Origin of the sequence: Saccharospirillum salsuginis (assembly GCF_014651855.1) — a bacterium.
Classification (GTDB): domain Bacteria; phylum Pseudomonadota; class Gammaproteobacteria; order Pseudomonadales; family Natronospirillaceae; genus Saccharospirillum; species Saccharospirillum salsuginis.
The window spans coordinates 115344-156403 of record NZ_BMXR01000011.1 but is presented as its reverse complement, the minus strand read 5'-3'; the positions used below and the strand labels follow the sequence as shown (position 1 = coordinate 156403).

Here is a 41060-nt window from a genome sequence, read left to right as displayed (position 1 = left end):
GCCGGTTTTGTAGCGGCGGGCAGGCACTGGAAAGCTCCTTTTGAATAGCAAGCCGTGATTTTAACCTTAAAGAAGGGATACTTTCACAGCCTCACCGCCCACCATCCGGTGAAATGTTACCTCCAGTACATCCATTAGCGCTGACTCTTGGATTCAATGGATACTTCAGTGGTTGGTTATTCTTCCAAGGTGGGCAGTGCCCACCCTACGGAGCCATTCAATCCTGGGAAAACGGATAGTAATGCGGCACCGGATTCAAGTGCCGGGTGGAGGGGTAGGCCTCATCGGGGTAGTCGGCAGCAGGGATGCTGCCGCCTAGCCTACAGGGAGGTATTTACGGCGACCCCGAGGAGGCCTACCCCTCCACCCGGTACGAACCATCGGCAAAAAACCTAACCGAGCCCCCAACAACCGAGGCACCAATTAACCCACAGGCACAACAGACCACCGCTCAAAAAGGGATAACCCCCTGAATTTACGGGTGAAACTCGACGGCGGCGGTTGTTAGCCAGTATCCTAACCCGCTGATTGTGTTTACCCGTGGCCGCGTGACACCGGCCCGTTCAACGAGGCAACTCCGAGCATGAGTACCTATTCCGCCGATGCCATTGAAGTCTTGATGGGCTTGGACCCGGTGCGCAAGCGCCCGGGCATGTACACCGACACCACCCGCCCCAACCACCTGGCGCAGGAAGTCATCGACAACTCCGTCGACGAAGCCATCGGCGGCTACGCCGACAGCATCGAAATCGTACTCTACGCCGACGGCTCTCTGTCGGTCGCCGATAACGGCCGCGGTATGCCGGTGGATATCCACCCCGAGCACGGGGTGCCCGGCATCGAGCTGATCCTGACCCGGCTGCACGCCGGCGGTAAGTTCTCCGGCAAGAACTACCAGTTCTCCGGCGGTTTGCACGGCGTGGGCGTCTCGGTGGTCAACGCCCTGTCGACCTTGCTGGAAGTCACCGTCAAACGCGACGGCAAGATCTATCGCATGGGCTTCGCCGGTGGCGAAAAAGCCTCCGACCTGGAGGAGATCGGCACCTGTGCCAAGCGGGATTCGGGCACGACGGTCCGCTTCATGCCGGATGCCCAATATTTCGACAGCGGCAAGTTCCTGGTCAGCCGCCTGCGTCACGTACTGCGCGCCAAAGCCGTACTCTGCCCCGGCCTGAAAGTCACCTTCTTCAACGAAGAGAAAGACGAGACCGATACCTGGTACTACGAAGACGGCCTGCGCGATTACCTCTGTTCCGCCACGGCGGTGTACGACCCGCTGCCGGCCGAGCCGTTCACCGGCAGCTTTACCAGTGAAGACGAAGCCGTCGATTGGGCTGTTCAATGGCTGCCCGATGGCGGCGAGGGCGTGCAGGAAAGCTACGTCAACCTGATTCCGACGGCGCTCGGCGGTACCCACGTCAACGGCCTGCGCCAGGGTCTGCTGGAAGCGTTGCGCGAGTTCTGCGAATACCGCAACCTGCTGCCACGTGGTGTTAAATTGAGCCCGGAGGACGTCTGGGAGAAGTGCCATTACGTGCTGTCGTTCAAGATGCGCGACCCGCAATTCTCCGGCCAGACCAAGGAACGCCTGTCGTCCCGTCAGGCGTCGGCTTTTATCTCCGGTGTCGTCAAGGATGCCTTCGCGCTCTGGCTGAACCAGCACACCGACCTGGCCGACCAGATTGCCGAACTGGCCGTGTCCAACGCCCAGCGCCGTCTGAAGCAGGCCAAGAAGGTGGCGCGCAAGCGCGTCACCCAGGGGCCGGCCCTGCCCGGCAAGCTTGCCGACTGCTCCGGCGTCGAGGCCATGCGCGGCGAGCTGTTCCTGGTGGAGGGGGACTCGGCCGGTGGCTCCGCCAAACAGGCCCGGGACCGGACTTTCCAGGCGATCATGCCGTTGCGCGGCAAAATTCTGAACACCTGGGAAGTCGACAGCGCAGAACTGCTCGCCAGCCAGGAAGTGCACGACATCGCCGTGGCACTCGGTGTCGACCCGGACACCGACAACCTCGAGGGGCTGCGTTACGGCAAGATCTGCATCCTGGCCGATGCCGACTCGGACGGCCTGCACATCTGCACCCTGCTGTGCGCCCTCTTCGTCAAGCATTTCCGCGCCCTGGTCGACAACGGCCACGTCCACGTCGCCATGCCGCCGCTGTACCGCATCGATGTCGGCAAGGAAATCTACTACGCGCTGGACAACGACGAGAAGGACGGCGTGCTCGACCGCATCAAGGCCGAGAAAAAGAAAGGCAAGGTGCAGGTCACCCGCTTCAAGGGTCTGGGTGAAATGAACCCGATGCAACTGCGCGAGACCACCATGGACCCGAACACCCGCCGGCTGGTGCAACTGCGCATCGACGACGCCGAGCTGACTAACGAAATGATGGACATGCTGTTGGCCAAGAAGCGGTCTTCGGACCGGAAGGCGTGGCTGGAGTCGAAGGGGAATCTGGCGGACGTGCCGGTTTAAAAAAATCGCGTAGGGCCGAAGAGTGGAGCGATATCGGCCGTTGTTCGATGGCGGCAATGGATGTACCCATGCCTCCTTTGGAACGGCGGATATCGCCTGGGGCTCTTCCGCCCTACAGGTTAGAGTTATTGATCGCTATCGATCGAATTTCAGCCCGATCACGGTCTTGCGCCCGCCTTCACGGAAAAACCGGGTGCTTTGGGTTTCACCGGTCTCGTCGCGGGTGGCTTTGATGCTGTAGGTGCCGGCCGGCAGGTCGACCAGCAGCCAGGGGCCGTCGGCCGTGCCTTCGTGCATGCGCATGCCCTGCTCGTCGTACAGGACATAGTGAAGGTCGGCGAGATAGGAGCCGCCATCGACGAAGAACTGAATGCGTGTGTTCCGGTCGGGTGCGAATTCACGCTCTTCCATACCAACACCCCCGGTCCAGATGTCCTGGGCCAGGGCGCTCACGGACAGTCCGGCGACAAACAGGGCGACCATCAGGCGTTGCAGTAGCTGTGTCATCTTCCTTTCTCCTCTTCCGGTCAAAAGGTCTTCCGCCCAAGGCGGATTCGATTCGACGACTGCGCCTACGATGTTGCCAGCCGCAGCCGGGTGTTGATCGTTCAATAGCAGTGTTCGGGTCAACTTTAGGACAGGCCCGGTTAATTTCAATGATCCGGGTCACCCATCCGGTGTCAGTCGACATTCGCGGTCCAATCCGATAACGTCCCGGGTGGCGAATTCGAAGGAACCCTGTATGGCCGTGCACCTGGTGTTGGGCGGAGCCCGATCCGGCAAATCCCGCTTCGCGGAGCAACTCGCTCTGGCGCAAGCCGACCCACTCCACTACATTGCCACGGCCGAGGCCGCGGACGCGGAAATGACCGAGCGCATTCGCCATCACCGGTCGCAACGCTCCGAGCGGTTCACCACCCATGAATGCCCACACGATCTGGCCGGGGAAATGACACGCCTCGACCAGGTCGGCCGAACGATTCTGGTCGACTGCCTGACACTCTGGCTCGGCAACTGGATCGAAGCCGAACCGAACCGCTGGCAGGCCCAGCGCCAGGCACTGCTCGACCGACTGACCGACAGCCGCGCCGACCTGATTCTGGTCAGCAACGAGGTGGGCCAGGGTATTGTGCCGATGGGCGTGCTCAGTCGTCGCTTCGTTGACGAAGCCGGCTGGCTGCACCAGGACATCGCGCAACGGGTGGACCGGGTCACCTTCGTGGTCGCCGGGCTGCCGCAACGGTTGAAATAACCCAGGAACGTTCAGACAGGAAACCGGGATGCCTTATCATTACGACATCAAATCCGTATCGCCACCGCTGGATGCGAGCATTCAGCAGAAGCTGGACCAGAAAACCAAGCCACCGGGCTCACTCGGTCAATTGGAGCATCTGGCCGCCCAGATCGCCCGGGTCCAGCGCAGTCTTTCCCCTTCGCTGGAAAAACTCAGCCATCTGGTGTTCGCGGCCGACCACGGTGTCTGCGCCCAGGGCGTGAGCCCCTATCCGTCCGAAGTCACCCGTCAAATGGTGTTGAACTTCATGAGCGGCGGTGCGGCGATCAATGTTTTCTGCCGTCAGCACAATGTTGACCTGACCGTGATCGATGCCGGCATACGCGGCGAACCGCTGCCGCCCCATCCGTCGTTCATCGATGCCCGCGTACGCGACGGCAGCGGGGACATCAGCCAGGAGCCGGCGATGTCCAGCGAGGAACTGGATCAGGCCCTGAACCAGGGCGGTGAACTCGCTCGCCTGCAATTGGCCGAGGGAACACCCATCCTGAGTTTCGGGGAGATGGGCATCGGCAACACCACCGCCGGAGCCGCCCTGATGGCGGCCTGCCTGGATCTGCCCGCCGAACTCTGTGTCGGAGACGGCACCGGGGCGGACGCCAACCTGCTGGTCCACAAGTCCCGGGTTGTCGAGCAGGCCCTCCTCCTGCACCGCCCGAATCTGGTCGACGGCGCGGCCATCATGCGCCACCTGGGCGGTCTGGAACTGGCGATGATGGCCGGGGCCATGGCCGCGACCGCCGAGGTCGGGCAATTATTCATCGTCGACGGTTTCCTGGCGACGGCGGCCCTGCTGACCCTGTGGCGGGACCAACCCGAGGTGCTGGACTATGCCGTGTTCAGCCATCTGTCGAACGAACATGGCCACCAGTTGATGCTGGAGCGCCTCGGCGTTTCGCCCCTGTTGCACCTGGACCTGCGCCTGGGCGAAGGCACCGGCGCGGTGCTGGCCTGGCCGTTGGTGCAATCGGCCGTGGCCTTTTTCAACGAGATGGCGAGCTTCGACAGCGCCGGCGTGTCCAACCGGACCTGAGGAGCGGTGTTCTTGGTTCGCGATCAATGGCACGCCTTCTTCAACAGCTGGGTCTTCTTCACCCGCCTGCCCGCCCCCAGGGGCGTGCGGTTCAACGATCGCTACCTGAATCTGGGCAGCCGTTATTTCAGTTGGGTGGGGGTGCTGCTCGGGTTGATGCTCGCGGCTGTTTACAGCCTGGGCGCACTCTGGTGGCCACCGGCTGTCGCCACTGCGGTGGCTCTGGGTGTGTCCCTGCTGCTGACCGGCGCCTTTCACGAGGACGGGCTGGCCGATCTGTTCGACGGCTTCGGCGGCGGTTTCACCCGCGACCGGGTGCTGGCCATCATGAAGGACAGCCGCCTGGGCACCTATGGTGCGGCGGCCCTGTTCATCACCGTAGTGCTGCGCTGGCAGGTGCTGACCGAGCTGTTGACCCGGGACGTCAGTGCCTGGCTTTTGTTACCCTTTATCCACGGCTGGAGCCGTTTCTGGGCCATCTCCACCCTGTGGACGCTGCCCTATGCCGATTCCCAACAGGCCTCCAAGAGCAAACCCTTGGCGCAGGCGTTCGGACCGGCCGCCAGCCTGGTGGCCTTTGTGCCGCTGCTGGGCCTTTTGCCCTTCCTGCCGCTTGAGATGCTGGCGGCCGCCACACTGATGGCCCTGTGTGTGCGAACGGTACTGGTGCGCTGGTTCAAACGCCGCATCCAGGGTTACACCGGTGACTGCCTCGGCGGGGCCCAACAATTGCAGGAAGTGACCGTACTGCTGGTCTGGCTGGCCGTCGCATGATTCTACTGCGTCACGACCGGGTCCGGGCGGACGGACTGTGTTATGGCCAGAGCGATCCGCCCTTGCTGATTCCACCAAGGGATACGGCCGCGCGGCTTTCGCTGCCCGGCTGGCGTCGCCTGGTCAGCAGCCCGTCGCCGCGCTGTCTGAGCCTGGCCCGGGTGCTGGCCGGATCCCGCCCGATCCGGGTCAGCCCCGGTCTGCGAGAGCTGCATTTCGGGGCCTGGGAAGGGCAACGCTGGGACGACATCGACCGCACCGAGATTGATCGCTGGGCCCGTGCTCCGCTGGATTTCCGGGCACCGGGCGGTGAATCGGCCCGTGATCTCTACAACCGGGTGGCGGGTTGGGCCCGACACTTCCAGCCTGAAGACGGCGACCTGATCATCGCCCACGCCGGCAGCCTGAGAGCCTTGGCCGCCCATATTCTGGGCACCGATTTCGACACCACCTGGCAGTGGCCGGTGCCCTACGCCACACCGGTGACCGTCACGAATACGACCGACGGGTTCGTACCTTACGAGGCCTGATGAACACCCGACAGGCCGGGAACCCGGGGCACGCTTCACTTGAAACTTGGGGCTACAACCATGAGCAACACCACGACCGAACGCATCGTGATCATCGGCGGCGGCGCCGGCGGGCTGGAACTGGCCACCCGGCTGGGCCGCAAATGGGGACGCAAGAAGAAAGCCCGCGTCACCCTGATCGATCGCAACAACACCCATCTGTGGAAACCGCTGTTGCACGAGGTGGCGGCGGGCTCCCTGGATGCCGGTGCTGATGAGGTGAACTACCGCGGTCACGCCCGGCGCAGCGGGTTCGAATTCACGCTCGGCACGGTCTGCGATCTCGATCGGGTCGATCGCAAAGTCATCCTCGCGCCCTTGCTGGACGAAGACGGCAACACCGTGCTGGACGAACGCCAGGTGCCTTACGATCAACTGATCTTCGCACTCGGCAGCGTCACCAACGATTTCGGCATTCCCGGCATCGCCGACCACGCCCTGATGCTGGACCGGCCCGAGCAGGCCCAGCGTTTTCACAAGCGGATGCTGAACGCCTTCCTGCGCCAGGACCGGGAGCGCGCGGACGGCGACGACGCCAAGCTGGATCTGGTCATCGTCGGTGGCGGCGCCACCGGTGTGGAACTCTCGGCCGAACTCTACAATTCGGCGGAAGTGATGCGGGAATACGGCCTCGACAACATCGGTCCGGAACACCTGAGAGTGACTCTGCTGGAGGCCGGCCCGCGTATCCTGCCGGCGTTGCCGGAACGCATCAGCGGTACGGTGACCCAGGAGCTGGGCAACCTGGGGGTTAAGGTGCGCACCAACACCAAGGTGGTGCGCGGTCATGAGGAGGGCCTGGAAACCAGCGAAGGCGAGATGATTCGCGGCGACATCCTGGTCTGGGCCGCGGGGGTCCGGGCGCCGCATTTCCTGAAAGACCTGGCCGGGCTGGAAACGGCGCGCAACAATCAGCTGATGGTCAAACCGACTCTGCAGACTACGAACGACGACCGCATCTGGGCCCTGGGTGACTGCTGCGCCTGCCCGCAGCCAGGCGACACCTGGGTGCCGCCGCGCGCCCAGTCGGCGCACCAGATGGCCAGTCACATCTACAAGAACCTGCTGCGGCAGAAAGCCGGCAAGCCCATGCTGGATTACCTGTACAAGGACCATGGGTCGCTGGTCAGCCTGAGCCGGTTCAGTACCGTCGGCTCGCTGATGGGCAACCTGACGCGGGGCAGCATGATGATCGAAGGGCGGATCGCACGGCTGGTGTACATCAGCCTGTATCGGCAGCACCAGATGGCGCTGCATGGTGTGGCACGGGTGTTATTGCTGGCGTTGATCGACCGGTTGAATCATGCGATCCGGCCGCGGTTGAAGTTGCATTAAGGGAGTTCGTCGGGTCGGGTATTTCAAATTTGGTGGGCGGTGCCCACCCTACAAAAGCCAAACGTAGGGTGGGCATGGCCCACCATTGCCCGGCCACACAAATGATTCACGCCATAAACTCGGCCCGGCGGATGGGGTCGGTCTTGAACACACCCCCGAGGGCCAAGGTCTCGGTCTGCGACTGCTCGTCCATCACCCCGCGCGCCTTGACGCAATAGTGCGTCGCATCGATGTGAACGGCCACGTCGTCGGTCTCCAGCAGCGTCTGCAACGCCACCATGATCTGCTGGGTCAGCCGTTCCTGAACCTGGGGGCGCTGGGCGAAGAAGCGGACGATGCGGTTGATCTTGGACAGGCCGATGATGGTGTCCTTCGGCAGATAGGCGATCTTGGCGATGCCGTCGATGGTCACGAAGTGATGTTCACAGGTGCTGAGCACGCCGATGTCCCGCACCTTGACCATCTCTTCCAGTTTCATCTTGTTCTCGATCTGGGCGATCTTCGGGAACTCGTTGTAGTCCAGGCCACAGAAGATCTCGTCGACGTACATCTTGGCGATGCGCGCCGGGGTGTCGATCAAGCTGTCATCGGACAGGTCCAGACCCAGAGTGCCGGCCACTTCGGCCATCAGCCCCTGAATGCGCTCGCGCTTCTCGGCCCGGGACAGGCCGTTATCGACCATGGGCGTTTCCAATCCATGCTCAATCAAAGACTCACGAACGGCGGCGGCTTCTTTACTCAGCATTTGGGGGATCTTCCAGTCAGGTGGGCTCGGGGTCTAATACGGGGGTACGATCAGGTCTGGATGACACCGTGATGACATTTTTGACCGAGGGCGTAGGATCCCTGAATTTTCAATCGAGGTAAACCTTTTGGGCGTAGGAGCGCACGCCGTGCGCGACATTTTCTTAGCTGGTTGCGTCAGGTGTCGCGCACAGCATCGGGTGTGGACTCGATGCGCCTGCTCAAATTTACGGCAACAAGGTCTCCAGCATCCGCTGCGTCAAGCGCACGCCGAAACCGGTCACCTCGGTCGGCACATGCGCCAGGCCGCCCTTGTGGTGATCGGCGGACAAATCGACGTGCACCCAACGCACGCCGGATTCCACGAAGCGGCTCAGGAAGCGGGCGGCGTCGATGTGGTCCGAGGACTTGCCCGGGTTGCATTGCTGAATGTCGGCGACCTCGCTCTTGATCTGATCGTCGTAATCCGGGTCCAGCGGGAAGGGCCAGACGCGTTCACCGCTGTCGCGGCCGGCCTGGATCAGCGGCATCAGCCAGGCGTCCTGATTGGTGAACACGCCCGAGTAGCGGGTCGACAGGGCGCCGACACAGCTGCCGGTCAGGGTGGCGTAGTCGAACACGGCCAGAGGGTGCTCGCGCGACGCCAGCGTCAGGGTATCGGCCAGCACCATGCGGCCTTCGGCGTCGGTATCGACCACTTCGATGGTGGTGCCGTTCAATGCCTTGACCAGTTGATTGGCGTGGTAGGCCTTCGGCCCGATGTGGTTCTCCACCAGCGCCAGCCAGCCGGTCAGGTTCACCGGCAGTTTCAGGCGGCTGGCCGTCAGCAGATTGCCCAGCACAACGGCACTGCCGCCCATGTCGCCGTTCATGCCGAACATGTAGCCGCCGGTCTTCAGGTTATAACCGCCGGTGTCGAAACAGACGCCCTTGCCGACCAGGGCGGTGCTGTCGGTGCTGTCCGGATTGCCGCGGTACTGGATGCGCACGATCGACGCTTCGTCGTCGTCGGAGCCCCGGGCCACGGCCAGGAAGGCACCGGCGCCCATCTGCTCCAGTTCCTTGTAGCTGTAGACGCGGCACTCCCAGCCTTCGTTCTCGGCCAGTTCCTCGACCCGGTCGCGGTAGGACCAGGCGTTCAATTCATTCGCCGGCAGCGTCGACAGGAAACGCACCAGGGCGTTGCCCTCGGCTTCCGCCAGCCGCCGATTCAACCGGGCTTCGTCGAACGGGCCGACCAGGGTGAGCTTTTCCAGCCGGTTCGACGGTTTGGCGTCCTGCTTGTAAGTGGGCAGGTCATAGAGCGCCGCCAGTGTGGCCGACACCAGGGCGTCCAGGTCGTCGCCGGTATCGGCGATCAACACCAGGTGCCGGTCCTCGGCCTGCCAGGCACCGGCCACGGCCTTGCGCGCTGCGGTCAGTCGCTCGAACGGCCCGCTGGCGTCCTCATCCTGCTTGACGAAGGTCCACTGTGCCCCTTCGGCCAACAAGGTCTGCTGCCGCTCGCGACTGGATCGGCCTGACAAGGCCGGCTGTTGCGACTGGTGCCGCCATTCCAGAGCGGCATCGAAGCGGTCGGGAACCTTGCGGAGAATTTTGGTCGCGATACGGGGGTAGTCAAAGGCTTTCATGGCGTTCCTATGTCACTCAACGATAGACCGAAGGCTCGCCCTCGGGGCGGGTCTTGAAGCGTTTGTGCAGCCAGAGGTATTGCTCCGGTTGCTCCTTAACGCAGCCTTCGAGCCAGGCATTAAAACAGGCGGCATCGGCGACGTCATCCCCGCTGGGAATCGGCAGGGGTTCTCCGAAACGGGCAACGTAATCTTTATTGGACGCCTCGCGGTAGAAAAAAACCGGGATCACCCGGGCGCCCGCGACCTTGGCGAGCTTGCTGGTCATGGTGACCGTCGCGGTCTGAATGCCGAAAAAAGGCACGAAGGTACTGGCCTGACGACCGTAGTCCTGATCGGGCGCGTACCAGACAATGCGCCCGGCCTTCAGCGATCGGATCAGCCCCCGCATGTCCTTGCGGGCGATGGTGCCCCCGCACCATTTCTCGCGCGAGTGGGTCATGAAATAATTCAGCAGGGCATTGTCGTGCTTGCGGTAGATCAGGTCGTAATCGCGAATCAGCCCGAACAACGCACCGGCCAGATCGAGAATGGCGAAGTGACCACCGACCAGCAGTACACCCTGGCCGGCATCACGGGCCGCGTCCAGATGTTCCAGCCCTTCCCAGCGAACGTGGTTACGCAGGGGTTCCGTGGGCCGGACCCAGACCCGGGCGGTTTCGAGAAAGCCGAGGATGTTGGCGAAAAAGGTGTCTTTCAGCAGTCGTTGCCGTTCGGTCTCGGTCTGCTCCGGAAAGCACAATTCCAGGTTACGCTCGGCCACCTTGCGTCGGCCGCCGGCCACCCTCATGACTACCGGTGTCAGCCCCCGGGCCAGACCGATGCGCAGCCGGGTCGGCAAACGGCCGATCAGGTGCATGAAGCCGATGAATATCCACGCGCCCCAGTACCTGGGGGCCAGGAAGTCGCTATACTGGTATCGCTCGGTAACTTGGGAATCGCGCTGGCGGCGGCCACGGCGGCCGGGAGTCTTGGCTTGACGCATCAGGCTGCTGAATCGTTAAATGGCTGCCCAGTTTACCAGAAAAAGCGTTCAGAAAAGAAAGTACCAAAAAGCCTGTTTCTTATACTCATACATTAGGGAGAACCGCGTTTATGGCCAAAGCACCCCCGAAATACCTGACTCGGCGGCGCGGCGCTCACAAATTCCTCAGTTGGCTGGCCGCCTTGCAGATACGCTGGCAGGGCTACCGGGATGCCCGGAAAGCCCTGAAAGCCAGACGCCGCAAGCACCGCTCCTGACCCATACCGCCCCCTTCCGCGCAATCCGCGCCTGAACCCGCGTCGGTCGCCATCCGGTGACCGACGGCCGACCCCTTCAACGCATCACGGCCACGGAATACGCCATTCGAGGACGCCGCCTCTGGATTAATTAGAAACCGCTCATATAATGAACACCAAAGCGGCCCGGTACCACATATGGAGTATTCAAAACAGATCGCGGAGCCCGTCTCTCCGAGATCGACACGGCGCCTGAACCGGACGCGACGCCGGTCTATGGTATTTCTGGTTCTGGCCGGTTTGATCACGCTGTCACCGCTGTTCATCGACTGGCCCCTGCCGCCCCTCGGGCTCGAACGATACCTGCCGTTGCACATCATTATGGAAGTCATGGCGGTGGGCGTGGCCGTGATGATTGTCGGTGTGAACCTCAGCAGCGACGTAAGCGAGCGGTCTTCACGCTCGGTCGCACTGACCGGCGTCTTCAGCGCTACAGCCCTGATGGACCTGTTCCACCTGCTCTCCTACCAGGGCATGCCCGACTTCGTCACGCCGAACCATCCTGAAAAAGCCATAGTGTTCTGGCTGGTGGCGCGCTGGCTGGTCGCACTGGTCCTGCTGTATCTGGTATGGCCCAAGCGCGCGACCAAAGGCTCATCCATGCCCCTGAGACATGGGCATGCGATGGCGATCGGAATCGTCTTCGCACTTCTGACCACTCTGGTCATCCTGCTGGAACCCCTGTGGTTGCCCAGAACCTTTCTGCCGGACACCGGGCTGACCCCGTTCAAGATCTGGGCGGAGCGCGGCATTGTCCTGGTCAATATCATCGCGCTGATCGCCTTGTCCGCCAGCCACCCGAATCTGTCGGATTATCGGGTGGGATCGCTGGCCATGGCGATCGCCACCATGGGCTTCAGCGAGCTCTATTTCACGCTCTACACCAACGTCAGCGACGTCTACAACCTGGTGGGGCATCTGTTCAAAATCGTCTCCTATGCGTTCCTGTACCACGCCCTGGTGTTTCAGGCGTTCATTCGCCCGAAGGAGAAGATGCGACGCTCCGAATCCGAACTGAAGGCCACGCTCGGCGCCATTCCTGATCTGGTGGTGGATATGGACTGGAACGGGGTCTTTCACGCCGCGCATTTTTCCGACCGGGACATGCTCTTCGATCCGCGATTGACCTTTATCGGCAAACGCCTGGAGGATGTGCTCCCCCCGGAGGCCGTCAAGGCCGGGCACGATGCCATGCGCGAAGCCCTGAGCAATGAAGGCGTGTCCGGTGCGCACGAATACCCCCTGTTCCAGAACGGACAGAATCGCTGGTATGAAGCCCGGGCCTCGGTGAAGCACCCGATCGACCCCGTCCTGCCCCGGTTCATCTTCCTGATCCGGGACATCACCGAAGCGAAATGGACGCTGGCCGACCAGCAGTTGTCCGCCGTGGCCTTTCATACCCGCGAGGCGATCATGATCACCGACGTGAACCGTCGAATTGTCCGGGTGAACCAGGCGTTTACCGACATTACCGGCTATCGCGAAGAGGAAGTACTGGGCCACAAGCCTTCGGTCCTCAGTTCCGGCAAGCACGGTGCGGACTTTTATCAACGCATGTACGATCAACTGGACGCCAGCGGAGTTTGGACAGGGGAGATATGGAACCGCCGGAAAAACGGCGAGCTGTTCGTCGAGCAGGCGGTCATCAACACCGTCTGCGACGCTTCGGGCGCGGTGAACTACTGCATCGCCTCGTTCAGTGACATCACCGCCTACAAGGAAGCCCAGGAGCAGATCTTCCAACTGGCGTTTCACGACCCGCTGACCCACCTGGCCAATCGCCGTCTGATGACCGACCGCATCCAGGAGGCCCAGGCCGAATCGGAACGCAGTGGACACTATTGCGCCCTGTTGTTCATCGACCTGGACAACTTCAAGAAGATCAACGACTCCCTGGGGCATTCGCAGGGCGATAACCTGCTGGTCAAGCTGGCCGAACGCATGCGCCAGGTATGCCGCGCCTCCGACAGCCTGTCCCGACCGGGCGGGGACGAATTCATCGTACTGGTCAGGCAACTGTCCGAAGACCGGGGCGTGGCCGCCGAATCCGTCGAACACTTCGCACAGAAACTGCTCCGCTCGATCCGCGAACCCATCGACCTGAACAACCGAGCCTACAGCGTCAGCGCCAGCATCGGCATAGCCCTGTTCCGGGGCCAGAACGACAGCATCGACACCCTGCTGGCGTCCGCCGATCTGGCCATGTACAAATCCAAGGAATTCGGGCGGGACCAGCTCTGTTTCTTCGACGCCCGGATGCAACAGAGCTTTCTCGAGAAGAGTCGCCGAGAGCGGGAACTGAAGCAGGCGCTGGTCGACGACCAATTCGAACTGCACCTCCAATCGAAACACACCGCCGATGGTGGTCTGTTCGGCTTTGAGGCCCTGTTGCGCTGGCAACACCCGACCGAAGGCCGCTTATCCCCCGACCGTTTCATGGAACTGGCGGAATCGTCCGGTCTGATCGTGGAGATCGGTGACTGGGTGTTGCGCCAGGCTTGTCGATACAGCCTGACGCTCGGTGAAGCAGAGCAGGGTGACCGCTCGGCGCTGTCGATCAACATCAGCGAACGTCAGATGGCGCAGGAGAACTTCGTCGAACGGGTACTGACGATCATCGAAGAGACCGGGGCCGACCCCGGTCGGCTGATTTTCGAGATTACCGAGACGCTGCTGCATCACGACCTCGAACGCACCCGCCAGCAGATGCTCGCCTTGAATCAGGCCGGCATCCGCTTCGCCCTAGACGATTTCGGGACCGGCTATTCCTCACTGGCTTACCTGCAAAGTCTGCCGCTGCGGATTCTCAAGATCGACCGGTCCTTCGTCTCGGCCATGATGACCCATCCGGCCAGTCTGTCCATCGTCAAGGCAATCGTCTCCATGGCCAAAGCCATGAACCTCACCCTGATCGCCGAGGGCGTGGAGACACAGGCCCAGATCGACATCCTGCGCGATCTGGGTTGCCACTACTTTCAGGGCTTTTATTTCAGCCGACCCAAGCCCTGGCCGGACATCATCGCCAGCCTGGCTCCGGTGACCGAATAAACCCGAGACGGCACAATCAGGCCAGACCGACGATGCCGTCCATCTCCACCTGGGCGCCTTTCGGCAGCTCGGCCACGCCAATGGCGGCCCGCGCCGGATAGGGCTGCTTGAAATACTCGGTCATGATGTCGTTGACGGTGCCGAAGTGGGACAGGTCGGTCAGGAAGATGTTCAACTTGACGATGTCCTGCAAGGTGCCACCGGCGGCTTCGCACACGGCGGTCAGGTTCTTGAACACCTGGTGAACCTGGGCACTGATGTCGCCTTCCACGAGCGTCATGCTCTCGGGGTCGAGCGGGATCTGCCCGGACAGGTAGACGGTATCGCCCATTTTGATGGCTTGGGAATAGGGGCCGATGGCGGCGGGCGCCTGGTCGGTGCTGATCACACTTTTATTCATATTGTTTCGATCTCTTTTGGTCACTGAGCGGGGTTTCACGTCGCCACTGTAGCAAAGACGCTCCACCCTCGCGGGATAGCCGTCCATTATCAATCAATTGCGGTCTGGTAACAAAGATCTACAATCACCCCAAACTTGTCCATTCCAGACAAGGGACATTGCCAAAAACCCGTATCCGATGCCGGGCGCGCTCTTCCGGGGACCGCCGTGAATACATCCATGTAGGCTTAACTTAGGCCCGGGCTGGCGCACCAGTCCATGGCTCAGATGTCCCCTCCAGAGCCCCCCGACACCGGATACTAGCCTTGGTTGCCACAACGCCCGACGAGCATTTTGCCTCAAGCGCTAAACCTGCCTTGAGTAGAGACAATGCTAGATCTGGCTAGCCAAGGCCTTGCGAGTTCTGATTAAGGGACTTGGAAAGTAAAGTGACCACAGATCTGAGTGACCGATGCCGGGGGTGCTCTGGAAGGGGCATCTGAGACATGGATGTCGAAGCTAAGCGCCCATGGACGGGTTCACAGCGGCCCCTGGAAGAGCGCGCCCGGTGTCGGTCACGGACCCTGGGCACCTGCGGGTTCCAGGCACCGAATACTGCTCAGCCACAGTCATAAACCGACAACCGCTCTGGTGAGGAGCCAAATACTGATGAATTGGTCCGTTCAGGATGCTATGGAATTGTATAACGTCGGACGTTGGTCCGAAGGGTACTTCGAGATCAGCGACGACGGTCGGGTGACCGTCCGTCATCCGGCGCAGTCGATTCCGTTGACCCGCATCGTCGACGCCGCCCGGGCTCAGGGCTTACAACTGCCCCTGCTCGTGCGTTTCCCGCATATCCTGCACGACCGGGTCGCACACATCGTGCATGCCTTTCAGGCCGCCATCGACAACGAACGGTACCAGGGCGCCTACCAGCCGCTGTACCCGATCAAGGTCAACCAGCAACGCCGCGTGGTCGAAGAGATCATCGAGGGGCAGCAGCGGGTGTGCGACGGACGCATCGGACTGGAAGCCGGCAGCAAGCCGGAATTGCTGGCCGTGATGGCCGAGGCGCACAAGGGCGAAACCACCATCGTCTGCAACGGCTACAAGGACAAGGAATTCATCCGTCTGGCGCTGCAGGCCGAGCGACTCGGGCACCGGGTGTTTCTGGTGGTCGAGAAAGCCAGCGAGGTGGACTGGATCGTGCAATTGTCGCAGGAGATGGGCGTGGCACCGCGCATCGGGGTGCGGGCGCGTTTGTCGTCGATCGGTAAGGGCAACTGGCAGAACACCGGCGGCGAGAAATCGAAGTTCGGGTTGACCGCGGCCGAGGTGTTGCGCGTCGCCGAGAAACTGCGCGAGGCCGATATGCTGGAGGCGTTTCAGTTGCTGCATTTCCATCTGGGCTCGCAGATCGCCAACATCCGCGACATCCAGGTCGGGTTGCGTGAGTGCGCGCGCTTCTACGTCGAACTGCGTGAACTGGGCGCACCTGTGACGTCGGTGGACGTCGGCGGTGGTCTGGGGGTCGACTACGAAGGCACCCGCTCACGGTCGGCCTGTTCGATGAACTACAGCACCCAGGAATACGCCAACAACGTTGTCTATGCCTTTCGCCAAGCGGCCGAGACGTCGGGGCAGCCGCATCCGGCGATCTTCAGCGAATCCGGACGGGCGGTGACGGCGCACCACGCCGTTTTGATCACCGATGTGATCGAAGAAGAGCGGGCCGAGCCCGGCGAGGTTCACAAGCCGGACGATGACGATGTACCGGCGTTGCACGAGCTGTGGTCCTGTTATCAGGATCTGGACAACAAACGTCGCTCACTGGCCGAGCTGTATCACGACGCGGGTTACTTTTTGAGCGAGTGCCACCAGGCCTACAACCTCGGGCAACTGACGCTTACCGGCCGCGCCCAGGCCGAGGAACTGGCGCGGGCGCTGAACGTGGGCATTCGCCAGCGGTTGAATCCGTCCAAGAGCAGCCACCGTGCGATGATCGACGATCTGAATGAGAAACTGGCGACCAAGCTGTTCGTCAACTTCAGTCTGTTCCAGTCGGTGCCCGATATCTGGGGCATCGATCAGATCTTCCCGATCCTGCCGATCACCGGCCTCGACCGGGAACCCACCGAGCGCGGCGTGATTCAGGACATCACCTGTGATTCGGACGGCCGTATCGACGGCTATGTCGATGGCGAGGGCATCGAGACGACGCTGCCGTTGCCGCATTGGCAGCCGAACGAGAAACCCTGGCTCGGCTTTTTCATGGTCGGCGCCTACCAGGAAATCCTCGGTGACCTGCACAACCTGTTCGGCGACACCGACAGCGCGGACGTCTATTTCGACGACAACGGTGAGTTGAGTCTGAGTAACGTAAAACGCGGCGACGCCATCCACAACGTGCTCAAATACGTCGACTTCGACGCCACCTTGTTAAAAGCGGCCTTCCGCAAGCAACTGGAGGCATCCACCATCGACGCGGACACCCAGGCCGAAATGATGCGGCAATTCGAAACGGGGCTGGATCAGATCACCTACCTCGAAGCCCGCCAGGCCACCGCCCCCTTGGATTGACCGTGGGTATTCGTTGTCCGTTTTGCAGCGCCCCGTTTGCGGGCGCCTACCCGGACAAGGAGGTTGGGGTCCACACGGTGCAGTGTGAGTCCTGCCGGCGAGCGTTTATTATCTGGGTGAAGAAGCGTTGGTGGGGGTATTCGAAGGAAGTCCGGGTACGCTAGCGCAGGTCATATCCGCACAATGTGCTCCCAGGATTCGTCCCAATGCTCGAAACGGTGACTGCCGCCCGGGTATTCGTGTACATCGCACCAGGGGTTACAGAATTCGGCCGTTGCCTGGGCGACCAACACTTCATCGTCCAGGTCGACGTGGACTTCGATCTCCTTGCCCCATCGAGCTACGATCTCCGGCACACGACCGAGCCATTCATCAAGCCGTTTGCGGGCCGACACTTCGACCAAATGAGTTGTACCCGTGACGTAGTTGGTGACCTCCTGCCCCAAACTGTCTTCCAGCAAAGTTTCATCCGGCACCAGGACGGGGTTGATCAAGACCGCCCTGGCTTCGGGTCGATTCAGTTCTTCCAGGGCCAGCAAAGACAATAAGCCACCCATGGAACACCCCATCAGGACAGGGCGGTCTCCGACGGAACGGGCTTTTTCAACCAGCTCCGCCAGCGCCTTATCCATTTGATCGGCGTTGTAATAATCGGCGTTGTGAGGGACAAACTGCCATCCGGCGCGCTTGGCGCTGTCCCGATAAAAGCGTGCCTTGTCGCTGGGCAGGTCGCCGTCCACCTCGACAGCCGAATTGAAACCGTTGCTGTACAGCAAAGCCGTCGGTACCGACACATCGCCTCCTGTTTTCCAGGTTTCAAATGAAGCGCAGCCGCTATGATCAGCCCCGATCAAGGATCTCGACTATGGCCGGCCACGCGGTCGCTCGATCTTCGAAATGGATGGACTGAAAATTCAGATCCCGGGCCGCCGCCACGTTCGTTCGCGAATCGTCCACGAACAGCGAACGGTCCGCCCGGACACCAACCCGAGCCAACGCATGTTCGAAGAAGCCGGCGTCGGGCTTGGCCACGCCGATCTCGGATGAATTAACGACACTGTCAAAGTAGCCACCCAATCCGCATCGTTCCAGATCCGCGCCGAGCGACGAGGTGGCGTTGGTCACCAGAACAATGGGCCGGTCCGGGCGTTTTGCCCGAATGTCCGACAGCAGCGCGTGATCGAGATCCCAGGTCGCGGCCTGCCAGGCCGATACCAGTCGGCTCGCGGCGTCTTCGCCCCAGTCGGCGGCTAGGGCTTGGCGTACCTTGCTCTGCCAGCATTCATGGGTGACCCGTCCGGTAATCGCCGGAATCAGCCGTTGCCGATCGAAGGCGCATTGGAACAGACAGCCGGCAGGGCAGCCCAGTTCGGCTTCGGCCTCGCGGACCGCCTCGGTGCGCCAATGGCGGATCACACCGTCGAAATCCAGAAAAATGGCATCCATGGTTGGGGGGGCGACTCCTTATTGCGTTCATCTTGATGGGGCAAGACTCCGCATTGTCCACACCGGGCGGGGCATGGGAAGAGCCCGGCGGTCAATCAGGACCGAGCCACGGGATCAAACCCGGCCAGGAAGCGCTCCACGGCATCGGCGCCGTCCCGCGCGCCGCTGGAGGCTCGAAACGCCGTTTTCATCGCGCTCTGCGCCTGTCGGGCGGTGGCGTCGGTCAACAGGTTATCGGACAGACGCCGGAACTGCTCGGGTTTGTGCCGCACCCGGGAGACGCGCGCGCCGACGCCCAGTTGTTCGAGCCGATACGCCATGCGCGCCTGATCGAACAGAAAGGGCGAGGCGATGAGTGGGATGCCATGATGCAGGCATTCGGCCAGGGTGTTGTACCCGCCGTGACTGAATACCAGCGAAAAATGCGGCATCAAATAACACTGATTGATGAACGAGCGGGACAGCACCCGGGCCCGGACCGTGAGGCCCGCCATAGCTTGCCGGACCAGCTCATCCGGGGCGACGAACAGCAGCAAGGCATCGGGGTCGTTGTGGGCGATCAGGATGTTGCGGAACAGCTTAATCGCCGTCTCATGGGTGCCGGACGCGCCGGTCAGGCAGGACCCGAGCGATACCAGCAACCGCCGGCCATCGAAGGCGGCCAATTGGTCGGCCAGCGCCTCATCCTCCACATCGGGCGTACGGGGCAAAAAAGCCGGACCGACCAGAGACAGCGGCACCCCATACCGATCGGCGGCGTCCGGGTCGCAAAACCCGGCCGGGGCGAAACACAGGTTCAAGTCGGGGGAGAATCCGGTCTCGTTCATCGCGCAGCCGAGTGTCCGGCCGACGCGTTCGCACATCGCCCGGTAAGCCTCCGCGAACGCCTGTTCAACGCTGGAGTTCAACGCCGATTGGGCACCGTCGGCCCCGGCAAACAGGAACGGCGAGGTGATGGACGTGACCAGGGGACACCCCAGTTCCCGGGCGATGGCGTGCGCGACCGGAATCTGCTGGTCGAACACGATCAAGTCCGGTCGCCCGTCCCGGCTCGCTTGCAGCAGCGGCTCGAAGGCAGAGACGGCATAGTCCTCCAGGTGTACGAGCGATTCGGTCAGGGCGTTGTCACCGGCCGATGACTGCCAGGCACCTTCAAGCTCGGGGGCGGGCACCTTGACCCGTGACACCCCGCCGGGCAACGCGAAGGCGTGGCTGAAACTGTCCAGGAACACGACGGTATGCCCCCGGCGCGCCAGTTCCCCGGACAGCGCGGCCAGAGGCGTGGCGTGGCCGAACAACGGCGGGGCGGCGCAGACGATACGGGCCATGACTTACCTCCGGTCGGTGACGATGGGGGGATGGGCGGCGAGACGCGCCATAAACACCTCCAGCAACCGCCGCACCTCGGCGGGATGGGTCATCACCAGGTCGTGACCGGCCTCCACCATCGCCAGGCCGCAGTCCGGTATCAACCGCTGCTGGTGTTCGGCATAGGCCCGGTTGCCGTCGCCGGTGGAGTAAATCAGCTGGGTCGGGCATTGAATGGCGCGAAAGTCGTCGTCGCCGAACGGTTCATCGGCCAGCACCTCGGCGCGGAACCGGGTGTCGTGCAAGGCATCGAGCCGGGACTTGAAGCGCCGCACCTGGCGTCGCTGCGACTCGATGTCACCGCGCAAGCTGTCCTTGATCGAGTCCAGAAACCCGCCTTCGGGTTCGAAGTCGCCGCCCAGTACCTGACTGAGTCCGTCGAGCATGTCGTCGATGGCGCGCTCATCCACCGGCAGCGGCGGCGAATCCAGCACCACCAGCCCCCGGGCGTGTTCGGGATAGGTCCGCGCCCATTGGGTGGCAATGTGGCCGCCGTAGCTGTAACCCACCACCGTCGCCGGGCCGCCGACCCAGTGACGCCGCACCCGCTCCAGGTCCTCGGCCTGGTCGGCCAGAGCGTAGCCTTGTGACGTGGCCTCCGACAGGCCGTGCCCGCGCAGGTCGTAGGCGACGATCCGATAGCGCCGCATCAGCCAGAAGGCGTAATACAGACCCCAGAGTCCGGCGCTGCCAGCCATGCCGTGCACGAAAATCAGCGCCGGTTTGTCCGTCCCTTCACCGAAGGTGAGGACATTCAAATCGGACGTGTCGGTGGCCTCGGTCATGCGGAGGACACCCCTTGCGATTCGCGAACCACGAAATCGGCGATGTCGCCCAGGGTCAGCGCCATGATGCGCTGGATGTCCATGCTGGCGAACCATTCCTCGAAACGGACATGGGGGTAACGCTGGAACATGGCCTCGATGACCTTGGAGATCTCGATGCTGTCCAGCTCGATGCCGGTGGTCATGTTGGTGTCCGGGGTGATGTCCATTTCGTCGGCCCATTCGGGCCCCACCACGTCCAGGATGGCGCCTTGAATGTCATTGAGTACGCTGTCGTTGGTGATGTTCATAATCGATCCTGTGAATTCGGTGATAGATGCGCTTCAGCGCACCCAGGTGAGGACGGTGTCTTCGTCCAGTTGACGGCTGTGGAAGATGCGCCCGGCCACCTGACCGGTCCAGCCATCGCCCTCGGCGTAGACGGCGCGCACCGAGATGCGTTTCGGTGCCCCGGCCAGCCCGGTGCCCCGGTATTTGCCGAAGGCCTCCTTGGCGGTCCAGAACAGGGTTTGCCAGAAGGGGCGCTCCGACGCCGGTTTGGTGTCGAAAAAGGCCGTTTCGATGGCATCAAAGGTCATCCGCTCGAACTCGTCGCCGCGGGTCTCGATGGTTTCGAGATCGATACCCACCTTGGTGTCGCCCCCGACGATGGCGGCGGCCAGGCTGGGCTTGCGGCTGATGGAGACTTCGATGGGATGTTTCTCCAATGGGCTGACCACCCGAGGCGCCCCCTTGTCGTCGTGCTCGATGTGCAGTTCGCGCGGGAACAGGGTTTCCAGTGCCGGATAGCGCTGGAACAGCCAGTCCTTGACCGCATCCTTGGCGACGATGCTGCCCATCAGCAACGCATTGCGGCGATGAATGGTTTTGGCCGATTCCACCCGCTGCTGTTCCTCCAGGCCGAGGAAGTTGTTGGTCAGCCAGACGCGCGACCAGTTGGTCTGATAGTCGAAGCGGAAGACAAAGACGTCCGGTGCCGGTTGCTGGCAGAGGGTGCCGCGCCGTTCCGGCGAGCGGAAAACGTCCTGCAGGCTGTGCTTCATTTCAAAGCGGCGGCCGTTGAACTGGTGCGCACGCAACATCACCCGGCCCTGCCTCGCCAATTCGACGCTGTAGACGAACTCGTTGTCGCCGATGCGATCGACCGACATGCGGCAGTCGTAGGGTTCGCGGCTGGCCTGCAGTTCGGCGAAGGACGCGAACAGTTCCACCCGTTCGATCTTCAGCGGCAAGACGACATTGTTGTCCTTGTGGAAGGAGTAGAACCACAGGCCCGACATCTGGAAAGCGCCGTCAAGCAAGGCCCCCTTGCCACCGGCGGCGATGGTGCGCCCCAGCGCTCCCCGTTCGCCCAGCCGGGGCGCTTCGATCAGGCCCTGGTATTTCGGCCCGTGGAACAGCCAACGGTCGTGATACACCCGCTCGAACGGGATCGGGTTGGTGGCCGGCACCTCCCGGTCGATGGTCCAGTCCTCGGCCTGTACGCGGGGAGCGTCGGGCCAGGTGTCGGCGGTGTCGACCACACAGGAGAAATGATCGCCGACCACCACCGAATAGCGGTGCTCCCCCTTCCGGTAGACCCGGGCTTCGAGTCGCAGGGGCTCGGTGACGGTGACGAACCGGAACGACAGCACCTTGTCCACCGCGATGACCACCCGCTCCGGCACGGCGCGCTGGATCACGTCGCAGGCCAGCTCGATCATCATGGTCATCGGCACGACGGCCGACCGCTCGGCGATGCCCGCTCCGGGCGGCGCCTTGTAGATTTCGTGGTCGAACAGTTCCGGGTAGCGGTCGTGATCGATCGCCAGTGTTTCCCGATACAACACCTCCGGCTCGGGCGCCGGCGCGGCCACGGGTTCGGGCTTCGGCTCGGGCGCGCGGGCGTCGGGTGTTGGTGCGCTGCCAGCTTGGGCCGGGGTCGCGCTATAGGCGGACAACACGGCCTGCTGGGAGTGCTGGAACCGGGCCAGACTTCTGTGCAGAGCCTCGGCGTAGGCGCCGCTTTCCGCCGCCGGCGGTCGGGTGGTGGCCGCCACGCCGGGGGCCGGCAGCGGCGGCTCCGGCAACCGGGTTTTCTCCACCAGGGCGGGATCGAGCGATACGGTGACCCCGCGAGGCGGTGTGACCGTATCCGTACCCGGCGCCTCGGTGACGAACCCCACCGCCTCGAGTTCGACAGCGCGGCCTTCAACGAACAGGCCGGCGGCGATGCGCCGCAGCATCTGCTCGGGGCTTTTATCGCGGCCGGCCGCGTCGAGCGTCAGACCGGGCCGGCCCGCGAGCGTGTCGTTGACGAAGCCGGTCAGGCCGGCGTTGCCCATCTGTACGAAGGCACGAACGCCGTCCTGGTACATTGCCTCGATGACGTCGCGAAACCGGACCGGGCGCGCCATGGTCTCGTACAGGGTGTCCCGCACCGCCTCGGTCGTCTTCGGGAAAGGCGCCGCCAGACTGGAAGACCAGAGTTGCACCCGGGGGCTGTGCACGGTCACCTTGTCGACCACGGGGCGGATCAACGACAGGGACTCGCGGATAAAGGGCGAGTGGGAGGCGGCTTCAATGCCAAGATCGAACGCCAGCACGCCGTCGGCCTGCAGACGGGCTTCAGCCTGGTCCAGCGCGGACCGGCTGCCGCACAGCACGGTGTGGCGCGGGCAGTTGTCCACCGCGATGTGCAAGTCGTCGATGTCCGCGAGGCGATCATGTAGATCGTCGGCCCCACACCACACGGCGAGCAAGTGGTAGCCACGCCCCATGAAACGATCACTCAGGCCGGCGAATTCCCGCGTCAATGCGACCGGGGTGTCTTCATCGATCAGGCCACTGGCGACACAGGAAATCCATTCGCCCAGTGAATGCCCGACCATGGCATCGGCGCGTACTCCGAACGTCTCCAGCGCCCGGCACAGGGTGTAGCTGGAGAGCACCGAATCCACGCTTTGCCGAATCAGGTCGGTGTCGGCGTCGCGTTCCAGATGGCTCAGGTCCAGCCCGATCCGGTCCGCCAGGGCGCGGAATTCCGGATTGACCTGATCGCCGAGCCCCGGGAACAGGAAGGCCACCTGTCCGCCTTCCTGCAAGACACCGTGGGGCGAGAAAAAGATGTCCTGTCGGCCCTGACAGGCTTTACCCCGGACGACCAGCCGTCGCGCCTTGGCCACCCGCTCGGGCGTCGGGTCGATGACGACCAGGCGGCACGGACCGGAACCGGGATCACGGTCGCCCCGGTCGAGCGCGTCGAGCAAGGCGTCGACATCGGGCCGGGCCAGTGCGAGCAGCGTTTCCCGGCTGGCGGGGCTCGGCCGCCAGCCGCCGACCGCAGTACCACCAACCGTAGCACCACGAGTCCGGGCCTGCGGCGCTTCGCTGAGCACCGCGTGGCCGTTGATGCCGCCAAAACCGAAGGCGCTGACACCGGCGAGACGCGGCCCGTTCCCGGACCAGGGGCGGGCCTGGCCGGGCACATGAAACCGGGCCTCGGCCAGGTCCTCACGCACCCGCTCGCAGTGCAGTGACGGCGGCACAACGCCGTCGCGCAGGGCGCAGGCGGTTTTGATCACACCGGCGATGCCGGCAGCGCCCAGGGTATGGCCGATCATGGACTTGACCGACCCCATCGGCGTGTCACGCCCTTTGAGATGCTCGCCGTAAAAGGAACGGATCGACTGACTCTCGACCTCGTCGCCGCGCGGCATCCCGGTGCCATGGCACTCCAGGTAATCGAGCCGGGCCGGGTCGAGATCGGTCTTGCGCCAGGCGTTTTCGATGGCCTTGACCTGACCGTAGGAATACGGCGCCAACAGGCTCTCGGCGCGGCCGTCGCTGCAGCTGCCAACTCCTTCGATGACGGCGTGAATGCGGTTGCCGTCGGCCAGGGCGGTCTCCAGCGGCTTGAGCAGCACCAGACCGGCCCCCTCACCCAGCAACAGACCGTCCGCGCCCTGGTCGAAGGGCGTGATCGTCTCGCGCTGCGACAGCGCCCCCATGCTGGAAAACAGCGACCAGAAGGTGTGCGAGATCGGCAGGTGGATGCCACCGGCCAGCATCATGTCGCAACTGCCCTGCTCCAACTGCTGGATGGCGCTTTCCAGGGCGATCAACGAGGACGCGCAGGCCGCGTCCAGAATGTAGTTGGGGCCGCGCAGGTTCAGCCGGTTGGCGATGCGCGCGGCGGTGAAGCCGGGCACCAGATTGCGCGCCTGGGAATGCTCAAACCCGGCGCCGCGTTCGGCCAGGAACTGTTCGGAGAAACGGTTCAGTTCCGACTCCTTCAGCGATGGGCAATGCGTGCGCAGCATGGTCTCGATCTGCGGCAGCATCTTGAGCCGGTCGATGAAACGCAGCACGACCGGGCCGAACGACAGGGTCCGGCCGATGATCACGCCGGTGTCCAACGGCGCCCGGCCCCGGCTGTGATGATCGACACCGGCCTCGGCCAGCGCCTCCCGGGCCAGATCGAGCATGACAAATTGCTCGGCGTCGGCCTCCTCCACCTCGCGCGGCACAATGCCGTACTCCATGGGGTTGAAGGTCAGACCGGACACCACACCGCCCCGGCGGCAGTAGGTCCGGTCCATGGCCGGACCGTGCGCCGGGTCGTAGAAGGCGTCGGGCTGCCCCCAGCGCTCCCGCATCGGGTAGTCCGACACCGCGTCGACGCCCGAACGGATGTTGCGCCAGAAGGTCTCGGTGTCGGAGGCACCGGGAAAACGGCAAGCCATACCGATGATGGCGACTTTGAAGGTCATGGCGGTCTCCTTACTCGGTCCAGTGCAGGGCGTCATCAGCGGCGCACATCGCGATCAGGCGACCCGCGCCCTTGCCCCGGCTCAATTCGTCGATCAGGAAGTCCACGCCTTCCTCCCGCCGGATGGCGCCTACGCCCATGCCCTCCAGATGTTTCTGCAAGGTGGCGTCGATCATGCCGGCGCCTTCCCAGGGCCCCCAGTTCACGGACAGGTAATGGCCGTCGCGTTCGGCGTTGAGCTGCAGGGCGCGCATGTCGAGGTAGTTGTTGGCCGCCGAATAGTCGGTCTGGCCCCGGTTCCCCAGTGTCGCCGACAGGCTGGAGAAGAAGACGCAGAATCGCGGTTCGCCCCAGCGCTCCAGCGACGCGAGGACGTTGTCGACCCCGGCCACCTTGGTGTTGTAGACCCGCTCGATGGAGTCCGCCTGCTTGTCCTTGAGGAAGCGGTCGTCGAGGATGCCCGCCCCCAGCAGCACCCCGTCGATGCCGCCACAGCGCTCGACCGTCTCCTGCAAGGCGGCGTCGACCTGGGCCGCGTCGGTGATGTCGGCCGACAGATACAGCACCTCACTGCCACCGGCTTCCAGCGCCTGCAGGTTCGCACGCATCTGTTTGTCCGCCAGCAGCGCCTGAACGCGCCGCTCGATGTCCCGGGGTTTGGCCCCCGGTTCATCAGCCAGCAGCGCCTTGCGCAGTTCGGCCGCTGTGGTCAGTTCGGGCCAGGGGTCGTTTTGCTCCGGCCGCGGCGAACGGCCGATGATGACCAGACGACAGCCAAAGCGTTCGGCGAAGGCGGCGGCGAACCAGCTGGTGATGCCTTTCGCACCGCCGACGAAAACCACGGTGGAGTCCCGGTCCAGCTCGAGCACATTGGGCACCGGCTGAATCTCGCCGCGTGGCAGGGCCTTGCGGACATAGCGCCGGCCCTGGTGGTAAGCGACCGGTTGCGCGAGGGTTTCAGCCTGGCTGAACACCTCTTCGCGGATGCGCTCGGCCAGTTCGTCCTCGCTTAGAGTTTTCGCATCGTGATTGATCAACGAGCGGATCATGCGGGCGCGCGGCCATTCCCAGTGCAGGCTGACCAGAAAACCGCTCAAGCCACTGCCGCTGCACGGTCCCTGATAGTGACCGCTCTCGGTCAGCAAGGCCTCGTTGTCTTTCTGGATCACCATGACGGTGTCCATCTTGTGGGGGTCACAGGCCCGCAACAGGCGGAACAGCGTGGCGAGGTTGTCGTAGTGCCCATCGTCGTGACTGAAGTAGAGCAAACCCCGGGTATCGAGTGTATCCGCCTCGTCGAGGCTGTCCGGGTCGAGGGTGCTGATCGACACGCCTTTTGGCCGAAACACCCGATCCAACGCCTTCAACTCGACCCGGTTGGCGCCGACGACATGGAAGGTCTTGCCGTCCAGGTCCGCCTCGGCGTCCGGGGCAAGATCCCGGGCGTGATAGAGAACGTTCAGCACCTTGAACGGTGCCGCGCGGTGGTCGGTATCGTCCGCAACGGCGCTATCACCCGTCTCTTGGGCCTCCGGCGCCTGCTCCTGCTCCGGCGTCGCCTCCGCGTTCGCGGCTTTCGCCAGCCATTCGCTGATGCCGCGCAGCGTTTTGATGCGTGACACCTCTTCGAGAAAGGCCGAGGCTTCCTCGCCGAGTTCCTGGGTCGAGCGGCCGGTATTCAGACCGATCTGGTCGCCGATGTCGGACAGCAGTTCCACTCGCTTGATCGAGTCGATGCCGAGGTCGGCTTCGAGGTCGAGTTCCGGGTCCAGCATCTCGGCCGGGTAACCGGTGCGCTCGCAGATCAGGGTAACCAGACGGGTTTCGATGTCCGCCCGCGTCAACGCCTTTTGGGCGGGCTCGGAGCTGGCGGCCGGGCTCGGCTCGGCGGCCAGGTCGACGGTGGCGGCCGCCTTGCGACTGAACTCGGCCAGCCAGTCGCTGACGCCGCGCAAGGTCTTGATGCGCGACACTTCCTCCAGGAAGCGGGTCGCCTCCTCGCCCAGTTCACCGGTCGAATGGGCGGTGTTCAGCCCCAGGCTCTCGCCGATCTCGGACAACAGCTCCACCCGCTTGATCGAATCGATCCCGAGATCGGCCTCCAGATCGAGTTCCGGGTCCAGCATCTCGTCCGGGTAACCGGTGCGGTCACAGATCAAGGCTCGAAGCCGGGCTTCGATGGTGTCCCGGTCCACAGCCTGGACCGGGGCGGTGGCGGGGGTTACGGTGTCGGCCGGCTCGGCGGCACCGGATTCGATCGCCGGTGCGGGCGCCGCCATCGAGGGTTCGGCCAGCGCCGGGGCGGTGGGCGCGGTGCCCAGGTAGCCGAGCATCACGTCGCGTTGCGAGTCGATGAAGCGGTCCAGGCTGTCGAAATAGGCCTTGATGGCCGTGTCCCGATCGCCACCCGGTACGGGCGCGGGCACCGTCCGGTTGCGCAGGTCGATGGCGGTCTGACGATCCGGATCAAAGGCGTGGGCGGGCAGACGACCGTTCAGCGGCCAGGCCCGCTGGCCGTTGACCAACCAGGTGGTCTGCGCCAGCGGTTGGGGATCGGCGATGTCCAGCCGCCGCAGGCGTCGATGGGCATACAGGGCGGCCGTATCGAGCTCGACACCGCTGACTGCCAGGCGCGCCAGCGTGGACATCAGGGCTTTCAGTGGCGGGGCGTCCTTGAGCAGGGTCGGCAGGCATTGCACGTCCGGCCGGTCGGCCAGGATCGATTGCGTCAAACCGCCCAGCACCGATCCGGCGCCCACCTCGACAAATGTGCGCACGCCAGCCTGTTCGTAGAGACCGCGCACGGTGTCGACAAAGCGCACCGACGAACGAATCTGCTGGCCCAGGCGCTCGGCCAGCGCCCGGCCGTCGATGTCCGCGGGATAGGGTTCGGCGGTTTCATTGGACCAGACCGCCAACCCCGGCGCGCCGAGGTCGGTACTCAGTTGCAGGGCCTGGGTAAAGGCATCGGCCGCACCACCGAGGGCGCGACTGTGGAAGGCGCAGGCCACCGGCAATCGGCGCGCGCCGACGCTGTGATGCTCACAGAGCGTCTTGAAGGCGTCGATGTCCGCTGTGGGGCCGGACACCACCGTCTGAGTGGGCGCATTGAGGTTGGCGAGATCCAGGGTGTCGGGCAGGTGCGCACGCACCCAGTCCTCGTCCGCTTCGACCGCCAGCATGGCGCCGTTATCACCGTCCCCCAGGCTGTGCCGAATGCAATCCGCCCGCTGGCGACTGATGCGCGTCAGGTCGGCCGGGTCGATGCTGCCGGCGTGGCTCAGCGCACTCAGTTCGCCATAGCTGTGCCCGGCCAACTGGGAGGCCTTCACCCCCAGATCGGCCAGCACGCGGGCCACCGCCAGGCTGACCAGTCCCAGGGCGGGCTGGGCCGTACGGGTGTCGGTCAGGGCATCGTTCTGGGCGGCTTTCTCCGCTTCGTCGAACGCCGCTTTCGGGAACAGGGCGGCGCGCAGCCCGGGCTCGTCGGCCAGCAGCGCGCGAAGGTGCGGGAAATAGGTGAACAGGTCCGCGCCCATGTTCAGGAACTGACTGCCCTGCCCCGGGAACAGGAAGGCCACCTCGCCGGCCGGGGCATCGGACTTGGCCCGCCAGACACCGCGTGGGTCTTCCCGGCCGTTGGCCGCGGTGTCGAGTTTGGCGGCCAGGTCGGCCAGGGTGTGCGCGACCAGTGCGATCCGGACCGGACCGGCGCCCTCGCCCGTCCGATGGTGGCTGTAAGCGACGTCCGCCAACCGGCATTGCCGTCCGACGGCCAGAAAGGCTTGCAACGCGGTCACACCCGCCAGTGCGTCGGCCTCGGTGTCGCCGCGGAACACAAAGAGTTCATAAGGCCAGACGGTGGGTGCCGTGGGCGTCTCGCCGTCCGCATCGCCCCGGTCGATGACGGTGTGGTAGTTAGTCCCGCCGAAACCGAAGGCGCTCACGCCGGCTTTGCGGTCGGCATCGAACCAGGGTTGGGTGTGTTTCAAAAAGTAGAAAGAGCTGCGGTCCTTATCGTAATAGGCGTTGGGCTTTTCGATGTTCAGCGTCGGCGGCAATAGCCCCTGGTCGACCGCGTACGCCGCCTTGATCAGGCTGGCCACGCCCGAGGTGCACTTGGTGTGGCCGATCTGAGTCTTCACCGAGCCCAGCGCACAGGCTGCGCGATCACTGCCGGCACTGGAAAACACGGTTTCCAGCGAGGCCATTTCGGTGCGATCGCCGACCACGGTGCCGGTGCCGTGGGCTTCCAGCAAACCGATCTGGGCCGGGGAGACACTGGCACGGCGATAGGCGCGGTTCAGGGCGCGTTGCTGACCCTGCTTGCGGGGGGCGGTCAGCCCTAAAGATTTACCGTCGCTGGCGCCGCCGATGCCGCGAATCACGGCGTACACCCGGTCGCCGTCGCAGAGGGCGTCTTCGTAGCGCTTCAACACCACGGCCGCCGCCCCCTCGCCCAGCGTGATGCCGTCCGCGGTTTCCGAGAAGGTGAAGCAGCGCCCACGCGATGACAAAGCGTGAGTGCTGGAGAACATCAGATAATCGTGAATGCCGTTGTGGAAATCGACCCCGCCGGCGATGGCCATGTCGCTCTCGCCGTAGCGCAGTTCCTTGATGGCCGCATCGATGGCCGCCAGGGAAGAAGCGCAGGCCGCGTCGATGGTGAAGTTCTGGCCGCCGAAGTCGAGACGGTTGCTGATGCGGCCGGTCACCACATTGCCGAGCACACCGGGGAAGCTGTCTTCGGTCAGGCTCGGAAAGGCGGCCTGGGCTTGTGCCAGGGTGTCGCCCTCCAGCAGCTGCGGCAGGACAATGCGCATGCCGTAGGCGCCGAACAGGTCGCCGCCGGGCTCGACTCCGAAAATGCAGGCGGTGCGTTCGCGGTTGAAATTCCGGTCCAGGTAGTCGGCGTCCTGCAGGGCGCGGTAGGCCACTTCCAGGCTCGCGATCTGGGCCGGGTCGATGGAGCCGAGCGTTTGCGGCGGAATACCGAACCGGCCGGGGTCGAACTGGAAGTCCGGGATAAAGCCGCCCCACTTGGAATTGGTCTTGTCCCCCTTGGCGCCCATGGCCGAGGGGTCGTAATAGGTGGCCTTGTCCCAGCGGCTGTCCGGCACCTCGGTGACGGCGTCCACGCCCTCGATGATGTTGGCCCAGTACTCCTCGGCGGTCAGGGCGCCCGGGAAAATCCCGGCCATGCCGACAATGGCGATGTCACAGCTGGACGTCGACCGGTCGCGGCCGAGGGCCAGGGCTTCCGGTCGCGCCCGCAGCCAGGTATCGGCCGCCATGATGTCCCGATGCAGGGCCTCGATGGTGGTGACCCGATCACGCAGGGTCGCCACATCGCCGATCATGTACATGCCTTCCTGGCGCTGGGTCTCGGCGTCCACGGTCTCCAACCGGTCGTCGATCCGCTTGCGCCCCTTGGAAGCGATGCGCAGGTGGCCCACATTGAGCCCTTCCAGCGTCATGAAGATCTCGTCGCGGTCCATTCCCAGGGCCAACAGGCGGGCCCGTTCAGTATTGAGGAAGTCCACATAGGGTGTGCGCAGACAGCGGGTGACATGACCGGGGCCGGTCTGAATCAGGGCGGTGTCGTCGCCGTCGAGCGCCTGGCGCTGGTATTCCTCCAGAATCGCCCCTTCGCGAACGGCCTCCTCGGTGAACAGATAGGCAGTGCCCATCAACAGGCCGATCTTCGCGCCCAGTGCCGCCAGCGGTGCGCACATGGCCGACAACAGGGCCGCGGAGCGCTGGTCGTGCAAGCCGCCGGAGAACACCAGCGACAGGTCGGCCAGTTGCTCGGATTCCAGTGCGAGGGATATCTGCCCTTCCCAGAGTGTCATCGACGACAACGGCCCGACGTGCCCGCCGCATTCACGCCCTTCGAAGATGAACCGGCGGGCACCGTCCTTGAGAAAACGGTCGAACAGGCGCATCGAGGGACAGTGCAGGAAGGCACCGATGCCGGCGTCTTCGAACGCCCGGGCCTGGTCCGGCCGGCCGCCGGCGATGATGACGTGTGACGGCCCCATGTCGCGTACCAGTGCTACTTGTTCCCGGTACCGTTCGGCCGGCAAAAAGCCGAGCAAGCCGACCGACCAGGGACGATCCGCCAGTCGATCCCGGGTCTGCTCGAGCATTGGCCGTGCCTGGTCCGGTTTCAGCACCGCGAGCGCGATCGACGGCAGTGCACCGCCGTCCGCCACGGCGCCGGCGAACCCGGGCACGTCGGAGACCCTGGTCATGGGGCCTTGCAAGATGGGAAAGTTCAAGCCGTATTCACGGGCAAACGGTGAGTCTTCGTGGAACACCGGTTCGCGGCGCGCTGTTCGCAGGTGTCCCTGGACCGATTGCTCGGTGGCGTACACCAGCGATTCCGGATCCTTGTACAGCGCCTGAAACAGAGGCGCCAACGCCATATCTTCCCCGGCCGGCACCGGCGGGTTGGGCCCTTTCATTTCGGTCAGCACTTGGAGGCGATCAGCATCGTCGTCCAGATCCGGCAGCAACTTGTGACGCAGGAAACGATAGCCGCCGGCCAGTGCCGTTTCCGACCCGTTGACACCGGCCAGTATGGCGCGCAGATCGTCGGCCGTGTCGGCCGCATCCAGCAACGCCAACTGACTGTCGTACACCACACCGCGTGCGCCGGCCAATACGGCCGCCGCCGCCCCGTGCGGCCCCATGCCGCCCTGAACCCAGAACGGAACCCGAATGCGGTCCATCAGGTGTTGCAACAGGATAAAGGTATTGTGCTCGCCGACCCGTCCGCCGCTTTCCGCGCCCTTGACGATCAGCGCATCGGCGCCGGCGGACTGGGCCCGGGCCACCTCTTCCACCGACACCACCTGAACCAGGTTGTAGACATCCGGAATCGGATCAAAGGCGTCCGGTGAGGCGTGCATGACCGCGACGATCCGCCCGTCCGGATCGGTCGGCATCGCCTTGGCGGCGGACACCCCGTCCGGCAGGCGCACACCGAACGGCTCGGACGTGGTTCGACGCACCTTGTGAATCGCGTCGCGCGCGCGATCCGGATCGTGACCGACATCCACAAAGGCCAGGGCACCGGCCCGCGCAAAGGCGCTGACCAGGCGATGATCGGGCCGTTCAAAAGGAGATACGGCCAGTGTGAGGTAGTCACTGGGATGGCGGAAAGCGTGTGTCACGCCGTGGGGAGCTGAATTATCCATAACATTCACCGTTTGTTTTTGACGCGCCCGAGATTCCGACCGGGTCGCTGAGACTCTCGACATTGCATTCATACTCCTGACTCGCAGCCACAAAGGTGCCGCTCCGGCCACGGAAAATGGCCAAGCTGAAACCCTGACATCAAAGGTGTCAGTCGAGTTCTGGAGCTCGTGATCGATTTCCGGATAACGGTTTAATCAGTTTAAAAAAACCTGTACTACCCATTACCGCTTCCGGAATTATTTTTTATTTATTGAATCGGAGCGCGGTTCTACCGTATCTATTCCCGATCAAGTCAGATCGGGAAACAGGCTCAGCGGGCCGCCAAGCAGCGGATGGACAGGTAAATCCACCATCGTCGAACGCATCGATCGCGTTTGCGTCTATGTGAGGGAATTGAATGAGGGGTGCTGCATTACGCAACAAAAGGGAAAACTTTGCTCCTTAATACCACCCACAATTCCTTTTGAGGTATCCATCTATCCGACGCCGTTATCAACCGAATACTGATTCGGTTTCCTTTCACCTCCGATTGAATCAATCAGGGTGCGCCGGTACTTCAGATATTATTGCCGATGCCCAAAACCGTATTCCGGTTATCCGCATCTTCATAAAAACGGCTGGGTCCGAATAGTCGACATCCCAACTCGTCCGACACCGCAAATCCTAAAACGTCCAAAAGCGATCAACATCCGTTTCAGTATCAATGGTCGGATTTACCGCCATCCACCTTCGGGATCAAACCGCACCGTTGGGATCGCCATCGGTTGTCGACGCTGTGTTCAATGTCGGCATCGATCCGCATGCCGACAGTCACTCGCAACGCCCCGCCAATCCATGTTGTTGATTGACGGTTCAATGAAAACCAATATAGCGAATTCAGGCTTGCATTTCTGGAAAGCTCGTCTACGGGGGTCGTTTTTCGACAAAAAAAGCCCGGAAAATGTCGTTTTTAGAACATTTTTTGTCTGATTGCGACAGATTGGACTCTAGTAGTAAGCCCTTTCATCAAGGTTCTACTTTTTCTCGAACAGCACTAATAGAAGTGAGTGAACGCTGTTAATTTATAAAAAAAGCCGTAATAGGCGTGCACTCACGTAATGTAACAAAGTATTACAAATCATTTCAAGCTTGTGACAATGACTTTGAAGCCACTTATCCATAAGGGTATCGATCCTTCGATCGGTCATTACGGCGTGTGAATTGACCAAGCCGTGAACGCGACCTGGTCGAAGGAGAGAGGCTGGAGAAAGAAGAAAGGTATGAGCGACTGAACGCCGCTCATTCAACAAAAGACGGGGTATAAAACCTTGTTACAGGGCCGGTGCTTCAACGCCCGCGGCTTGTTTGGCCGTCTCGCTGGCGGTCTGGAAGCGGCCGACAGCGGTCAACAGCGCCTGCAGCGTAGCCGTGGAGGTGTCCTCGGCCAGGGCGGCGGCGGTGACCGGGGCGTCGTTGACCATGACTTTGATGCACGCCAGGGCGTTGGCGTTGGTGCCCTCGCTCAAGGCGAATTCGTCGTAGGCGTCGACTTTCAGGGTCAGGCTAAAGCGCTGTTCCAGCGCCTGGGCCACAGCTTCGACCGCGCCCTGACCGTAGCCCTGCAACAGGGACTGTTGGTCCGACTCGCCGAAATTGACCTGGGCCTCGACACCGTCATCGGTGCGGTGCAGGTCGTAGGTATGCAGCCGCCAGCCGTTGGGGATGGCCAAATATTCGGAGTTGAACAGGCGGTGGATGCCCTGGGAGTTGATCTCGTCGCCGCTGGCTTCGGCGGCGCGCTGCACCACCTTGGCGAAGTCGATCTGCAACCAACGCGGCAGGGTGATGTCGTAGTCGCGCTCCAGAACGTGGGCGACGCCGCCCTTGCCGGACTGGCTGTTGATGCGCACGACCTCCTCATAACGACGACCCAGGTCGGACGGATCGATCGGCAGGTAAGCGACGTTCCAGACGTCGTCCTCGGCGCGCTTGTTCAGGCACTTGCGGATGGCGTCCTGGTGGCTGCCGGAGAAGGCCGTGAACACCAGCTCACCGGCGTAGGGATGACGCGGGTGCACTTCAATCTCGGTGCAGTACTCGACGGTGCGAATGATGCGCGCCATGTCGGACAAATCCAGTTCCGGGTCGATGCCCTGGGAATAGAGGTTCATCGCCATGGTCACCAGGTCCATGTTGCCGGTGCGCTCGCCGTTGCCGAGCAGGGTGCCTTCGATGCGATCGGCGCCGGCCATGACGCCCAATTCGGCCGCGGCCACGCCGCAGCCCCGGTCGTTGTGCGTGTGCAGGCTGATCAGGAAGTGCTCGCGGTGCTGTACACGGTCGCAGACCCACTCGATCTGGTCGGCAAAGATATTGGGCGTCGCCATCTCGACCGTGGCCGGCAGGTTGATGATGACCTTTTGGCCGTTCTGCGGTTCCCAGACGGCGTTGACGGCGTCGATCACTTCGACGGCGTAGTCGAGTTCGGTGCCGGTGAAGCTTTCCGGGGAATACTGGAAGGTCCAGTCCGTATCCGGGAAGCGTGCGGCATGACGTTTGACTTCCTCGGCGCCGCGCACGGCAATGGCCTTGATGCCCTCACGGTCTTTCTCGAACACCTGCTCCCGCTGCACCGTGGAGGTGGAGTTGTACACGTGAACGATCGCGCGCGGTGCGCCATCCAACGCTTCGTAGGTACGCTCGATCAGTTCCGGACGCGCCTGGGTCAGCACCTGGATGGTGACGTCGTCGGGGATCCGGTCTTCCTCGATCAGCTTGCGGCAGAAGTCGAAATCCGGCTGGCTCGCGGCCGGGAATCCGATCTCGATCTGCTTGAAGCCGCAGTCGACCAGCAGGTCGAACAGCTGCTGTTTCTGGGTGACGTTCATCGGCTTGACCAGCGCCTGATTGCCGTCCCGTAGATCGACCGCGCACCACAAGGGCGCCTGCTCGATCAGGCGATCGGGCCAACGGCGGTCGGTTTTGCGGATCGGGGCGAAGGGGCGGTATTTGCGGTGGTCAAAGCTCATGTTCGGGTCCTTTGGGCCTGTTTAGCCGATGTCGATGCACATGAATCGATCGATTTGAATGCGATCAGGAATAAAAGAGAGTGGCGGGCGAGCGAGGCTCAATCCCGCCAGGATCAGTTCTCGGAGGGTATCCGGGAGCTGACCGGCTCGGCCGCGGAGGGGTAACCGCGTGCGATGCCCGGCCTTGTGGGCCGGGCCATGACGGACAGTGGGACGGGATAGCGCCCGACTGCCTGAGCAACGATTAACAGTTTATTTCGAAATGCCCGCAAGGTGTTTGCGAATTTGGCTTTTATTGCATCGATTGCGCTATTATCTATCTGTAAATTTAACTATATAGGCTATTTATTTCATCATGTCGGAAAAACTGGTCAGAATCGATAAGATCGACCGCCGGATCCTGGAATGTTTGCAACAGGACGGCGGACTCACCAACCAGGAACTGGCGGAGCGGGTCGGGTTGTCGCCGTCGCCCTGTCTGCGCCGGGTACGCGCGCTCGAGGAGGCGGGCGTCATCCTGAAACGGGTCACCCTGCTGGAACGTAAAAAACTGGGTCTGTCGCTGACAGCCATCATTCTGATCAGCATGGACCGTCACATTCCCGAGCGGTTCGAAGAGTTTCAAAAGCGGATCGAAGAATGTCCGGAAATCCAGGAGTGTTACCTGATCACCGGGCACGACGCGGACTATATGCTGAAGGCGGTGGTGCCGGACATGGACGTGTTTCAGGAGCTGTTGCTGAATCGAATCACCCGCATTCCCGGGGTGTCCGGTGTGCATTCGAGCTTCGTGTTGCGGCGGGTGGTGGACAAAACGGATTTGCCGTTGGGGTATGTTTGAGGGGTCGCGCACGGAGTGCGCTCCTACGGGTGGATAGGTAGGAGCGCATGGTCCGCATCCGGCGCCGTGCGCGACACGCCTGGCTCAGCGCAAATATTTCACACTCTTCTGAAACCACATCAACACCATCGGGTCGCCCTCGACGGTCAGTTCCTTGTCCTGGATGGCACGCATTACGGCGTTTTTGTCCTTACCGGTCGCCATGGCCCAGAGGGTGCGAAAACCGATGCCGGCGCTGGCGAAACGCAGCGTGACGTCGGCGCTGTCCAGCTCCCGCGCCCGGCTGCGCAGTGTCTGATCGCGAAACGCGAGGTAGCGCGCGACGCGTTGCCGTTCGGTGGTGAACTGAATGGTGCGATTGTTGTCTTGCAGATAGTCCCGAAAGGAGGCATTGCGGCGAATGGCGCGGCGAAAGCGCAAGGCCATCAACCAGAGCAGGAGTCGAAGCTTCATTAGGATGTTCCCGGAGTCAGGATCAAGAAGTGCGCATCTTGGCGACCGGACACGTGCCTGCCAAGGACTATCGGGCATTCATGCGCCAGACAACAAAAAACGGGGCACTGGGCCCCGTTTCTTGACGTTAAATCGGTAAATCCTCCCGGGCGAATACCGGGAACCGGATCAGTTGACCGCGTCTTTCAGTGCTTTGCCCGGTTTGAAGGCAACGGTGTTGCTGGCCGGGATCTGGATGCTCTCGCCGGTCTGGGGGTTCTTGCCGGTGCGGGCGGCACGGGCGCGAGCTTCAAAGGTGCCGAAACCGACCAGAGTGACGGATTCTTTCTTGGCCACGGTATCGGTGATCTGATCCAGAACGGCATTCAGAACGTCGTTGGCCTTCTCTTTGGAGATGTCCGCTTTCTCGGCAATCGCAGCAGCCAGTTCAGGTTTACGCATAGGTCTATCCTTCTTGAGTTATCGTGTTCCGCGAGACTTTTTCAGCATACGCGAGGGTTTTCAGGTTGCCAATAGCGGCGGGACCGCTTTCAACCAGGTATTTCGTTCTTTAATTCGATCGCCACTTAAGGCGAAACCGATGACGGCATCGCCCTGACGACACACCGCCGCTAGATTAGCGCCCTCGCCGTCAATTTGCCATGCCCCATCGCCCCGAGGTGGGTACGCGATCACAGGACAGGCGGGCGTTTTGACGGTAATCGGCATCGCCGGCCAGTGTACCGGGGTGCGTTCACCGGCCAGTGTTTTGGCCAGCGACCGGGCCGCGTTCATCAACGGCATGACAAACTGCAGCACGAGACCTTCCACCTCGGCGCAGTCGCCAAGCGCATAAATATTGGGGTTCGAGGTTTGTAAGTACTTATCAACCTTGATCGCCCTGTTCACTTCCAGGCCCGCCGCCCGGGCCAGATCCACCTTGGCGCGCAGGCCGACGGCGGACAGCACGACATCGGCTTTCAATTGTTGGCCGTTGGTCAGGCTGACGGTCAGGGAATCCGCCTCGCCCCGGTCCACCCGGCTGACCAGGGGGCCGAGATGGAAGCGAACGCCCAGGGCTTCAAGTTCCGCCTTCAGCGCCTGACCGACCTGCTCCGGGACCAGCCCGGTGAGCAAGGACTCACTGGGCGCCACCAACTCGACCTGGTAGCCGGCGCTGGCCAGGTCGTTGGCGTATTCGCAGCCGATCAGCCCCGCGCCCATGATGACCACCTTTTTGCGGTCCGACAGGCGTTCGTAAAAGGCCTGAAAATCGAGGCGGTTGTTGATGCTCATCACCCGATCGACGGCGTCGCCTTCCAGAGGCGCCTGAATCGGCTCGGCGCCGACGGCCAGGACCAACCGGCCCCAACTGAGCGCTTCGCCCTTGTCCAGTTGCAGGGTCTGGGTGGTCGGGTCGATGTGTGTCACCCGGGTATGGGTCAGGATACGGGCCCGATACTGTTCGGCGACCTTGTCGACCGGCATCTGGATCAGGTCGTCCGGCGACTGCCCCTTGCCCAGAGCGTTCGACAGCATCGGCTTGGAGTAACCGGCACCGTCATCGGCGGTAATCAGGGTCAGCGGGGTGTCCGGATCCTGCTTGCGCCATTCCCGCACCAGGGTGTAGGCCGCCAGGCCGGAACCGACGATGATCAGCGGGGCTGGCTGGGTTGAATTGGGCATCAGATTTCAATCATCTCGAAGTCGTCTTTGCTGGCACCGCAGTCCGGGCAGAACCAGTCCTCGGGAATGTCTTCCCAGGCCGTACCGGGCTCGATGCCCTCTTCGGGCAGCCCTTCGGCTTCGTCATAGATAAAACCGCAGACAATGCATTGCCATTTTCTCATGTCGATCCTCGAGTCAGTGGGTGAATGCGCAGAGGCCATGGATTCGTTCTGGCCTCGCTGCCGGCCACACGGCCGGAAAAACTACTGGCAGGCGCCGGCAAAAGCAAGCTATAAGGGCGATATCGAGGTCGATTATTGACCTGACGGACAAGACGGGCGATCGGGCGCCTGCACACAATTCCCCCGGGGCTCCCTAGCATTCGCCCCGAGCCCCCAGTACACTGGCCGCTTCAACCCCAGCGTTCCGTGACCGCCTTGGATTTCGATCCCGATACTCGCCATTACCAATGGAAACCAGTGCCCTCGGCCCAGCCCAAGATACCCCAGGCCTACCGCTACTGGATTCATCTGCCTGGCAGTTTGACCCAGGCTTTGCGCCAACGTTCCCCGGAATTCCGCGTCGATGTGCTCGACGAACGCCACCTGCTGGTCAATCCGCCGGTGGCCGGTCTTGATTCCGGCACAGGCGCCCGGCGCTACTGGTCGCGCAAGGTGCGCCTCTGCGACGGCGACCGTCCCTGGGTCATGGCCCACACCCTGGTCCCCGAACACAGCCTGCGCAGTGGCCTCGGCCAGCTCACCCGGCTGGGCGGCCGTCCGCTCGGCGAATTGCTCTTTACCACCCCCGGGGTCACCAAGGACAATCTGCAGGTCGCCGAAACACCCGTCGGCTGGGGTCGACGAGCCCGCTACTGGTTCCAGGGCCAGCCGCTGATGGTTACCGAATTTTTTCTGGAAGACTTGATTCGCTATGAACACCAACGCCTTTCCACACTATCTGAAACTGACCCGTCTTGACCGTCCCATCGGCATCTACCTGCTGCTCTGGCCCACGCTCACGGCACTCTGGCTCGCCGCCGAAGGCATACCGCCGCTCCACCTGATCGTCATCTTCGTGCTCGGCACCGCGGCGATGCGCAGCGCCGGCTGCGTCATCAACGACTACGCCGACCGCAACCTCGACGGCCACGTCAAACGCACCAAACAACGCCCGCTCGCCGTCGGCCTGGTCAGCGAACGCGAAGCCCTCATCCTGTTCGCCGCACTCGCCCTCGGCGCCTTCGTACTCGTGCTGTTCACCAACCGCACCACCGTCTACATGTCCTTCGGCGGCCTCTTTCTCGCCTCACTCTACCCGTTCATGAAGCGTTACACCTACCTGCCCCAGGTCTTCCTCGGCGCCGCCTTCTCCTGGGCCATCCCCATGGCCTACACCGCCGTCGAAGCGCCGATGACCGAAGTCACCTGGCTGCTGTACACCGCCAACATCCTCTGGACCGTCCACTACGACACCCTCTACGCCATGGTCGACCGCGACGACGACCTCAAGATCGGCATCAAATCCACCGCCATCCTGTTCGGCGACGCCGACCGGATCATGGTCGGTGTACTGCAGAGTTTGACCTGGGTGAGTTGGTTGATGCTGGGCATTCAAGCCGGCTTGAGTGTGTTTTGGGGGTTGGGCCTGGCCGTGGCCGGGTGTTGCTTCCTGTACCAGCAGTGGTTGATTCGCAGCCGTGAGCGGGACCCGTGTTTCAAGGCGTTTTTGAACAACCATTGGGCCGGAATGGCGTTGTTTGTCGGGGCGGTTTTGGATTTGGCGGTGTTTGGGTGACGGGTACACGCCAGTTTGTAGGGTGGGCACAGCCCACCATTGGAAGGAGAAGGGACCGCCGGAATACCGACCTTTGCCAATCGCCGGTTGTTGAGGCCACAACATTGGTGGGCGGTGCCCACCCTACGGTACGTGATTTGCCACCGTTGTGAGCGACGGATGCGGGTTAGGCTCGTGCGGGGATATCTGAGGCATGGATGCCGAAGTTAAGCCCCCATGGACGGGTTCACGGCGACCCCGCAGGAGTCTACCCCGCAGCCGGCGCGGACCAATACCACCAATTTTGACAATACAGTGAAAACTGTAACACTCCTGTCATCGTTGCAACGTTAAATGGTCGCAACACTGACATCGGGAGTTAACGATGAACTCACGCAGCATCCTGATCGTTGACGACGAATCCGCCATCCGGGAAGTCATCGCCGCCGCCCTCGAAATGGCCGGCTACCGGACTCTGGAAGCCGCCGACGCCACCGAAGCCCACAGCCTGGTCGTCGACCAGAAACCGGACCTCATCCTGCTCGACTGGATGATGCCCAACGTCAGCGGCATCGAACTGGCCCGTCGCCTCAAACGCGACCCCATGACCGCCGAAATCCCCATCATCCTGCTCACTGC

Annotated in this window: 30 protein-coding genes (1 of these 30 only partly in view); 13 read left to right on the top strand and 17 right to left on the bottom strand. The window is 62.8% G+C overall.

Annotation, left to right across the window (positions count from 1 at the left end):
• Positions 1-583 precede the first annotated feature (583 nt).
• Positions 584-2473, top strand: coding sequence for a DNA topoisomerase IV subunit B (gene parE, locus IE111_RS19675; protein ID WP_189612008.1), 1890 nt, complete (start codon positions 584-586; stop codon positions 2471-2473).
• A gap of 135 nt (positions 2474-2608) precedes the next feature.
• On the opposite strand, the gene IE111_RS19670 is transcribed toward parE, so the two are convergent.
• Complete coding sequence (locus tag IE111_RS19670; protein WP_189612007.1) at positions 2609-2980, bottom strand: hypothetical protein; 372 nt, start codon at positions 2978-2980, stop codon at positions 2609-2611.
• A 235-nt stretch (positions 2981-3215) separates the two neighbouring features.
• Between IE111_RS19670 and cobU the strand changes: the two genes are divergently transcribed.
• From cobU to IE111_RS19645, 5 genes are read left to right on the top strand one after another with little or no spacing between them, the layout of a single operon-like run.
• Positions 3216-3725, top strand: a complete 510-nt coding sequence (gene cobU, locus IE111_RS19665) for a bifunctional adenosylcobinamide kinase/adenosylcobinamide-phosphate guanylyltransferase (protein WP_189612005.1) — start codon at positions 3216-3218, stop codon at positions 3723-3725.
• Positions 3726-3753: 28 nt separating this feature from the next.
• The gene (gene cobT / locus IE111_RS19660) at positions 3754-4800 is read left to right on the top strand and encodes a nicotinate-nucleotide--dimethylbenzimidazole phosphoribosyltransferase (protein ID WP_189612003.1); all 1047 of its coding nucleotides are present in this window, start codon (positions 3754-3756) and stop codon (positions 4798-4800) included.
• Positions 4801-4812: 12 nt separating this feature from the next.
• Positions 4813-5574, top strand: a complete 762-nt coding sequence (locus tag IE111_RS19655; RefSeq protein WP_189612001.1) for an adenosylcobinamide-GDP ribazoletransferase — start codon at positions 4813-4815, stop codon at positions 5572-5574.
• A complete protein-coding gene (locus IE111_RS19650; protein WP_189612000.1) occupies positions 5571-6104 on the top strand; it encodes a histidine phosphatase family protein in 534 nt (177 codons plus the stop codon). The genes IE111_RS19655 and IE111_RS19650 overlap by 4 nt, the downstream gene beginning before the upstream one ends.
• 60 nt (positions 6105-6164) lie before the next feature.
• Positions 6165-7478: an NAD(P)/FAD-dependent oxidoreductase gene (locus IE111_RS19645; RefSeq protein WP_189611998.1), complete on the top strand. Its 1314-nt coding sequence runs from the start codon at positions 6165-6167 to the stop codon at positions 7476-7478.
• 106 nt (positions 7479-7584) lie between these two features.
• On the opposite strand, the gene folE is transcribed toward IE111_RS19645, so the two are convergent.
• From folE to lpxL, 3 genes are all read right to left on the bottom strand, one after another.
• Positions 7585-8223, bottom strand: a complete 639-nt coding sequence (gene folE / locus IE111_RS19640) for a GTP cyclohydrolase I FolE (protein WP_189611996.1) — start codon at positions 8221-8223, stop codon at positions 7585-7587.
• A gap of 226 nt (positions 8224-8449) precedes the next feature.
• Positions 8450-9853, bottom strand: coding sequence for a M17 family metallopeptidase (locus IE111_RS19635; protein WP_189611994.1), 1404 nt, complete (start codon positions 9851-9853; stop codon positions 8450-8452).
• 16 nt (positions 9854-9869) lie between these two features.
• Positions 9870-10838 carry an LpxL/LpxP family Kdo(2)-lipid IV(A) lauroyl/palmitoleoyl acyltransferase gene (gene lpxL / locus IE111_RS19630; RefSeq protein WP_189611993.1) on the bottom strand — a complete coding sequence of 323 codons (969 nt, stop codon included), beginning with the start codon at positions 10836-10838 and terminating at the stop codon, positions 9870-9872.
• A gap of 110 nt (positions 10839-10948) precedes the next feature.
• Between lpxL and IE111_RS19625 the strand changes: the two genes are divergently transcribed.
• Positions 10949-11095 carry a hypothetical protein gene (locus IE111_RS19625; RefSeq protein WP_189611990.1) on the top strand — a complete coding sequence of 49 codons (147 nt, stop codon included), beginning with the start codon at positions 10949-10951 and terminating at the stop codon, positions 11093-11095.
• A gap of 255 nt (positions 11096-11350) precedes the next feature.
• A complete protein-coding gene (locus IE111_RS19620; RefSeq protein WP_189611988.1) occupies positions 11351-14182 on the top strand; it encodes a bifunctional diguanylate cyclase/phosphodiesterase in 2832 nt (943 codons plus the stop codon).
• 16 nt (positions 14183-14198) lie between these two features.
• On the opposite strand, the gene ridA is transcribed toward IE111_RS19620, so the two are convergent.
• The gene (gene ridA / locus IE111_RS19615) at positions 14199-14582 is read right to left on the bottom strand and encodes a deaminase RidA (RefSeq protein ID WP_189611986.1); all 384 of its coding nucleotides are present in this window, start codon (positions 14580-14582) and stop codon (positions 14199-14201) included.
• 648 nt (positions 14583-15230) lie between these two features.
• On the opposite strand from ridA, the gene speA reads away from it, so the two are divergent.
• Positions 15231-17144: a biosynthetic arginine decarboxylase gene (speA, locus tag IE111_RS19610; RefSeq protein ID WP_189611985.1), complete on the top strand. Its 1914-nt coding sequence runs from the start codon at positions 15231-15233 to the stop codon at positions 17142-17144.
• A 170-nt stretch (positions 17145-17314) separates the two neighbouring features.
• On the opposite strand, the gene IE111_RS19605 is transcribed toward speA, so the two are convergent.
• From IE111_RS19605 to leuA, 8 genes are all read right to left on the bottom strand, one after another.
• Positions 17315-17938, bottom strand: coding sequence for a YqiA/YcfP family alpha/beta fold hydrolase (locus tag IE111_RS19605; protein ID WP_189611984.1), 624 nt, complete (start codon positions 17936-17938; stop codon positions 17315-17317).
• A gap of 46 nt (positions 17939-17984) precedes the next feature.
• Positions 17985-18590, bottom strand: a complete 606-nt coding sequence (locus IE111_RS19600; RefSeq protein ID WP_189611983.1) for an HAD family hydrolase — start codon at positions 18588-18590, stop codon at positions 17985-17987.
• 95 nt (positions 18591-18685) lie between these two features.
• On the bottom strand, positions 18686-19918 hold the full coding sequence (locus tag IE111_RS19595) for a glycosyltransferase (RefSeq protein ID WP_189611982.1): 1233 nt from the start codon (positions 19916-19918) through the stop codon (positions 18686-18688).
• A gap of 3 nt (positions 19919-19921) precedes the next feature.
• Positions 19922-20743, bottom strand: coding sequence for an alpha/beta fold hydrolase (locus IE111_RS19590; protein ID WP_189611981.1), 822 nt, complete (start codon positions 20741-20743; stop codon positions 19922-19924).
• Positions 20740-21033 (bottom strand): hypothetical protein, encoded by a 294-nt coding sequence (locus IE111_RS19585; RefSeq protein WP_189611979.1) that lies wholly within the window; start codon positions 21031-21033, stop codon positions 20740-20742. The genes IE111_RS19590 and IE111_RS19585 overlap by 4 nt, the downstream gene beginning before the upstream one ends.
• 33 nt (positions 21034-21066) lie before the next feature.
• Complete coding sequence (locus IE111_RS19580) at positions 21067-25494, bottom strand: type I polyketide synthase (protein WP_189611977.1); 4428 nt, start codon at positions 25492-25494, stop codon at positions 21067-21069.
• Positions 25495-25504: 10 nt separating this feature from the next.
• Entirely contained in the window at positions 25505-32695 is a 7191-nt protein-coding gene (locus IE111_RS19575) for a type I polyketide synthase (protein WP_189611975.1), read from the bottom strand.
• Positions 32696-34006: 1311 nt separating this feature from the next.
• Entirely contained in the window at positions 34007-35704 is a 1698-nt protein-coding gene (leuA, locus tag IE111_RS19570) for a 2-isopropylmalate synthase (RefSeq protein ID WP_189611973.1), read from the bottom strand.
• A gap of 355 nt (positions 35705-36059) precedes the next feature.
• On the opposite strand from leuA, the gene IE111_RS19565 reads away from it, so the two are divergent.
• Positions 36060-36545, top strand: coding sequence for an Lrp/AsnC family transcriptional regulator (locus IE111_RS19565; protein ID WP_189611970.1), 486 nt, complete (start codon positions 36060-36062; stop codon positions 36543-36545).
• 84 nt (positions 36546-36629) lie between these two features.
• On the opposite strand, the gene IE111_RS19560 is transcribed toward IE111_RS19565, so the two are convergent.
• From IE111_RS19560 to rd, 4 genes are all read right to left on the bottom strand, one after another.
• Positions 36630-36998: an SCP2 sterol-binding domain-containing protein gene (locus IE111_RS19560; RefSeq protein WP_189611968.1), complete on the bottom strand. Its 369-nt coding sequence runs from the start codon at positions 36996-36998 to the stop codon at positions 36630-36632.
• 168 nt (positions 36999-37166) lie between these two features.
• Positions 37167-37439 carry an HU family DNA-binding protein gene (locus tag IE111_RS19555; RefSeq protein WP_189611966.1) on the bottom strand — a complete coding sequence of 91 codons (273 nt, stop codon included), beginning with the start codon at positions 37437-37439 and terminating at the stop codon, positions 37167-37169.
• A 60-nt stretch (positions 37440-37499) separates the two neighbouring features.
• Complete coding sequence (locus tag IE111_RS19550) at positions 37500-38663, bottom strand: FAD-dependent oxidoreductase (RefSeq protein WP_189611963.1); 1164 nt, start codon at positions 38661-38663, stop codon at positions 37500-37502.
• The gene (rd, locus tag IE111_RS19545; protein WP_189611961.1) at positions 38663-38827 is read right to left on the bottom strand and encodes a rubredoxin; all 165 of its coding nucleotides are present in this window, start codon (positions 38825-38827) and stop codon (positions 38663-38665) included. Before rd ends, IE111_RS19550 begins: the two co-directional genes overlap by 1 nt.
• A 297-nt stretch (positions 38828-39124) precedes the next feature.
• Here rd and IE111_RS19540 point away from each other — a divergent pair, with 297 nt between their 5' ends.
• The 3 genes from IE111_RS19540 to phoB all read left to right on the top strand — a co-directional run.
• Positions 39125-39625, top strand: coding sequence for a chorismate--pyruvate lyase family protein (locus IE111_RS19540; RefSeq protein WP_189611959.1), 501 nt, complete (start codon positions 39125-39127; stop codon positions 39623-39625).
• A complete protein-coding gene (ubiA, locus tag IE111_RS19535) occupies positions 39579-40442 on the top strand; it encodes a 4-hydroxybenzoate octaprenyltransferase (RefSeq protein WP_189611958.1) in 864 nt (287 codons plus the stop codon). Before IE111_RS19540 ends, ubiA begins: the two co-directional genes overlap by 47 nt.
• Before the next feature lie 364 nt (positions 40443-40806).
• Positions 40807-41060, top strand: the start of a protein-coding gene (phoB, locus tag IE111_RS19530) for a phosphate regulon transcriptional regulator PhoB (protein WP_189611956.1). The gene runs 454 nt beyond the window's last position; 254 of the gene's 708 nt are visible here — the first part of the coding sequence; the start codon lies at positions 40807-40809; its stop codon lies off the right edge, out of view.

Bases quoted from the DNA above. Each gene is read 5' to 3' on its own strand.
- parE (WP_189612008.1), top strand. From the start codon at position 584: ATGAGTACCTATTCCGCCGATGCCATTGAAGTCTTGATGGGCTTGGAC.
- IE111_RS19670 (WP_189612007.1), bottom strand. From the start codon at position 2,980: ATGACACAGCTACTGCAACGCCTGATGGTCGCCCTGTTTGTCGCCGGA.
- cobU (WP_189612005.1), top strand. From the start codon at position 3,216: ATGGCCGTGCACCTGGTGTTGGGCGGAGCCCGATCCGGCAAATCCCGC.
- cobT (WP_189612003.1), top strand. From the start codon at position 3,754: ATGCCTTATCATTACGACATCAAATCCGTATCGCCACCGCTGGATGCG.
- IE111_RS19650 (WP_189612000.1), top strand. From the start codon at position 5,571: ATGATTCTACTGCGTCACGACCGGGTCCGGGCGGACGGACTGTGTTAT.
- IE111_RS19645 (WP_189611998.1), top strand. From the start codon at position 6,165: ATGAGCAACACCACGACCGAACGCATCGTGATCATCGGCGGCGGCGCC.
- folE (WP_189611996.1), bottom strand. From the start codon at position 8,223: ATGCTGAGTAAAGAAGCCGCCGCCGTTCGTGAGTCTTTGATTGAGCAT.
- IE111_RS19635 (WP_189611994.1), bottom strand. From the start codon at position 9,853: ATGAAAGCCTTTGACTACCCCCGTATCGCGACCAAAATTCTCCGCAAG.
- lpxL (WP_189611993.1), bottom strand. From the start codon at position 10,838: ATGCGTCAAGCCAAGACTCCCGGCCGCCGTGGCCGCCGCCAGCGCGAT.
- IE111_RS19625 (WP_189611990.1), top strand. From the start codon at position 10,949: ATGGCCAAAGCACCCCCGAAATACCTGACTCGGCGGCGCGGCGCTCAC.
- IE111_RS19620 (WP_189611988.1), top strand. From the start codon at position 11,351: ATGGTATTTCTGGTTCTGGCCGGTTTGATCACGCTGTCACCGCTGTTC.
- ridA (WP_189611986.1), bottom strand. From the start codon at position 14,582: ATGAATAAAAGTGTGATCAGCACCGACCAGGCGCCCGCCGCCATCGGC.
- speA (WP_189611985.1), top strand. From the start codon at position 15,231: ATGAATTGGTCCGTTCAGGATGCTATGGAATTGTATAACGTCGGACGT.
- IE111_RS19600 (WP_189611983.1), bottom strand. From the start codon at position 18,590: ATGGATGCCATTTTTCTGGATTTCGACGGTGTGATCCGCCATTGGCGC.
- IE111_RS19595 (WP_189611982.1), bottom strand. From the start codon at position 19,918: ATGGCCCGTATCGTCTGCGCCGCCCCGCCGTTGTTCGGCCACGCCACG.
- IE111_RS19590 (WP_189611981.1), bottom strand. From the start codon at position 20,743: ATGACCGAGGCCACCGACACGTCCGATTTGAATGTCCTCACCTTCGGT.
- IE111_RS19585 (WP_189611979.1), bottom strand. From the start codon at position 21,033: ATGAACATCACCAACGACAGCGTACTCAATGACATTCAAGGCGCCATC.
- IE111_RS19580 (WP_189611977.1), bottom strand. From the start codon at position 25,494: ATGACCTTCAAAGTCGCCATCATCGGTATGGCTTGCCGTTTTCCCGGT.
- IE111_RS19575 (WP_189611975.1), bottom strand. From the start codon at position 32,695: ATGGATAATTCAGCTCCCCACGGCGTGACACACGCTTTCCGCCATCCC.
- leuA (WP_189611973.1), bottom strand. From the start codon at position 35,704: ATGAGCTTTGACCACCGCAAATACCGCCCCTTCGCCCCGATCCGCAAA.
- IE111_RS19565 (WP_189611970.1), top strand. From the start codon at position 36,060: ATGTCGGAAAAACTGGTCAGAATCGATAAGATCGACCGCCGGATCCTG.
- IE111_RS19560 (WP_189611968.1), bottom strand. From the start codon at position 36,998: ATGAAGCTTCGACTCCTGCTCTGGTTGATGGCCTTGCGCTTTCGCCGC.
- IE111_RS19555 (WP_189611966.1), bottom strand. From the start codon at position 37,439: ATGCGTAAACCTGAACTGGCTGCTGCGATTGCCGAGAAAGCGGACATC.
- IE111_RS19550 (WP_189611963.1), bottom strand. From the start codon at position 38,663: ATGCCCAATTCAACCCAGCCAGCCCCGCTGATCATCGTCGGTTCCGGC.
- rd (WP_189611961.1), bottom strand. From the start codon at position 38,827: ATGAGAAAATGGCAATGCATTGTCTGCGGTTTTATCTATGACGAAGCC.
- ubiA (WP_189611958.1), top strand. From the start codon at position 39,579: ATGAACACCAACGCCTTTCCACACTATCTGAAACTGACCCGTCTTGAC.